Origin of the sequence: Kingella bonacorsii (assembly GCF_016623605.1) — a bacterium.
GTDB lineage: Bacteria > Pseudomonadota > Gammaproteobacteria > Burkholderiales > Neisseriaceae > Kingella_B > Kingella_B oralis.
Genome location: NZ_JAEHNZ010000001.1, coordinates 397,320 through 450,533, shown reverse-complemented (window position 1 = coordinate 450,533; position 53,214 = coordinate 397,320). Strand labels below are relative to the sequence as shown.

The 53,214-nt window shown below is 55.2% G+C and carries 64 protein-coding genes, 1 tRNA gene and 1 pseudogene (1 of these 66 cut by a window edge); 17 read left to right on the top strand and 49 right to left on the bottom strand.

What is annotated here, in order from left to right; all coding sequences use genetic code 11:
* The first annotated feature begins 106 nt into the window (after positions 1 to 106).
* From JDW22_RS02305 to JDW22_RS02290, 4 genes and pseudogenes are all read left to right on the top strand, one after another.
* On the top strand, positions 107 to 505 hold the full coding sequence (locus tag JDW22_RS02305) for a hypothetical protein (protein ID WP_200521532.1): 399 nt from the start codon (positions 107 to 109) through the stop codon (positions 503 to 505).
* 49 nt (positions 506 to 554) lie between these two features.
* Positions 555 to 1,409, top strand: a complete 855-nt coding sequence (ygfZ, locus tag JDW22_RS02300) for a CAF17-like 4Fe-4S cluster assembly/insertion protein YgfZ (RefSeq protein ID WP_200521531.1) — start codon at positions 555 to 557, stop codon at positions 1,407 to 1,409.
* 2 nt (positions 1,410 to 1,411) lie between these two features.
* A complete protein-coding gene (locus tag JDW22_RS02295; protein WP_200521530.1) occupies positions 1,412 to 1,894 on the top strand; it encodes a DUF4442 domain-containing protein in 483 nt (160 codons plus the stop codon).
* 64 nt (positions 1,895 to 1,958) lie between these two features.
* Positions 1,959 to 3,534: pseudogene (locus JDW22_RS02290) on the top strand (phosphoethanolamine transferase).
* Between the two features lie 226 nt (positions 3,535 to 3,760).
* Here the strand turns inward: JDW22_RS02290 and JDW22_RS02285 are convergent.
* Positions 3,761 to 5,386: a C69 family dipeptidase gene (locus JDW22_RS02285; protein WP_200521529.1), complete on the bottom strand. Its 1,626-nt coding sequence runs from the start codon at positions 5,384 to 5,386 to the stop codon at positions 3,761 to 3,763.
* A gap of 104 nt (positions 5,387 to 5,490) precedes the next feature.
* On the opposite strand from JDW22_RS02285, the gene JDW22_RS02280 reads away from it, so the two are divergent.
* On the top strand, positions 5,491 to 5,700 hold the full coding sequence (locus JDW22_RS02280; protein ID WP_040558183.1) for a hypothetical protein: 210 nt from the start codon (positions 5,491 to 5,493) through the stop codon (positions 5,698 to 5,700).
* Positions 5,701 to 5,766: 66 nt separating this feature from the next.
* On the opposite strand, the gene JDW22_RS02275 is transcribed toward JDW22_RS02280, so the two are convergent.
* The gene (locus tag JDW22_RS02275; RefSeq protein WP_200521528.1) at positions 5,767 to 5,928 is read right to left on the bottom strand and encodes a hypothetical protein; all 162 of its coding nucleotides are present in this window, start codon (positions 5,926 to 5,928) and stop codon (positions 5,767 to 5,769) included.
* An 11-nt stretch (positions 5,929 to 5,939) separates the two neighbouring features.
* Here JDW22_RS02275 and JDW22_RS02270 point away from each other — a divergent pair, with 11 nt between their 5' ends.
* Positions 5,940 to 7,289 carry a DEAD/DEAH box helicase gene (locus JDW22_RS02270; protein ID WP_200521527.1) on the top strand — a complete coding sequence of 450 codons (1,350 nt, stop codon included), beginning with the start codon at positions 5,940 to 5,942 and terminating at the stop codon, positions 7,287 to 7,289.
* A gap of 184 nt (positions 7,290 to 7,473) precedes the next feature.
* Here JDW22_RS02270 and JDW22_RS02265 read toward each other — a convergent pair whose 3' ends face one another.
* The 15 genes from JDW22_RS02265 to rluD all read right to left on the bottom strand — a co-directional run bounded on the left by JDW22_RS02265 (position 7,474) and on the right by rluD (position 16,315).
* The gene (locus tag JDW22_RS02265) at positions 7,474 to 7,641 is read right to left on the bottom strand and encodes a hypothetical protein (protein WP_200521526.1); all 168 of its coding nucleotides are present in this window, start codon (positions 7,639 to 7,641) and stop codon (positions 7,474 to 7,476) included.
* Positions 7,642 to 7,762: 121 nt separating this feature from the next.
* Positions 7,763 to 8,338 (bottom strand): class I SAM-dependent methyltransferase, encoded by a 576-nt coding sequence (locus tag JDW22_RS02260; protein ID WP_200521524.1) that lies wholly within the window; start codon positions 8,336 to 8,338, stop codon positions 7,763 to 7,765.
* 175 nt (positions 8,339 to 8,513) lie between these two features.
* Entirely contained in the window at positions 8,514 to 9,278 is a 765-nt protein-coding gene (locus JDW22_RS02255; protein WP_200521522.1) for a ParA family protein, read from the bottom strand.
* Entirely contained in the window at positions 9,275 to 9,916 is a 642-nt protein-coding gene (gene rsmG / locus JDW22_RS02250) for a 16S rRNA (guanine(527)-N(7))-methyltransferase RsmG (protein ID WP_200521520.1), read from the bottom strand. The genes JDW22_RS02255 and rsmG overlap by 4 nt, the downstream gene beginning before the upstream one ends.
* Before the next feature lie 272 nt (positions 9,917 to 10,188).
* On the bottom strand, positions 10,189 to 10,533 hold the full coding sequence (locus tag JDW22_RS02245) for a hypothetical protein (RefSeq protein WP_200521518.1): 345 nt from the start codon (positions 10,531 to 10,533) through the stop codon (positions 10,189 to 10,191).
* Positions 10,496 to 10,651 (bottom strand): hypothetical protein, encoded by a 156-nt coding sequence (locus JDW22_RS02240; RefSeq protein WP_200521516.1) that lies wholly within the window; start codon positions 10,649 to 10,651, stop codon positions 10,496 to 10,498. The genes JDW22_RS02245 and JDW22_RS02240 overlap by 38 nt, the downstream gene beginning before the upstream one ends.
* Positions 10,620 to 11,105 carry a dihydrofolate reductase gene (locus JDW22_RS02235; RefSeq protein ID WP_200521514.1) on the bottom strand — a complete coding sequence of 162 codons (486 nt, stop codon included), beginning with the start codon at positions 11,103 to 11,105 and terminating at the stop codon, positions 10,620 to 10,622. The genes JDW22_RS02240 and JDW22_RS02235 overlap by 32 nt, the downstream gene beginning before the upstream one ends.
* A gap of 108 nt (positions 11,106 to 11,213) precedes the next feature.
* Positions 11,214 to 11,286, bottom strand: a tRNA-Lys gene (locus JDW22_RS02230).
* A 56-nt stretch (positions 11,287 to 11,342) separates the two neighbouring features.
* A complete protein-coding gene (locus JDW22_RS02225) occupies positions 11,343 to 11,951 on the bottom strand; it encodes a hypothetical protein (protein WP_200521512.1) in 609 nt (202 codons plus the stop codon).
* Between the two features lie 48 nt (positions 11,952 to 11,999).
* Positions 12,000 to 12,623 carry a BON domain-containing protein gene (locus tag JDW22_RS02220; protein ID WP_200521510.1) on the bottom strand — a complete coding sequence of 208 codons (624 nt, stop codon included), beginning with the start codon at positions 12,621 to 12,623 and terminating at the stop codon, positions 12,000 to 12,002.
* 185 nt (positions 12,624 to 12,808) lie between these two features.
* Positions 12,809 to 13,405 carry a phosphoheptose isomerase gene (locus JDW22_RS02215; protein WP_200521508.1) on the bottom strand — a complete coding sequence of 199 codons (597 nt, stop codon included), beginning with the start codon at positions 13,403 to 13,405 and terminating at the stop codon, positions 12,809 to 12,811.
* Between the two features lie 17 nt (positions 13,406 to 13,422).
* Positions 13,423 to 13,767, bottom strand: a complete 345-nt coding sequence (locus JDW22_RS02210; protein ID WP_200521506.1) for a YraN family protein — start codon at positions 13,765 to 13,767, stop codon at positions 13,423 to 13,425.
* 13 nt (positions 13,768 to 13,780) lie between these two features.
* Complete coding sequence (gene tsaB, locus JDW22_RS02205; protein WP_200521504.1) at positions 13,781 to 14,449, bottom strand: tRNA (adenosine(37)-N6)-threonylcarbamoyltransferase complex dimerization subunit type 1 TsaB; 669 nt, start codon at positions 14,447 to 14,449, stop codon at positions 13,781 to 13,783.
* A gap of 439 nt (positions 14,450 to 14,888) precedes the next feature.
* Positions 14,889 to 15,152, bottom strand: coding sequence for a protease-associated domain-containing protein (locus JDW22_RS02200; RefSeq protein ID WP_200521497.1), 264 nt, complete (start codon positions 15,150 to 15,152; stop codon positions 14,889 to 14,891).
* Between the two features lie 47 nt (positions 15,153 to 15,199).
* Positions 15,200 to 16,315 carry a 23S rRNA pseudouridine(1911/1915/1917) synthase RluD gene (rluD, locus tag JDW22_RS02195; protein ID WP_200521495.1) on the bottom strand — a complete coding sequence of 372 codons (1,116 nt, stop codon included), beginning with the start codon at positions 16,313 to 16,315 and terminating at the stop codon, positions 15,200 to 15,202.
* Positions 16,316 to 16,522: 207 nt separating this feature from the next.
* On the opposite strand from rluD, the gene trpD reads away from it, so the two are divergent.
* Positions 16,523 to 17,551 (top strand): anthranilate phosphoribosyltransferase, encoded by a 1,029-nt coding sequence (gene trpD, locus JDW22_RS02190; protein WP_200521493.1) that lies wholly within the window; start codon positions 16,523 to 16,525, stop codon positions 17,549 to 17,551.
* 162 nt (positions 17,552 to 17,713) lie between these two features.
* Here trpD and JDW22_RS02185 read toward each other — a convergent pair whose 3' ends face one another.
* The 7 genes from JDW22_RS02185 to ttcA all read right to left on the bottom strand — a co-directional run bounded on the left by JDW22_RS02185 (position 17,714) and on the right by ttcA (position 23,308).
* Positions 17,714 to 18,133, bottom strand: coding sequence for a hypothetical protein (locus JDW22_RS02185; RefSeq protein ID WP_200521485.1), 420 nt, complete (start codon positions 18,131 to 18,133; stop codon positions 17,714 to 17,716).
* 56 nt (positions 18,134 to 18,189) lie between these two features.
* On the bottom strand, positions 18,190 to 18,750 hold the full coding sequence (locus tag JDW22_RS02180) for a YidB family protein (RefSeq protein ID WP_407929572.1): 561 nt from the start codon (positions 18,748 to 18,750) through the stop codon (positions 18,190 to 18,192).
* On the bottom strand, positions 18,719 to 19,285 hold the full coding sequence (locus tag JDW22_RS02175; protein ID WP_200521483.1) for a hypothetical protein: 567 nt from the start codon (positions 19,283 to 19,285) through the stop codon (positions 18,719 to 18,721). The genes JDW22_RS02180 and JDW22_RS02175 overlap by 32 nt, the downstream gene beginning before the upstream one ends.
* A 76-nt stretch (positions 19,286 to 19,361) precedes the next feature.
* Entirely contained in the window at positions 19,362 to 19,583 is a 222-nt protein-coding gene (locus JDW22_RS02170) for a hypothetical protein (RefSeq protein ID WP_040558185.1), read from the bottom strand.
* A gap of 209 nt (positions 19,584 to 19,792) precedes the next feature.
* Complete coding sequence (gene msrAB / locus JDW22_RS02165; protein WP_200521482.1) at positions 19,793 to 21,337, bottom strand: bifunctional peptide-methionine (S)-S-oxide reductase MsrA/peptide-methionine (R)-S-oxide reductase MsrB; 1,545 nt, start codon at positions 21,335 to 21,337, stop codon at positions 19,793 to 19,795.
* Positions 21,338 to 21,591: 254 nt separating this feature from the next.
* A complete protein-coding gene (locus tag JDW22_RS02160; RefSeq protein ID WP_200521476.1) occupies positions 21,592 to 22,182 on the bottom strand; it encodes an NAD(P)H-dependent oxidoreductase in 591 nt (196 codons plus the stop codon).
* A 172-nt stretch (positions 22,183 to 22,354) separates the two neighbouring features.
* Positions 22,355 to 23,308 carry a tRNA 2-thiocytidine(32) synthetase TtcA gene (gene ttcA / locus JDW22_RS02155; RefSeq protein WP_200521468.1) on the bottom strand — a complete coding sequence of 318 codons (954 nt, stop codon included), beginning with the start codon at positions 23,306 to 23,308 and terminating at the stop codon, positions 22,355 to 22,357.
* 151 nt (positions 23,309 to 23,459) lie between these two features.
* Here ttcA and rpe point away from each other — a divergent pair, with 151 nt between their 5' ends.
* Positions 23,460 to 24,134 carry a ribulose-phosphate 3-epimerase gene (gene rpe, locus JDW22_RS02150; protein WP_200521460.1) on the top strand — a complete coding sequence of 225 codons (675 nt, stop codon included), beginning with the start codon at positions 23,460 to 23,462 and terminating at the stop codon, positions 24,132 to 24,134.
* A 400-nt stretch (positions 24,135 to 24,534) separates the two neighbouring features.
* Here rpe and JDW22_RS02145 read toward each other — a convergent pair whose 3' ends face one another.
* From JDW22_RS02145 to JDW22_RS02105, 9 genes are all read right to left on the bottom strand, one after another.
* Positions 24,535 to 24,885: a phosphate transporter gene (locus JDW22_RS02145; RefSeq protein ID WP_200521458.1), complete on the bottom strand. Its 351-nt coding sequence runs from the start codon at positions 24,883 to 24,885 to the stop codon at positions 24,535 to 24,537.
* Between the two features lie 51 nt (positions 24,886 to 24,936).
* Positions 24,937 to 25,680, bottom strand: coding sequence for a 1-(5-phosphoribosyl)-5-[(5-phosphoribosylamino)methylideneamino]imidazole-4-carboxamide isomerase (gene hisA, locus JDW22_RS02140; protein WP_200521456.1), 744 nt, complete (start codon positions 25,678 to 25,680; stop codon positions 24,937 to 24,939).
* Between the two features lie 74 nt (positions 25,681 to 25,754).
* Positions 25,755 to 26,399, bottom strand: a complete 645-nt coding sequence (hisH, locus tag JDW22_RS02135; RefSeq protein WP_200521448.1) for an imidazole glycerol phosphate synthase subunit HisH — start codon at positions 26,397 to 26,399, stop codon at positions 25,755 to 25,757.
* Positions 26,400 to 26,447: 48 nt separating this feature from the next.
* Complete coding sequence (locus tag JDW22_RS02130; protein ID WP_200521446.1) at positions 26,448 to 28,109, bottom strand: AMP-binding protein; 1,662 nt, start codon at positions 28,107 to 28,109, stop codon at positions 26,448 to 26,450.
* A gap of 72 nt (positions 28,110 to 28,181) precedes the next feature.
* A complete protein-coding gene (mnmA, locus tag JDW22_RS02125; RefSeq protein ID WP_407929575.1) occupies positions 28,182 to 29,285 on the bottom strand; it encodes a tRNA 2-thiouridine(34) synthase MnmA in 1,104 nt (367 codons plus the stop codon).
* A gap of 173 nt (positions 29,286 to 29,458) precedes the next feature.
* Entirely contained in the window at positions 29,459 to 30,481 is a 1,023-nt protein-coding gene (lepB, locus tag JDW22_RS02120) for a signal peptidase I (RefSeq protein ID WP_200521444.1), read from the bottom strand.
* A gap of 107 nt (positions 30,482 to 30,588) precedes the next feature.
* Entirely contained in the window at positions 30,589 to 30,876 is a 288-nt protein-coding gene (locus JDW22_RS02115; protein ID WP_200521442.1) for a hypothetical protein, read from the bottom strand.
* A 60-nt stretch (positions 30,877 to 30,936) separates the two neighbouring features.
* Entirely contained in the window at positions 30,937 to 32,730 is a 1,794-nt protein-coding gene (gene lepA, locus JDW22_RS02110; protein ID WP_200521440.1) for a translation elongation factor 4, read from the bottom strand.
* Between the two features lie 185 nt (positions 32,731 to 32,915).
* On the bottom strand, positions 32,916 to 33,350 hold the full coding sequence (locus JDW22_RS02105; RefSeq protein ID WP_235964673.1) for a DUF805 domain-containing protein: 435 nt from the start codon (positions 33,348 to 33,350) through the stop codon (positions 32,916 to 32,918).
* Positions 33,351 to 33,557: 207 nt separating this feature from the next.
* On the opposite strand from JDW22_RS02105, the gene dusA reads away from it, so the two are divergent.
* Both dusA and JDW22_RS02095 read left to right on the top strand, forming a co-directional pair.
* Entirely contained in the window at positions 33,558 to 34,553 is a 996-nt protein-coding gene (gene dusA / locus JDW22_RS02100; protein WP_200521438.1) for a tRNA dihydrouridine(20/20a) synthase DusA, read from the top strand.
* A gap of 338 nt (positions 34,554 to 34,891) precedes the next feature.
* Positions 34,892 to 35,419, top strand: a complete 528-nt coding sequence (locus JDW22_RS02095; RefSeq protein ID WP_200521436.1) for a hypothetical protein — start codon at positions 34,892 to 34,894, stop codon at positions 35,417 to 35,419.
* Between the two features lie 28 nt (positions 35,420 to 35,447).
* Here JDW22_RS02095 and JDW22_RS02090 read toward each other — a convergent pair whose 3' ends face one another.
* Complete coding sequence (locus JDW22_RS02090; RefSeq protein WP_200521434.1) at positions 35,448 to 35,672, bottom strand: hypothetical protein; 225 nt, start codon at positions 35,670 to 35,672, stop codon at positions 35,448 to 35,450.
* On the opposite strand from JDW22_RS02090, the gene ptsN reads away from it, so the two are divergent.
* The 3 genes from ptsN to rapZ all read left to right on the top strand — a co-directional run bounded on the left by ptsN (position 35,671) and on the right by rapZ (position 38,117).
* Positions 35,671 to 36,117, top strand: coding sequence for a PTS IIA-like nitrogen regulatory protein PtsN (ptsN, locus tag JDW22_RS02085; protein WP_200521432.1), 447 nt, complete (start codon positions 35,671 to 35,673; stop codon positions 36,115 to 36,117). The genes JDW22_RS02090 and ptsN overlap by 2 nt on opposite strands.
* Before the next feature lie 211 nt (positions 36,118 to 36,328).
* On the top strand, positions 36,329 to 37,294 hold the full coding sequence (hprK, locus tag JDW22_RS02080; protein WP_200521946.1) for an HPr(Ser) kinase/phosphatase: 966 nt from the start codon (positions 36,329 to 36,331) through the stop codon (positions 37,292 to 37,294).
* On the top strand, positions 37,275 to 38,117 hold the full coding sequence (gene rapZ / locus JDW22_RS02075) for an RNase adapter RapZ (RefSeq protein WP_200521430.1): 843 nt from the start codon (positions 37,275 to 37,277) through the stop codon (positions 38,115 to 38,117). Before hprK ends, rapZ begins: the two co-directional genes overlap by 20 nt.
* Here the strand turns inward: rapZ and JDW22_RS02070 are convergent.
* Positions 38,114 to 38,260 carry a hypothetical protein gene (locus tag JDW22_RS02070; protein WP_200521428.1) on the bottom strand — a complete coding sequence of 49 codons (147 nt, stop codon included), beginning with the start codon at positions 38,258 to 38,260 and terminating at the stop codon, positions 38,114 to 38,116. The genes rapZ and JDW22_RS02070 overlap by 4 nt on opposite strands.
* Before the next feature lie 139 nt (positions 38,261 to 38,399).
* Between JDW22_RS02070 and JDW22_RS13505 the strand changes: the two genes are divergently transcribed.
* The 4 genes from JDW22_RS13505 to acpS all read left to right on the top strand — a co-directional run bounded on the left by JDW22_RS13505 (position 38,400) and on the right by acpS (position 40,931).
* Positions 38,400 to 38,537 carry a hypothetical protein gene (locus JDW22_RS13505; RefSeq protein ID WP_207748799.1) on the top strand — a complete coding sequence of 46 codons (138 nt, stop codon included), beginning with the start codon at positions 38,400 to 38,402 and terminating at the stop codon, positions 38,535 to 38,537.
* A 252-nt stretch (positions 38,538 to 38,789) separates the two neighbouring features.
* The gene (locus JDW22_RS02065) at positions 38,790 to 39,419 is read left to right on the top strand and encodes a phosphoribosylanthranilate isomerase (protein WP_200521427.1); all 630 of its coding nucleotides are present in this window, start codon (positions 38,790 to 38,792) and stop codon (positions 39,417 to 39,419) included.
* A gap of 388 nt (positions 39,420 to 39,807) precedes the next feature.
* A complete protein-coding gene (gene pdxJ, locus JDW22_RS02060; RefSeq protein WP_200521425.1) occupies positions 39,808 to 40,539 on the top strand; it encodes a pyridoxine 5'-phosphate synthase in 732 nt (243 codons plus the stop codon).
* Between the two features lie 11 nt (positions 40,540 to 40,550).
* Positions 40,551 to 40,931, top strand: coding sequence for a holo-ACP synthase (gene acpS, locus JDW22_RS02055; protein WP_003795433.1), 381 nt, complete (start codon positions 40,551 to 40,553; stop codon positions 40,929 to 40,931).
* Between the two features lie 249 nt (positions 40,932 to 41,180).
* Here the strand turns inward: acpS and secF are convergent, their stop codons facing one another.
* The 14 genes from secF to nrdB all read right to left on the bottom strand — a co-directional run.
* Positions 41,181 to 42,122 carry a protein translocase subunit SecF gene (gene secF / locus JDW22_RS02050; protein ID WP_003795435.1) on the bottom strand — a complete coding sequence of 314 codons (942 nt, stop codon included), beginning with the start codon at positions 42,120 to 42,122 and terminating at the stop codon, positions 41,181 to 41,183.
* Between the two features lies 1 nt (position 42,123).
* On the bottom strand, positions 42,124 to 43,968 hold the full coding sequence (gene secD, locus JDW22_RS02045; RefSeq protein WP_003795437.1) for a protein translocase subunit SecD: 1,845 nt from the start codon (positions 43,966 to 43,968) through the stop codon (positions 42,124 to 42,126).
* A 131-nt stretch (positions 43,969 to 44,099) separates the two neighbouring features.
* Complete coding sequence (gene yajC / locus JDW22_RS02040; protein ID WP_003795439.1) at positions 44,100 to 44,459, bottom strand: preprotein translocase subunit YajC; 360 nt, start codon at positions 44,457 to 44,459, stop codon at positions 44,100 to 44,102.
* A 146-nt stretch (positions 44,460 to 44,605) separates the two neighbouring features.
* Positions 44,606 to 45,157 carry an isochorismatase family protein gene (locus JDW22_RS02035; RefSeq protein WP_200521423.1) on the bottom strand — a complete coding sequence of 184 codons (552 nt, stop codon included), beginning with the start codon at positions 45,155 to 45,157 and terminating at the stop codon, positions 44,606 to 44,608.
* Positions 45,154 to 45,621, bottom strand: coding sequence for a hypothetical protein (locus JDW22_RS02030; protein WP_407929574.1), 468 nt, complete (start codon positions 45,619 to 45,621; stop codon positions 45,154 to 45,156). The genes JDW22_RS02035 and JDW22_RS02030 overlap by 4 nt, the downstream gene beginning before the upstream one ends.
* 114 nt (positions 45,622 to 45,735) lie before the next feature.
* Positions 45,736 to 47,031 (bottom strand): MFS transporter, encoded by a 1,296-nt coding sequence (locus JDW22_RS02025; RefSeq protein ID WP_200521421.1) that lies wholly within the window; start codon positions 47,029 to 47,031, stop codon positions 45,736 to 45,738.
* Positions 47,028 to 47,204 carry a cbb3-type cytochrome oxidase assembly protein CcoS gene (gene ccoS, locus JDW22_RS02020; RefSeq protein WP_200521419.1) on the bottom strand — a complete coding sequence of 59 codons (177 nt, stop codon included), beginning with the start codon at positions 47,202 to 47,204 and terminating at the stop codon, positions 47,028 to 47,030. Before ccoS ends, JDW22_RS02025 begins: the two co-directional genes overlap by 4 nt.
* A gap of 2 nt (positions 47,205 to 47,206) precedes the next feature.
* Positions 47,207 to 47,506 carry an HLGFF motif protein gene (locus JDW22_RS02015; protein ID WP_200521411.1) on the bottom strand — a complete coding sequence of 100 codons (300 nt, stop codon included), beginning with the start codon at positions 47,504 to 47,506 and terminating at the stop codon, positions 47,207 to 47,209.
* Between the two features lie 68 nt (positions 47,507 to 47,574).
* On the bottom strand, positions 47,575 to 47,736 hold the full coding sequence (locus JDW22_RS02010; protein WP_155803070.1) for a hypothetical protein: 162 nt from the start codon (positions 47,734 to 47,736) through the stop codon (positions 47,575 to 47,577).
* 50 nt (positions 47,737 to 47,786) lie between these two features.
* A complete protein-coding gene (locus JDW22_RS02005) occupies positions 47,787 to 48,491 on the bottom strand; it encodes a PqiC family protein (protein WP_407929571.1) in 705 nt (234 codons plus the stop codon).
* Entirely contained in the window at positions 48,430 to 50,403 is a 1,974-nt protein-coding gene (gene ftsH / locus JDW22_RS02000) for an ATP-dependent zinc metalloprotease FtsH (protein ID WP_235964820.1), read from the bottom strand. Before ftsH ends, JDW22_RS02005 begins: the two co-directional genes overlap by 62 nt.
* Positions 50,404 to 50,536: 133 nt before the next feature.
* Positions 50,537 to 51,157, bottom strand: a complete 621-nt coding sequence (rlmE, locus tag JDW22_RS01995; RefSeq protein WP_003795461.1) for a 23S rRNA (uridine(2552)-2'-O)-methyltransferase RlmE — start codon at positions 51,155 to 51,157, stop codon at positions 50,537 to 50,539.
* A gap of 75 nt (positions 51,158 to 51,232) precedes the next feature.
* On the bottom strand, positions 51,233 to 52,015 hold the full coding sequence (locus JDW22_RS01990) for a ferredoxin--NADP reductase (RefSeq protein ID WP_003795462.1): 783 nt from the start codon (positions 52,013 to 52,015) through the stop codon (positions 51,233 to 51,235).
* Positions 52,016 to 52,138: 123 nt separating this feature from the next.
* Positions 52,139 to 53,214 carry the 3' portion of a class Ia ribonucleoside-diphosphate reductase subunit beta gene (gene nrdB, locus JDW22_RS01985; RefSeq protein WP_200521943.1) on the bottom strand. Its footprint extends 58 nt past the window's final position, so 1,076 of the gene's 1,134 nt are visible here — the last part of the coding sequence; the start codon falls outside the window, past its right edge; it ends in the stop codon at positions 52,139 to 52,141.

Genomic DNA, 53,214 nt, shown 5'->3' with positions numbered 1-53,214 from the left:
TTTCAGGCTGCCTCAAACACCTGATGCAGCCTGAAAACGGTTAATCCCAAAACACAACCCCTTTTTCAGGCTGCCTAACTGCCTTTCAACTCCCTCAACCACCACCATGACCACCCTCCACACCCTAGCCCAACGCCACATCCCCCAAATCACTCACCTCCCCGACGACACCGAAGAAACCCTAGAAGCCGAATGCACCCTGTGGGCAGCCGACAGCACCCTGCTGATTGACAGCGACACTGCCCCCAGCATCGCCGCGCTAGAAGCCGTCTCCGCCCAACTCACATGGCTAGACCAACATCAAAGCGACATCCTGCAACTTATCGCCGCAAACAGCCGCCTAGCCGCCCCCAGCCAGCCCCAAATCGCCTACGCCGCCTTTTGGTTGGAAGACGGCACCAGCTTTTGCGACTTCGCCGTCTGCGCCGCCAACTGGGGCGAGCAGCTTGCCGAATGCGCCCTAGAAAACGGCGCATTAACATTCAGCCAAATCAGCACCCCATAATACCCAAAGGCAGCCTGAAACCCATTAACCACACACAAAGGAAACCATCATGCAAACAACCCAACTCCCCTTTTTCGCCGTTATCCGCGCCACAGGCAGCGATGCCGCCGATTTTCTGCACAACCAATTCTCCAACGACATCAAACACCTGCAAGCCAACCAAGCCTGCTACGCCACCTACAACACCCCCAAAGGGCGCGTGATTGCCAACCTGATTGCGCAAAACACAGGCAACGAAATTCTGCTCGCCCTTGCCGCCGATTTAGTCGAAGCCGTGGTCAAACGGCTAAAAATGTATGTGCTGCGCGCCAAAGTGCAATTTGAAATCCTGCCCGATTGGGGCGTTGCAGGCAGCCTGAAAGCCGATGCACAACCGCAGCACCCCAGCGAGCCGCAACTGGCGTTTGCCGTAAACGAACAAGGCGAAATCCAACTGCCACACACAGGCAGCCTGAAAATCGCCCCACGCGATGAACTGCCCGCCTACGATGCCGCCGCCGAAGCCGCGTGGCAGCAACACGAAATCCTAAGCGGCTACCCGTGGATTTGCGCCGCCACCAGCGAAACTTGTGTCGCCCAAATGCTCAACCAACACACCATCGGCGGCGTGCATTTCCGCAAAGGCTGCTACCCCGGGCAAGAAGTCATCGCCCGCGCCCAATATCGCGGGCAAGTCAAACGCGGGCTTGCCATCGCCACCAGCCCCGCCGCCCAAAGCGCAGGCGCAATGGTGCAAGACGAGGCAGGCGCAGAAGCAGGCATCGTCATCAACACATCAGGCAGCCTGAATTTGCTCGTTATCAAACACAGCGTAGCGCACAGCCCCCTGCGCGATGCCGCAGGCAACGCCTTTGCCGTGCAACATCTATTTTTCTCAACCAGCGACAACGAAAACAAGGAATAAACATGGCAGCCCTGCCCCGCAAACTCCCCAAATCCGCCGCCACCCTGCGCCGCCGCATGAACCTTTGGGCGCCGCTGCGCTATTCAGGCATCGTGGTTACGCATATTTCGCCCGATTTCACCCACCTGCGCGCCAAACTGCGCAACCTGCCCTACACCCGCAATATGAACGGCAGCCAATTTGGTGGCAGCCTGCTTTCCATCACCGACCCCATCTATTCCGTGATGCTGCTGGGCGCGCTGGGCGATAACTATTATGTGTGGGACAAATCCGCCGCCATCGATTTCATCAAACCAGGCTTCGGCGAAGTGTACCTAGACTGCAAACTCAACTACGACGACGTAGAACGCATCCGCGCCGCCACCGCAGGCGGCGACAAATACCTGCCCGAGTTCACCGTGCGCCTGTTTGACCAAAACGACGAAACCATCGCCCTCGCCACGCGCGTGATTTACATCCGCTTGAAAAAAGAACTTCGCCCCTAAGCGTTTTCAGGCTGCCTTTGGCGTATCAATAGCAGCCTGAAACCGACCCCTCCCGTTTTCCGTTATGAAAAAATCGCTATTTATCGTATTGGCATACAGCACGCTGCTCACATTGAGCGAGCTGGCTTACCGCATTGGTGTTCAACATTCCCCGGCTCAACGCAGGTCAAACTGCGGAAACATTCGCGCTGATTGCGGCTTTTGCCGCCGCGTATCTGTTTGCCCGATACCGTGCCAGCCGCGTTTTGATTTTCGCCTTTTTCGCGGCAAGCATGATAATCAACAATATCCACTACACGGTTTACCAAAGCTGGATAACGGGCATCAATTATTGGCTGATGTTCAAAGAAATCACCGAAGTGGGCACCGCGGGCGCGTCGATGCTTTCGCTGGTGTGGCTGCCCGTGCTGTGGGCGCTGGCGGAAAGCGCGCTGTTTTTCAGCTTGGGCAGATTCCGCCGCAAAACGCACCGCCTTGCCGATTTCGTTTTTTTCGCCGCCATGGCGCTGATTGCCGTGCGCTCGTTCAAAACCACCCAAGAGCACGGCATTTCCCCCAAGCCCACATACAGCCGCATTAAAGCCAATTATTTCAGCTTCGGCTATTTCGCCGGCAGAATCTTGCCCTACCAAATCTTCCATTTGAGCAAAGTGCCCGTTTACAGCCACCCCGCGCCCGCCAAAACCGCCAGCGCCGACAGCCCGCAAAACATCATCTTGGTTATGGGCGAAAGCGAAAGCGCGGCGCATCTTAAAATGTTTGGCTACGAGCGCGACACCTCGCCGTTTGTCGACAGCCTGAAAAACCAGCCCTCCGCCATCGTGTTGCCCGCCTATTCGGCAGGGATGATGACGGCGGTGTCGCTCCCCAGCTTTTTCAACGCCATCGCCCATGCCAACGGCTTTGAGCAAATCAGCAGCGGCAAAACCAATATGTTCCGTCTCGCCAAAGAGCAGGGCTATCAAACCTATTTTTACAGCGCGCAGGCGAGCAACGAAATGGCGATTTTCAACCTGATTGGGCAGCGCTGGATAGACCATCTGGTTCAGCCCACGCAAATGGGTTACAGCGGCAGCCAAAACATGCCCGACGACAAGCTCATCCCCCTGTTTGAGCAAATTGATTTAACGCAGGGCAAACACTTCATCGTGTTGCACCAGCGCGCTTCGCACATCCCTTATGGCGCGCTGCTCGCCCCGCAGGACAATGTGTTCGGCACGAATACGGCGGTGGACAAATACGACAACACCATCCGCAAAACCGACCAATTCATCCAATCCGTTTTAACGCGCTTGCAGCGGCAGCCTGAAAATAACTGGCTGTTTGCCTACACATCCGACCACGGGCAATATGTTCACCACGATGCCTACAACCAAGGCACCAACCATCCCGACAACTATACCGTTCCGCTGGTGTTGTACAGCCCGCACCCGCCCACGCAGCAGCTGACGCAACGCACGTTTGCGCCCTGCGCCACCGCGTATCACCAACAGCTTGCCACCCTGCTGGTTCACAGCATGGGCTACGATATGCCGGTTTCAGGCTGCACCGAAGGCTATGTAACCGGCAACCTGCTCACGGGCGATGTCGGCAGCCTGAAAATCGAGCGCGGCAAAGTGCAGTTTGTCGCGCCCAAATAAAGCGGTGCGAACGTTGCGGACAAGCTGCCGTCCTGTTTTCAGGCTGCCTAGGGCGTATCCCGTTCGGCAGCCTGAAAACCATAAAGCAGGCATTGGTGAACATAGTGGCAGCCTGAAAACGCAATGGATGCTCCATTAACTGTTTTCAGCAACCGTTTTCAGGCTGCCTATCACCAAAAAAGCCCGACCATTGCCGGTCGGGCTTTATTTATCTCCATCGCGCCGATTATTTGGCGGTAACGCCTTCCGATGCGTTTTCTGTTTTCACAGTGTCCGCTTTTTGCTTGTCAAACTTCTGTTGCAACACGGCAATGGAATCGTCTTTGCCGCCTTTGGCTTTAATCGTTTGCATCATTTGTTTTTCCACGGCTTTCATTTCTTGGAACAGTTTTTCCGAACGCGCAATCGCGTCGCGGGTTACTTCGCCGCTCAACGCTGCCGCTTGGGCATCGGTTTTGCCGCGGTATTTGGCATCGCGCGCGCGTTGCTCGGCTTCCTCGCGTTTTTCCAGCGCCATCCATTTTTGCTTGATGCTGCTGCCAAACAAGTTTTGGTTTTGCATCACCATTTGGTCAATATGCCATGCCACCCAGTAGAACGAATCGGGGTTGTAGGTGAAATCTTGCGGTTTAAACGATGGGTGCGTGTCGGTTACTGTGCCGTAGAACGGGATATACGGCGTGTTGCGCGATGGGGCGTTGCTCAACCACAAGATTGATGCCATAGACGCGGGCAAATCGGGCTTGATTTGGTAGATATGCGCGTCAATCACGTTTTCGTTGCCGGGGGCGAATTTATAGGTGTCGCCGTCATACGCCGCTTTCACTTCAGGGCGACCGTCTGCGCCGCGTTTGTCGTATTGGTCGTCTGGGATAAAGCCTTCTTTCAGCGTTTCAAAGCGGTTGCGCTGAATGGCGATGGCATCGGCAAGCGAGTATTTTTGGTTGGGATTGCTGGGGCTTTGCAGCAATTCAAAGTGGTGGTCAAAATAGCCAATTTTGGATTGCGGATCAAGCAGCTTCAAGCCAGCGTAAGCGCGGGAGCGGTTGCGCGCGGCGTAGTGGTCGAGGTTATACGAATTGGCAACGTGGAATTTGCCGTTTACTTCGCGGTAGTGGTTGGCTTTGCGGGCTACGTTTTCCAAATCTTTGGAGACGATGTAATTGCCTTTGCCCAGCTCATAGGGGTTGCCCATAAAGAAGGTGTTGGGGTAGATGGAATATTTGTCGTCGGGGTATTTGATGGCGGCGTATTGGTGCCCCGATAGGATTTCCATGTACCACAGCTCGTTTTTATCGGCGATAACGATAATATTGCCTTCGGCTGAGCCTTTTTCGTCCAACACTTTGGCAACCAATTCAATGCCTTCGCGGGCGGATTTCACGCGCGGCAGCACCAAATCCACCAGCGCGGCTTCCGCCAAGCCGTTTTTCACCAGCGGGTCGATTGCTAGGATTTTGTCGTGAGGCGTGGCGGAGGTGGTGGCGGTCATGGTTACGCCGTATTCGTTTTGCCCGTGCGCGCCATACACGCCCTCATCGGTGTCGCGGCTGGCGTCGGGCACGGAGGTGTATTTGAACTCGTGCGCCAGATGCGGGTAGGTGAAGCCTGTGGAGCGGTCTTTAAGCTCGCTGCCTGCGGGGTAGTCTTTGGCGGGGGTTACGATGTAGTTTTTATTGTGCGCCCCAGGTTGCGGCAGGAAGGGGTAGTCTTCGGTGCGCCCGTAAAGCACCGAACCATCGGTGGTCAATTTTTTGCCGATGATAAACGAAGAGCAGGCTTCGGCAGCAGGCGCGGCAAGCAGCGATAAAACCAAAGCGGATAAAACGGTTTTTTTGAATGCGGATTGCATGATTGAATCTCCTTGTGATAATTATTTGTTTGACGTGGAGATTTTGTTATAGACCTTTGTGTAAATAAATGCAAACAAAACGGGCGGTTTCTGCAAGGTTTTTGATGGAGCGCAAAAAGGCGGCGAGGCAGCCTGAAAACGGCAAACCCGCTCTGCGCCTGTCGGATAAGGGCGCAACCCGGCCGCAAAATGGGCAGCCGAAGATGCAAAGGCAGCCTGAAACGGCGGCCAAGCGTTTTCAGGCTGCCTTGACCGGGCGCATGAAACCCCCTACAATCCGCGCTCTTTTTGTGAAGCCATCGTCTTCAACTTAAATCTTCTTGTTATTCAGTTTAATGCCTGCGCGGCATTTTTATTTTGCAAGTTGTCGCCGATGAAACCTACCAGCGCACGCTGGCGACAACCTGCTGTTCATTCTTTTTGCCCTCTCCCGTTTTCAGGCTGCCTGAAAACACCGCAATCAAAATAATCCGCACCCCCGCTTCAAGGCTGCCTAAAAACCGCTTGTTGATTGGTTTTGGCAGAATGTTGTTGTTTTTCAACAGGAAAACCTATGACCATCAAATTCGCCGATTTAAACCTCGACAAAAATATTCTCTCTGCGCTCAAAAGCGCGGGCTACGAAGAACCCACGCCCATCCAAGCCCAATCCATCCCAGCCGCTTTGGCAAACCAAGACATCATGGCTTCGGCGCAAACAGGCTCGGGCAAAACCGCCGCTTTTTTGTTGCCCAGCTTGCAAAAAATCATCAAACGCAGCGAGCAACCGGGCAAAGGCCCGCGCGTGCTGGTGCTCACGCCCACGCGCGAGCTTGCCCAGCAGGTGGAAAAAAACGCCCAGCTTTACGCGCAAAACATGAAATGGGTGCGCACGGTAACGCTGGTGGGCGGTTCGTCTTTCGGACAGCAAATCAAAGCCTTGTCGCGCCCGATTGATATTGTGGTCGCCACCCCCGGCCGCCTGATGGACCACATGCGCAGCGGGCGCATCGATTTTGACCGCTTGGAAGTGCTGGTGCTGGACGAAGCCGACCGCATGCTGGACATGGGCTTTATCGACGACATTGAAACCATCGTTGCCGCCACGCCCGAATCGCGCCAAACGCTGCTGTTTTCTGCCACTTGGGACGGCGCGGTGGGCAAGCTGGCGCGCAAATTGACCAAAAACCCCGAAGTGATTGAAATTGAACGCGCCGAAGCGCAGGGCAAAATTGAAGAGCAGCTTTTGTATTGCGACGACCGAAACCACAAAAACCGCTTGCTGGACCACATTTTGCGCGATGCCAACATCGACCAATGCGTGATTTTCACCGCCACCAAAGCGATGACCGAAACGCTGGCAGACGAGCTATACGAAAAAGGTTTTGCCGCCAACTGCTTGCACGGCGATATGCCGCAAGGCTGGCGCAACCGCACGCTGATGGACGTGCGCAAGGGGCGCTGCAAAATCTTGGTGGCGACCGATGTCGCCGCGCGCGGTATTGATGTGCCCACGATTACGCACGTGATTAACTATGATTTGCCCAAGCAGGCGGAAGATTACGTTCACCGCATCGGGCGCACGGGGCGGGCAGGGCGCACGGGCATTGCGGTGAGCTTTGCCGATGCCAAAGAATATATGATGGTGCACAAAATTGAGCGTTACATTAACCGCAAGCTGCCTGAAATGGTGATTGAGGGCATGGAGCCTACGCGCAAACGCAATAAAAACGCCGAGCGCAAGCCCAAAGGCAAAGGCGGCTGGGGCGGCAAACGCGGCGAGGGCGAGCGTTGGGGCAGCCGCGATAAGAAACCGTTTGGCGAGAAGAAATTCGGCGGCAAGCGCGAAGGCGGGTTTAAGAAAGAGGGTTTTAAAAAGGATGGGTTTAAGGCGAAGCCCAAGGGCGGGAAGTTTCGTGATTGATTGATGGATAAGCAATAGGCAGCCTGAAAACGGGTTTTCTCGTTTTCAGGCTGCCTTTGTTATGCGAAATGTTGGCGAGCGGCTGATGTTTTATTTTCAGGCTGAGACCTTTGCAAAACCCCTGAGGCAGCCTGAAAAATAAGAAATGCCGTCATTCCCGCGTAGGCGGGAATCTTGCTTAATATTAAAAAACAATTGTAAAAACAAACTGTTGTTTCAGTTTAGCCAAGATTCCCGCCTGCGCGGGAATGACGGACGTTACTATTTCTTGTTTGATTTTAGGTTTTACAAATGTTTCAGGCTGCCTTCCATTTTCGGCTGAAACCTTTGTAAAACCAAGTAGGTCGGGCATTGATGCCCGACGTTTTTAGTTGTGGCGTATTGAGATAAATAGGTCAGTGTTTGTCGGGCATAAATGCCCGACCTACAAACTGCTTTCTATTTTCAGGCTGCCTTCGGTGGCGGGGGCGCGCTCACTTTCCCGCCGTCGCCAGTTTTTCAATCGCCAACACAATTGGCGGGCAGTTTTGCTGGTTGATGAATTCGTAGCGCAGGGCGCGGTATTGGGTTTGCGGCAGGGCTTGGGCGAACGATAGGATGGCGGCGGTTTCGGGTTTGCCTTGTTCGTGCCCGTGATACAGCACGGCAATCAGGATGCCGCGCGGTTGCAGCAGGGCAAGCGCGGCTTGGAGCGCGGCGATGCTGGTTTCGGCTTGGGTGGTGATGTTGTGGTCGCCGCGCGGCAGGTAGCCCATGTTGAAAATGGCGGCAGCGATGGGCTGCTTGACGTGCCGGGCGAGGTGTTGGTGTCCCGCGTGGATAAGCTGCACGCGCTCGATGAGCTGGTGCTGTTGCAGGCGGTCGGCGGTGGCGGCGAGGGCGCTGTCTTGAATGTCAAACGCGTAGACTTTGCCTGCGCTGCCTACGAGTTGGGCGAGCAGGAGGGTGTCGTGTCCGTTGCCTGCGGTGCCATCCAGCACGGTGTCGCCTGCGTGGATGTGTTGGCGCAGTAGGTCGTGGGCGAAGGGGATTTGGGCGGTGAGGGTCATTTTCAGACTGCCTTTCTGGGGTGGGGGAAGGGGTGGCGGCTTTACTTCAAATGATGTTCGCATCATGATTTTCAGGCTGCCTATTGTTGCTATTGGATAGGCAGCCTGAAAGTTTGCAAAGGCAAGATGGGGATGTGGGTTTCAGGCTGCCTTGGGCGGTGCAACGCGGAGGGGATTATTTTCGCGCCAACACTTCGTCGGCGAGTTCCAAATAAGCCAGCGTGCCTTTTGCCTTGGCATCGTAGGCAAGGGCGGGCAGGCCGTGACTGGGGGCTTCGGCAAGGCGCACATTGCGCGGGATGGTGGTGGCAAACAATTGCGCGCCGAAATGTTCTTGCAGCTGCGCGCTCACGTCTTGGGCAAGGCGGTTTTGGTTGTTGTAGAGCGTGCGCACGATGCCGAAGATGCCGAGTTTGGCGTTGATGGCGGTGCGGATTTTGCGCACGGTGGCAACCAAATCGCTGATGCCCTCGAGCGCGTAGTATTCGCACACCATCGGCACGAGCACGCCGTCGGCGGCGACCAGCCCGTTGAGTGTGAGCAGCGTGAGCGTGGGCGGGCAGTCAATCAGAATATAGTCGTAATCATCGGCAACGAGGGCGAGGGCGTTTTTCAGGCGCATTTCGCGGGCGATTTCCTGCACCAGCTCCACTTCTGCGCCCGCCAGCTCGCGGTTGGCGGCGAGCAAGTCGTAGCCGCCCGCTTGGCTGTGGATTTTGGCAGCCTGAATGTCGGCTTCGCCAAGGAGAACGTGGTACACGCCTGCTGCGATGGCGGTTTTGTCCACGCCGCTGCCGGTGGTGGCGTTGCCTTGCGGGTCTAGGTCTATCAGCAGCACGCGCTGTTTTTTGTGGGCAAGGCTGGCGGCGAGATTGACGGCGGTGGTGGTTTTGCCCACGCCGCCTTTTTGGTTGGCAATGGCGATGATGTTCGCGCTCATGGCTGGGTTCCTTGTGTGGGGCGCAGCAGGACGATGTGGCGCTCTGCGTTGAGTGTGGGAACGTGGATTTTGTCGGTTTGATAAGCGACCACGTTTTCAGGCAGCCTGAAAATCTCATCGGCGGGATACACGCCTTTCATCGCTGCCCAATGCCCGTTGTCGTTCAGCAGATGGCGCGTTAGGCGCACGAAATCCGCCAGCTCGGCAAAGGCGCGGCTGGTAACGATGTCCGCCCGCCGCTCGCCCAGCTCTTCCACGCGGCTGCTGCTCACGGCGACGTTTTCCAGCCCCAGCTCGATGGCGGCTTGGCGCAGAAACGTGGTTTTCTTGCTGTTGGCATCCACCATCGTTATCTGCAAATCGGGGCGGCAAATGGCGGCGGGAATCGCGGGCATGCCGCCGCCGCTGCCCACGTCAATCATGCTTTCCGCCTGCGCCAGATACGGCAGCAGCGTTAAGCTGTCCAGCAGATGATGGCTGACCATTTGCGCGGGGTCGCGCAAGGCAGTGAGGTTGTAGGTTTTGTTCCATTTTTGCAGCAGGGCAAGATAGGCAAGCAGCTTTTGCTGCTGCGCGGGGGAGATATTGAGCCGCATTTGGGCGATGCCGGCGGCGAGCGAATCGGAAAACGGGGTCATGGCGCGGAGAGAATCGGGAAATAATAGGCGCGGATTATAGCATTTTGCGGCGCGGTTTCAGGCTGCCTATGCGGGGCAGCCTGAAAAGCGGTCAGGCGTTGTTCCGCTCGGTTTATTTGTTTTCAGGCTGCCTCAATCAGGCTGCCTCAAACGGCGCAGATGGTTGAGGCAGCCTGAAAACGTTATTGCCCCGCGCAATGATGTTGCCGGTGCACGGCTTGCCAGCAAGCCGTAGGGGGCGCGGATTGGCGTTTCAGGCTATGCGCCCGCGTTCAAGCCGCCTGTTTCTCGCGCCACATCAAATAATCGCGCAAGGGCGGGGCAGGGGGGTTAATGCAATGCGGGCAAATGCCCACGTTGTCTTCATCGTCATCCACATCCGCCCAATGCCCGGAGTTGGGGTCAAAGCGGCTTTGTTGCAGCACGGCTTGGGCAAGGGCTTGCTCTTGGATGGGGTCAAATTCAAAGCGGTTGAGGATTTCGCCTAGCAGCTCGGCTTCGGCGGGGGAAAACGCCGCAGCGTGCTGTTCAATCATGCGGCGGTAATCGGGGTGGCGGATTTTGCTGAACATGGGATTCCTAAGTGTGGGGCAGCCTGAAAAACGGTTGCTTGGCATCGCCTGTTTTCATTTTGTTGCGGTTTTCGGTTTTCAGGCTGCCTTTGGGTGGGTGTGATGGTTTGGCGCGAGGGCTTGCGATTGCATTACGCCTGCCGTTGGTAATGCACCAAATCATACGCGACTCCCTTTGCCGAAACATGGGCTTCGCGTGAGATTTCGCGCCAGACGTTGCGGGCAAATTCGGGGAAATGCGTGTCGCCGGCGGGGTTGAGCGCGATTTCGGTTAAGCGCAAATCAGTGGCAAACGGCAGCGCAGCGGCATAAATCTGCGCCCCGCCAATCACCACGGCTTCGCGCTCGCCCGCGCAGGCTTGCAAGGCAGCCTGAAAATCGTGTGCCGCTTCCGCGCCTGCTGCCTGCCAAGGGTTTTGACGCGTAACCACGATGTTGCGGCGGTTGGGCAGGGGCTTGCGCGGCAGGCTGTCCCACGTTTTGCGCCCCATGATGATGGGTTTGCCTGTGGTGTAGCGTTTGAAAAAAGCGAAGTCTTCGGGGATGTGCCATGGGATTTGGTTGGCGTTGCCGATGACGCGGTTTTGTGCGAGGGCGGCGATAAGGGTGATTTGCATAGGCGTGTCGGGGGATGGGAATAAGAATAGGCGGCTGAAAACAATAGGCAGCCGAAAACGGATTGTCGGCAGTCAGTAAAAAAGCCAAGTTCCGAAAAACTTGGCTTATGGGTCGTGAGCGATTCGAACGCTCGACCAACGGATTAAAAGTCCGCTGCTCTACCGACTGAGCTAACGACCCGAAAAACGCGCATTATAGGGATGTTGCATGATTAGGTCAAGAAAAAATGTGTCTGTTCAGTCAAACAAGGCGTTGGTGGCATCGGAATTGTCGCGCTTGGCGGGTCGCGGCGCGGGGGCAAGAGGGCGTTCGCCTGTGGTGTCGATGTCGGCATTGCGTGGTTTTTTGGCAGGGCGGGGGGCTAGGTCGTTGGCAACGGGGCGGGTTTGCCGTTCTTCTTGGGCGATGAGGGGTGTGCCGTCGTCGCTGTTTTGCGGGATGAGTTCACGCTCGGCGTTTTTTGGGGTGAGTTTTTTCGGTTTTTTGGGGGCTTCGCCACGGGTGAGTGCTAAACCTGCTTCGGATGCGGCTTGGTTTTGCGCCTCAATTTGGTAGGCAACGGCGGAGGCGGCGCTTTTTTGTTGTGGGGTTAGACCATTTGCTTGGGCGGCGGGGGTGCTTGCGCCGCAGTCGCGCCCTGATTTGTTGGTGGGCGACCAGCATTCGATTTGGGCTTGGCTTTCTTGTTCGCGTTTGTAGTTGGCGGCGGTTTGCTCGGGGGTTTTGGTGAGGGTAACGTACAGCGTGCCGATAAGCCCGATGACAACAAATAAGCCGAGCACCAAGAGGGTGAGCATGATGTTGCCGAAGGTGATTTTTCCTTTGTTTTTGCGGTTTGTGAACATGGTGTTTCCGTGTTTTAGGCAGCCTGAAAAGCTGCCTTTGGGGGTTGATTATTGCGCGGGCGCGGGTTGCACGCTGGCGGGGGTGTAGGTTTCATAAAGTGTTACGACTTGTTGCACACCTGATACGCTGCTAACGGTGTTGCTAACAAGGGTTTGTTGCTCGGGGGTGAGCAAGCCGAATACATAGACGACGCTGTTGAAGGAGACGACTTTGACGTGCCCTGGATATACGCCTGCGGTGCTGAGTGTGAGTAGTTTGCTGCGGATTTTGGAGGTGAGCCATGTGTCGTAGTTGATGTTGGCGACGGTGCGGGGTTCGCTGGATACGTTGATGTAGTTGTAAACGTTTTGCACTTGGGGTTCGTTGCGGGCGGCTTGTTCGGCAAGCTGTTTGTCGATTTCGCTGGGGACTTGACCCAGCAGCAGCACTTTGCGGTTGTAGCTGATAACGGATAGGGTGGCGGTGCTGTTGGCGTTGTTTTGTTTGATAAGGGCGTAGGCGTTGGTGCGGATGTGCATTTCGGTGGTTTCGTCGTCAAATTGGGTGCCGATGGTGCGACGATTGGCGATGGAGTTGGCGCCTGCCGCCGCGCCGCCGATGATGGCTGTGGCGCAGCCGCTGAGTGTGCTGGCGATGAGACCGGCGATGATGAGCTGTTTGATTGGGGTCATGGGGTGTCTCCTGTGGTGGTGTGGATTTTGCCGGGGCTTTCGGTTTTCAGGCTGCCTTTGGCTTGCTTGAACGGGGTGGCGGGGGCGGATTATAGCGTAAATGGTTGATGCTGCGTAATGATGGGATGGCAGCCTGAAATGGGGGCGGAGGGGTTTTAGGCTGCCTTTGGGCATCGGGCGGGGTGTCAGGCGATGCCTTCGGTGAGCATGGTGTCGATGCAGTCGCACATGGCGTGGATAAGCAGGATGTGGACTTCTTGGATGCGGGCGGTGCGCGGGTAGGGGACGTTGAGCAATACGTCGCCCTCTTGCAGCATTTGGGCGATTTTGCCGCCGTCGCGTCCTGTCATAGCGATGACTTTCATGCCGTTTTGGTGGGCGGCTTGGATGGCTTCGATTACGTTGCCAGAATTGCCTGATGTGGAGATGCCCACGAGCACGTCGCCTGCGCGCCCGAGTGCGCGGACTTGTTTGCTGAATATGTGGTCAAAGCCGTAGTCGTTGCCGATGGCGGTGAGCGCGGAGGTGTCGGTGGTTAGGGCGATGGCGGCAAGTTCCATGCGTTCTTTTTCAAAACGCCCTGTCATTTCGGCGGCGAAGTGTTGGGCATCGGCTGCGGAACCGCCGTTGCCGCAGATTAGGAATTTGCCGTCGTTGGCAAGGGTGTTGAATAGCAGTTCGGCGGCTTGGGCGGTGGGCTGGGCAAGCACTTGGGCGGCTTGCTGCTTGGCTTGGATGCTTTCGGCGAAATGTTCGGCAACGCGCTGGGTTAAGGTGGTCATGATGGGTCTCCTGTGGTTTAAGCGGTGATGTTTTGTATCCATTGGGGCGGGAGATTGCCTTCTATGAGTAAGGCATCAATGCGGCAGGCGCCGTTGTGGGGATGTTGTTGCAAATAGAGCTCGGCGGTGGCTTGGAGTTTGCGCAGTTTGCTGGGGGTGATGCTGTATGCGGCGCCGCCGTAGCGGTTGTTTTTGCGGTATTTTACTTCAATAAAGAGCAGCAGGCAGCCTGAAAGCATGATGAGGTCTATTTCGCCGTGCTTGCAATGCCAGTTGCGGGCGATGAGTTGGCAGCCTTGTTGTTGCAGATAGGCGAGGGCTTGTTCTTCGGCGGCTTGTCCTTGGGGGTGATTGAGTTTCATGTTTTCAGGCTGCCTATTGCGGGCTTTGTTTGCGGGCGAGTTGCTCGGCGGCGGTAAGGGCGATTTTGTTGCGGACGTATAACAATTCGGCGTGTTCGGGCGCGGTGGCGGGATAGCGTTTGCTTTGGGCAAGGGCAAGATAGTCGGCGGCGGTGGGCATTTGGGGCGTGCCTGCAAAGGGGGGCTGGCTGGTGAGGGCGTAGGCGTTGCCGATGCCGATGACTGCGTCGGCGGGGATGTTTTCAGGCTGCCTTATGTCGGCGGGCTTGGCGACTTTGTAGCTGCTGAGGCGTTGGTGGGTTTGGGTGTTGAAAAAGGCGTAGAACACTTCGCCCATGCGGGCATCGGTGGCGGCGAGCACGCAGGGATGATTGGGGATTTGGTAGGCAACGGCGTCTTGGCAGGGGATGCCGATAAGTGGTGTGTTGTAGGGCGTGGCGATGCCTTGGGCGATGCCGATGCCGATGCGCAGTCCTGTGAACGCGCCTGCGCCTTGGGCGTAAACAATGGCGGATAGGTCGGCAGCCTGAATTTGGGCTTGGGCGAGCAGGGCTTGGATTTGGGGCAGGATGTGTTGGGATTGATGGTTGCCTGCTTCGGCGTGGTAGAGCTGGGTTTTGCCGTGGGCGTGCAGGGCAAGGGAGAGGTATTGAGTGCTGGTGTCTATGGCTAGGATGGGCATGGTAGTTTGGTTTGTGGTTTTGGGATGGGTTGAGGCAGCCTGAAATCTTTGCAAAGGCTTTGAGGCAGCCTTGCTCTTTTGTCCAAATCTTTGATTTGGGTATAAAAGGGTATACCGCAGCGTAATGCGCAAGGTTGAAAATTAAAATGGGGCGGATGATTTGTTGCTAAAGGTTGTATTCAACAGGGTTGCATGGGTTGGCAAGATGTCGGCGAACCGCTGATGCTCCATTGGTTGCGGGTTTGGCAAAGGTTTCGGTTTACATGGCGAAGTGGCGTTGTGAAGCGGAAAGGGTTGTGCCGAAGCGCACTTTGTTTTCAAGCTGCCTATGGGGTGGGTTGGCTGATAGAGGCAGCCTGAAATGCTGTTTGGGAGTTGGGGGTTGGCTGCGCGGTGTTGGATTGTGCTGTTTCAGGCTGCCTTATTGTAGGCGCGTCATTTAACCATCCAAACTTCTGCCAACCATAAAAAACACGCATCCATACCCTGCAAATATAAAAATCATATTCATCATATCGGCAATAAACGCTATTTTTGCATTTTTATCGCCTTTTTGGGTTAAGGCTTTGATTTCATCAAGCATTTCCACCATGGATATTTCCCCCCAGCCCATAAATTCTTTTTCTGACTTGGCAGCAAAATGCGCACAGACTTTTCTGCAAACCCAAGCCAAAATAAAGCACAAAAACAAAAGCGATGACATTTCAGTTCCTTTACAAGGGCAACACAACGCGGCTATTTTCAGGCCGCCTAATCCTTCACATAAACCACATCCACATCGTAATCATCTTCGTTCCAATCATCGTCGTCTTCACCGGCGAATTTCTCCGCCCATTCTTGCTCGTGGCTGAGCGCGGAATCCATGCCGCTTTCAAGGCGCAGCACGGAAAGCAAGTGATACATATCATCGGGCATCGGCGCTTCAAACGACAGCGTTTCGTTCGTTTTGGGGTGAACAAAGCTCAGGCGATAAGCGTGCAGGGCTTGGCGGGCAAGGGCTTTGACTTCGGCTTTCACTTCGGGCGAGCAAGGATGGCGCGGGTTGCCGTACACGGGGTCGCCCGCCAGCGGATGGCGCGCTTCGCGCATGTGTACGCGGATTTGGTGAGTACGCCCCGTTTCCAAGCTGCATTCAATATAACTATGCGCTTGGTAGCGCTCCAAAACTTTAACGTGGGTAATCGCTTCTTTGCCGCCAAATTTCACCACCGCCATTTTCAGGCGATTGTGCGGGTCGCGCCCGATTTGGGTTTCAATTTTGCCATCAAACGGTACAATGCCATCGGCGATGGCGCGGTAAATGCGCTTCACGCTGCGGCTTTGCAACTGCTGCACCAAATGGTTTTGCGCGGGCAGCGTTTTGGCAACCACCATCAAGCCGCTGGTGTCTTTATCCAAACGATGCACAATGCCTGCGCGTGGCACTTGCGATAATTCGGGCGCGTGGGCAAGCAAGCCGTTAAGCAGCGTGCCTGTCCAGTTGCCTGCGGCGGGATGCACCACCAGCCCTGCGGGTTTGTTGAGCACCAACACGCTGTCATCTTCGTACACAATGTCCAGCGGCATGGCTTCGGGCGTGTAGGCTTGCGTTTCTTGGCTGGGCTGAATATTCACCGCCAACTGCTCGCCGCCGATGAGCTTGGTTTTGGGCGAGGCGGGCTGCCCGTTGCACAGCACTTCGCCGTCTTTTATCCAACCGGCGATGCGGCTGCGCGAATAATCGGGCAGCATTTTGGCGAGCGCGGCATCAAGGCGCAGCCCCGCCAAATCGATGGGAACGCTTAGGCGCAGGGTTTCGGCGGGTTGGACGGCGGGGGAAAAGTCGTTGTCTTCGTCTAAATCGGTGTCTGGGATGGGATGGTTCATGGTGTTTTGCGGGCTTAAAAATGGCGCGCAGTATAGCACACGCAGGGTGGTTAAATTTTGTTAAAATCGCGTGGCTGTCGGCAGCCTGAAAAGGCGTGCGGCGCAAATCCGTGCGCGCTTCGCCGCCCCGCTTCGCTTTTCAGGCTGCCTTAATGCGCGGGCTTCGCTGCCTGCCGCGCCAATCTATCTGTTTACAAAGGAAAAAGCATGATTACTCCCCAGCAAGCCCTTGCCCGTTTGATTGACAACAACGAGCTGTTTTATGACGAGATGACCGATTTGATGCGCCAAATCATGCGCGGCGAAGTGTTGCCCGAGCAGATTGCAGGCATTTTGACGGGGCTGCGGATTAAGGTGGAAACCGTGTCCGAAATTGCCGCCGCCGCCAGCGTGATGCGCGAGTTTTCCAGCAAGGTTGCCACGCCGCACGCCGGCGAATTGGTGGACATTGTGGGCACAGGCGGCGATGGCGCGAAAACGTTTAACATTTCCACCACCGCCATGTTTGTGGCGGCGGCGGCGGGCGCGAAAGTGGCGAAACACGGCGGGCGTTCGGTGTCGTCGTCCAGCGGCGCGGCGGATGTGCTGGAAGCGATGGGCGCGAATTTGCAGCAATCGCCCGAGCAAGTGGCGCAATCCATCGCCCAATGCGGCATCGGTTTTATGTTTGCGCCCAACCACCATGCGGCGATGCGCTATGTTGCGCCCGTGCGCAAGGCGTTGGGCTTTCGCACCATTTTCAATATTCTTGGCCCGCTCACTAACCCCGCAGGCGCGGTCAATCAGCTGATTGGCGTGTTTCACATTGATTTATGCGGCATTTTATCGCGCGTGTTTCAACAGCTGGGCTCGCAGCACGCTTTGGTGGTGCATGGCAGCGATGGCTTGGATGAAATCACGGTTTCAGGCAGCACGCGCATTGCCGAGCTGAAAGACGGCGCAGTGCGCGAATACGACATCCACCCCGAAGAATTCGGCTTGCCTGTTTACCGCGATTTAGGCAGCCTGAAAGTGGAAAACGCGGCGGATTCGCTGGCGATGATGAACGCGGTGTTGCGCGGCGAAGCGCGGGGCGCGGCGCGGGATATTGTGTTGCTGAATGCGGCGGCGTGTTTGTATGTCGGCAATGTGGCGGGCAGTTTGGCAGAGGGCTTGGCGCGCGCGTGCGAGGCGTTGGACAGCGGCAAGGCGGCAGCGAAGCAGGCGGAATTTGTGGCGCAAAGCCAAGCGGGGTAGGCTGGCTTGATGTTGTTCAGATGATTTTCAGGCTGCCTATCGGTTGGGATAAGGCAGCCTGAAACTTTTGTAAGACTCAAAATAAAACCATAAATAAATAGTTAACTTGCCGTCATCGCCGCCTGCGCGGGAATGACGGTATTTTTTGGTTTTCAGGCTGCCTTACAGCAAATGCAGCACGCGCACGCTAAACGTGTCGCGCATGGTCAGGCTGTCTGTTGCCACTTCGTGAACCTGCACGCGGTCGTGGTCAAACAAGTAGGCATACATTTTTTTGCGGCGGCGGTCGTAGGCAAAGCCTTCGTATATCTCCTCGTCGTTTTGGTCTTCCACAAAATCGGTAATCAGTACATCACCGCTATCGGCGTTGAGGCTTTCGCAAAGGATTTTGAATGATTGGGGAAACCAAACGGGGAAAAGCTCGGTTAGTTGGGTGATGCCTTCTAGAAAAACTTCATCGGGAATATTGTCTAACGCAACGGGCTGCATGGCGGCTCCTGTGCGGGGATGGGGTTTGACAGTGGCAGCCTGAAAGCAAAGGTTTGGCTTTTCAGGCTGCCTTGGGTGTGTGATTGCGCCCATTGGTTTTCAGGCTGCCTATCTGTTGCGGATAAGGCAGCCTGAAATCTGTTGCGCGCTTATTTTAAAAAGTTTTGCATCACGATGCGGGCGATGTCGTCCAAGCCGAAGCCGTCGGCATCGGCGGCGTTGCCGTTGGGCGTGATGGCGTTGATGATGTTGGGCAGATATTGCGCCAGCAGATTGCTTGCGCTGCCGGTGTCCAAGCCCACTTTGGCGGCGGCGTTGGACAGGCTGCCGCCCAGCGCGTTTTGGATTTGCGCGGCATCCACGCTGGCGTTGCTGCCCGTGCCAATCCAGCTTTGCAGCGCGTCGCCCAAGCCGCCTTGCTGTAATTTGCCCAGCAAGTCGCCCACGTTGCCGCCGTTTTGCTGGATAAGCTGGCTGACCAGTTGCATGGCTTGGCTTTGCTCGCCGTTGCCGCTGATGGCGGAAGTGGCGGCGTTGATAACGTTATCTAGCAAACTCATGATTTTTCCTTTGATGGAGGTTGAACAAGAGGCGCGATTGTAGCGGGTTGGGGGATTTTGTCTAGGGGCATCGGCATCAATGGGCAGCCTGAAAAGCCCAATCTTGTTTTCAGGCTGCCTAAACAGAATTTGCCCATGCCAAAAATTCATTCGCCAAGCCTTTCGGATTGGCGTGTTTTGTCCAGCTGTTGGGCGCGGCGTAGTATTCCAGCTCGTGAATAATCGCGGGGATGTCGCGCCCAAACGCGCCCGCAATCGTGCCATCGGCAAACAGTTGCCGCATGGTGTTTATCACCGTTTCTATAAATTCCGCGCAAAAGGCGGCGCCCAACGCTGCTTCGTGGTCGGCATCGCTAAAATGATAGGGCGAGGCGGCGAACCATTGCGCCAGCGCGGCATCGTTTTCGCCGCCAAGGGTAACGCTGGCAGGGGCTTCGTCTTGCAGCCAAAAGGCGAAATTCCACCGCGCTTCGCTTGTGCCGGATGCGCGGGCGATTTGCCGGCGATAGTGCGTTTCGGTGTTGTAGCTGAACAGGATGCAAGGGTAGCGTTCGTCATCCTCCTCGCAGTAGAACCACAGCGACAGGGCGTAGATGTCGCCGCGTTGGGCGGCGGGAATGGCGGCGATGGCTTGGCGCAGTCGGGCTGCAAAATCGGCGGCGTAGCGGGTTTGCGGGTTGGGCATGGTTTTCTCTGCGGTTTGACAATGGAAAGGCAGCCTGAAAAGCGGAAATGGGCTTTTCAGGCTGCCTGTTTAGCGGTTACTCGGTGGCGTTTTCAATTTTCTCGCCCACATGGGAGATGCCGCGCCCGACTGCGTTGCCGCCTTTTTTCACGGCGGATTGCGTTTTGTCCCAGCCGTGTTCAATGCCGTTGCCGACTTTTTCTACGGTGTTGGCGGTGTCGCTTTTTACGCCGTGCCAAGTGCCGGAACAGGCTGCCAGCAGGGTGGCGGTGAGGGTGAGTGCGAATGCTTTTTTCATAGTAGTTCCTTTCATTGGGATGGTTAAAATGCACAGCGAACCATGCGGTGGGGATTATAGCGGGAAACGGGGTGTTTGCCGAATGGGGTGTTTTCGCTTTGTTTGCTTTTCAGGCTGCCTCAACGCGGGTGCAACTGTTGAGGCAGCCTGAAACCTTGCCCCGCGCTCCTACGGCTTGCTGGCAAGCCGTGCGCTGGCAGGGTAAACCGTTACTTCACTTTGTCCTTCCACGCGCCATAGCCTTGCGCGTCCATTTGCTCGTAGGGCACGAATTTCAGCGATGCGCCGTTGATGCAGTAGCGCAGGCCGCCTTTGTCTTTCGGGCCGTCGTTGAACACGTGTCCCAGATGGGAATCGGCGTGGCTGCTGCGCACTTCGGTGCGTATCATGTTGTAAGACGTGTCTTCGCGCTCGGTTACGGCTTCGCGGGCGATGGGGCGGGTGAAGCTGGGCCAGCCGCAGCCTGATTGGAATTTGTCGGTGGAGGCAAACAGCGGCGTGCCGTCCACGATGTCCACGTAGATGCCTTTGGCAAACAGGTTGTCGTATTCGTGGCTGAATGCGCGCTCGGTGCCGGCTTGTTGGGTAACGCGGTATTGCTCGGCGGTGAGTTTTTGGCGCAATTCGGTATCGCTGGGTTTTTTCAGGCTGCCTGAAACGGCTTCTTTGCCTTCCAGCGGTTTGTCTGCCAATGAAACGTCAATGTGGCAGTAGCCGTTGGGATTTTTGAGCAGATAATCCTGATGGTATTCTTCGGCGGGATAGAAGTTTTTGAGCGGCTGGTTTTCCACCACAACGGGCGCGGTGTATTTTTTCTGCTCGCGCGCGATGGCGGCGGCGGCGATTTTTTGCTCGGCGGGGTCGGTGGTGTAGATGCCTGTGCGGTATTGTTCGCCGCGGTCGTTGCCTTGTTTGTTCAGGCTGGTGGGGTCTATCACGCGGAAGTAATAGCGCAGGATGTCGTCTAAGCTGAGCTGGTCGGCATCGTAGCTCACTTTCACGGTTTCGGCGTGCCCGCTGTGGCGGTGGGATACGTCTTCATAGCTGGGGTTGGCGGTTTTGCCGTTGGCATAGCCCGACACGGCATCGGTTACGCCCGGGATGCGTTGGAAATAGGCTTCCAAGCCCCAGAAGCAGCCGCCTGCTAGGTAAACGGTTTTGATGTTCATGGGTTTTCCTTTTTGCGCGAAATCAGGTTTGTAGAATTTTTTGGTGTAGGCAGAGAGTTCGGCTTGCGGGTTGGACAGCAGGGCGAGGGCTTGGGCTTCGTTCAGGCTGCCTTTAACGATGCGTTGCACATCGCCGTTTTCGCTGAGCAACACCCAAGAGGGATACACGCGCACGCCCAGCTCTTGCGCGATGGTGCCGCCCGCATCGGTGCGCACGGGCAGTTTTTGGTATTCCAAGCCGCGATACCATTGGGCGAAATCGGCGGCAGGTTTTTCGTGCAGATAATTGGGCGAGGCGATGGCGACAAGGTTGGCGGCGGCAAAGCGTTTGTCTTGCGCCCATGCTTCGGTTTGCGCCAATTCGCTCAGGCACAGCGGACACCAGCTTGCCCAGAATTTAATCAGCGTGGGGCGGCGCGGCAGCGGCGGGGCGGCTTTGCCTTGGCTGTCGGGCAGTTTGCCGATGCGCTCGGTCAAACTTTCGGCGTGGGCGGCGGCGGAATGCGGCATCAACACGGCTTGCCCCGCCCAAAACACAGCGGCTGCGCTGGCGGGGAGCAGTAAAAATCGAGCGATGCGGTTCATGGCGATTTCTCCTGTGTAGTTGTTAGTAACGCGGGCAATCTTAACACAGGGAAAAGGGGGCGCGAGGCGTGATTAGCGCGGCTTATTTGCGGGATAGGCAAACGCGGCGGGCGATGGTTGAGGCAGCCTGAAAGGGCTATAATGCGCGGTTGATTGTGGTGGTGGGCAATGCGGGGTAGATGAATTGATGTGATAAGGCAGCCTGAAAATGGTTTTTCCCGTTTTCAGGCTGCCTTATTATGTTTATGGGGCGGTTATTCCAGCGTTACGCCGTCTTCCTGCATTTTCGCCAGCAGCGCGGCGAGTTTTTTCTGCGGGTCCAGCAGCGGGTCTAGAATATGCGCCACCATGTTGTCGGCAGACTGCCGGACGGCGGCTTCGCTTGCGCCCACCGCGCCGTGGAAAATAAACGGCGGCAAGAATTTGGTTTGGATAAGGTTGGCGGTTTGTTGCAGCGGTTTCAAAAATTCGCTCATGGAATAGCTGTTGTAGCCGCCCGCCTGATACGAATCCGCCGGCCCGCCCGTGGAAACGGACGACACCCATTCTTTGCCCGCCAACGCTTTGCCCTGCGGGCCGTATGCCCAGTTGTAGGTCAGCACGTCGTCAAACCATTGTTTCATCAGAGGCGGCACGGAATACCAGAAAAACGGATGCTGGAACACCAAGCGGTCGTGCGCCAACAGCGTGGCTTGCTCGGCGGCAACGTCAATTTTGCCATCTGGATACAGGCTGTACACACGGCGCACGGTTACATCGGGCAGCCCTTCCAGCCGCTCTGCCCACAGGCGGTTTACGGTGGATTGTTCCAATTTGGGGTGGAAAACATTGACCAGAGTTTTCATGGCAGAGTCCTTTCTAACGCGGTTGGGGAAGTTTTCATTATAGACCTAGCGCGGCATGGGGAAAACCGATGGCGCAACGGAAACACGTTTTCAGGCTGCCTACGGATGAACCGATAGGCAGCCTGAAATTCGGGTGCGGCTAAACAAGCAAGGGCGGACGGGGATAGGCGCGTTATTCCACCTGAATGCCGCATTCCATTTTCGGCTTGTTGCCCAAGATGTTAATCACCTTGCGCGCGGGTTTTTCAGGCTGCCCGTCGTCTTCGTCGCGCGGCGCGGTGAACGATACGGTTTCGCTGTCAAACGCCAAATCGCCGCCGTGTTTCAGCGCCTGCCCGCGCTGCAAGCCTGCAAAGTCAAACAATTCAGTATCCGCCAAATGCGATGGCACAACGTTTTGCAGCGCGGAAAACATGCTTTCAATGCGGCCGGGGAAGCGTTTGTCCCAGTCTTTCAACATATCACCAATCACTTGGCGTTGCAGATTGGGCTGCGAGCCGCACAGGTTGCAGGGGATGATGGGGAACTGTTTTAACTCGGCGTATTTAATCAAATCTTTCTCTTTTACATACGCCAGTGGGCGGATAACGATGTGTTCGCCGTTGTCGGAAACCAGCTTGGGCGGCATGGCTTTGAGCTTGCCGCCGTAAAACATGTTTAAAAACAAGGTGGCGATGATGTCGTCGCGGTGGTGGCCGAGCGCGATTTTGGTGCAGCCCAGCTCTTTGGCCGTGCGGTAAAGAATGCCGCGGCGCAGGCGGCTGCACAGCGAGCAGGTGGTTTTGCCTTCGTCGAGCACGCGCTTAACGGTGGAATAGGTGTCTTCTTCCACGATTTTGTAGGGCACGCCGATGCTGCTCAGGTATTCGGGCAAAACGTGTTCGGGAAAACCCGGTTGCTTTTGGTCTAGGTTTACAGCAACCAGCTCAAACTCAATTGGCGCGGATGCTTGCAGTTGGCGCAGGATGTCCAACAGCGCGTAGCTGTCTTTGCCGCCCGACAGGCACACCATAATCTTGTCGCCGTTTTCAATCATGTTGAAATCGTTAATCGCATCGCCAACGGCATGGCGCAGACGTTTTTGCAGTTTGTTGTTTTCTAATTCGTGTTTAGGTTTTTTAGACATGATTGCGTGTTCCGAAAATGAAAAGGCGCGATTATAGCGGGTTATAGTGTTTTCAGGCTGCCTCACCTATCTTTTCCAGCGCGTGAGGCAGCCTGAAAACCGCTTGCGGTGTTAAAATCGCCGCATCAATCTTGCCAACAAAGGACACGCCATGAAATACCGCATCGCCCCCAGCATTCTTTCCGCCGATTTTGCCCGCTTGGGCGAAGAAGTGCGCAACGTGGTCGCCGCCGGCGCAGACATGATTCATTTTGACGTGATGGACAACCACTATGTGCCCAACCTCACTTTCGGTCCGATGATTTGCGCCGCGTTGCGTCCGCACACGAGTGCGCCGATTGATGTGCACCTGATGATTGAGCCCGTGGACAACATGATTAGCGCGTTTATCAAAGCAGGCGCAGACATCATCACCTTCCACCCCGAAGCCAGCCGCCATGTGGACCGCAGCCTGTCGCTGATTAAAGACGCGGGCAAACAGGCGGGCTTGGTGTTAAACCCTGCCACGTCGATTGCAGTGTTGGAAAACGTGTTGGACAAGCTGGACATGGTGTTGTTGATGTCGGTGAACCCCGGTTTCGGCGGGCAAAAATTCATCCCGCACACGCTGGAAAAACTGCGCCAAACCCGCGCCCTACTGGATGCCTACGAGCAACGCAGCGGGCGACACATCCGCCTAGAAGTGGACGGCGGCATTAAAGTGGACAACATCGCCGCCGCCGCCGCCGCAGGCGCGGATACTTTTGTGGCAGGCTCGGCGATTTTTGATGCGGATGATTATGCGGGCGTGATTCAGGCGATGCAGGCGGAGTTGGCGAAGGGGTAGGGCAGTCGTTGCCGCGCCATGCGATAGAGGCAGCCTGAAAATAGATTTGCGCCTTGTGTTGATGCGGTGCAAGCGTTTTCAGGCTGCCTTTCTTGTTAAATAATTAGGCAGCCTGAAATCTTTGCAAAACCTAAAATCAAACAAGAAATAGTAACGTCCGTCATTCCCGCGCAGATGGGAATTTTGGTTAAACTTAAATAATAATTTGTTTTTACGATAATTTTTGAATATTAAGCAAGATTCCCGCCTGCGCGGGAATGACGGCATTTCTTATTTTTCAGGCTGCCTCTTTTATGTTTACAGTAAGCAGCCTGAAATCACCCAAAAAACAAAAAACAAAAAACACCGTTATCCCCATCAACAAAGGATAACGGTGTCTTTAATCATTTCAGGCTGCCGTTTAGCCTACCCAGCTTGCCACTTTGGCAATGCCCGCTTCGCTAAACAAATATTTCGCCAAGAAGAACCAGCCCGCCGAGCCCACCAGCGCGATGCCCATGTTCATCCCCATGCTTTCGGAAAAGCGGTCAATCGCTTCCAACACCACCACGGTAAACAAATACAAAATGCCCCAAGTGGTCAAAAGATGCGCGTCAAAATCGGGCATGCCGCTCCATTCCATCGTCGACTTGATGACAATCGCCAACACGGTGAAGCCCAACGCTTCACCCAATGAATTGACATCGCGGTTGGCAGACCAAATGCACCAAAAACCTAAAATAAACGCAATTAGCAAAAATGAACCGTACATAATTGTTTCCTTTTTTGTTGTTTGTTATGAAAAAACGTTTAATTTCAATTTTCAGGCTGCCGTTAAGAAATCGGCAAGCCGTTGCGCCTCGTTGAATTGAATGCTGCCTTCATAGATGGCGCGCCCCGTAATCACGCCGGCGATGCCTTCGTGTTGCACGGCGCAGAGCGCGCGCACGTCGTCCAGATTGGTTAGGCCGCCCGATGCGATGACGGGGATATTGACCGCGCGGGCAAGATGGACGGTGGCTTCAATGTTTACGCCGCTCATCATGCCGTCTCTGCCGATGTCGGTGTAGATAATGCTGTTTACGCCATCATGTTCAAATTGTTGGCTTAAATCGGCGACGCGGTGTTCGGTTACGGTTGCCCAGCCATCAATGGCAACCATGCCGTCTTTGGCATCCAGCCCCACGATAATATGCCCTGCAAATTCGCGGCAGGCTTCGCGCACAAATTGGGGGTTTTTAACGGCGGAGGTGCCGATGATGACATCGGTTAGCCCGAGATTGAGGTATTTTTCAATGGTGGCTAAATCGCGGATGCCGCCGCCCAGTTGCACGGGAATATGGGCGGATACGGCGGCGAGGATTTCGGCGATGGCGGGGAAATTTTTGGGCTCGCCCGCAAATGCGCCGTTTAAATCCACCAAATGCAAACGGCGCGCGCCTTGTTCCAGCCAGTGCTGCGCCATTTTGGCGGGGCTGTCTGAAAAGACGGTGGCTTGTTCCATTAAGCCTTGTTTGAGGCGGACACATTGCCCGTTTTTGAGGTCAATGGCGGGGATAAGTTGCATGATTTGAGTTAAGCTATGTAATTTATTTTGTATTTTAGCAAATTTACATAGTTAAGTGTTAAGTCTTTATGGGTTTAGGGTTGCCAGTGTAGGAAATTTTGCAACAGTTGCAGCCCTGCTTCGTGGCTTTTCTCGGTGTGGAACTGGGTGGCGAATACGTTGTCTTTGCCGATGATGCAGGCAAATTCTTGTGGGTATTGGCTGGTGGCAAGGGTGATTTCAGGCTGCGCGGGGGCGAAATAATAGCTGTGGACAAAATAAAAGCGTTCATCTTGCGGGATGTGGGCAAACAGGGGGTGGGCTTGGGTTTGGTGTACGTTATTCCAGCCCATGTGGGGGACTTTGAGGCGGTTGCCTTGGGCATCGGTTTGCTGGGCATCAAAGCGTTTGACGCAGCCTGAAAACCAGCCCAAGCCTTGGGTGTCGCCTTCTTCGCTGTGTTCAAACAAGAGCTGCGCGCCCACGCAGATGCCGAAAAAGGGTTTGTTTTTCAGCGCATCGCGGATGGCTTCGGCCAGCCCGCTTCGGTTGAGCGCTGCCATACAGTCGGGCATCGCGCCTTGGCCGGGGAAGATAACGCGGTCGGCGGCGTAGATGTCTTGGGCGCGGGAAGTGAGTTGGATTTGGGTGGCGATGCCTGCGCGCGTTGCGGCGGCGTGGACAGATTTTTGCACGGAGTGGAGGTTGCCCATGCCGTAGTCGATGATGACGGTTTTCATGCGGATGTTCTTTGAAAGGGGTTAGGCGTTTTCAGGCTGCCTTGGCGCTTAGCTGTCGCGCAGTTCGCGGCGCAAGATTTTGCCCACGTTGGATTTGGGCAGTTCGTCGCGGAACTCTATATCGCGCGGCACTTTGTAGCCTGTGAGCTGGGTGCGGCAGTAGGCGATGAGTTCGTCGGCGGTGAGGCTGGGGTCTTTTTTCACCACGAATAGTTTTAACGCCTCGCCTGTTTTGTCGCTTTTCACGCCGATGCAGGCGGCTTCCAGCACTTTGGGATGGGCGACTACGATGTCTTCAATCTCATTGGGGTAAACGTTAAAGCCTGAAACCACAATCAGGTCTTTTTTTCTGTCCACAATTTTCAGCCAACCCGCTTCGTTCATCACGGCGATGTCGCCCGTTTCCAGCCAGCCGTTTTGGTCGATGGCTTTGGCGGTTTCATCGGGGCGATTCCAGTAGCCGCGCATCACTTGCGGGCCACGTATCCAAAGCTCGCCTGCTTCGCCAATGGGCACTTCGCCGCCGTGTCCATCGCGCAGTTGCACCTCGGTGCTGGGCAGCGGCAAACCAATGCCGCCCGAGTATTCGGTGGCGTTGAGCGGGTTTACGCACACTCCGGGGCTGGCTTCGGTTAGACCGTAGGCATCCACAATGGGGATGTGCACCAGCTTAAACCATTGTTCGGCAACGGCTTGTTGGGTTGCCATGCCGCCGCCGAGGGCAAGTTTCCATGTGGAAAAATCCACGGTTTTAAATTCGGGGTTGTTCATCAAGCCGCGATACAGCGTATTTAAGCCGATGAACACGGTTACGGGGTGTTTTTTCAATTCTTTGATAAAGCCGTCTAAATCGCGCGGGTTGGCGATGAGAATGCTTTTTGCGCCCGCCTTGAAAAACAGCAGCAAGTTCACGGTGAGCGCGAAGATGTGGTAAAGGGGCAGGGCGGCGATGACCACTTCTTTGCCTTCCACCAGCTTGGCTTTTATCCATTCGCCGCCTTGCATCATGTTGGCGCAAATGTTGCCATGCGTGAGCATTGCGCCTTTGGCAACGCCTGTGGTGCCACCTGTGTATTGCAAAAAGGCGAGATCGTCGCGGGTAAGCGCAACGGGTTTAAAGGGCTGGGCTGCGCCTTGCTTTAAGGCAGCCTGAAACGAGGTTGTGCCTGCTAATTGATAGCTGGGCACGGCTTTTTTGACGTGGCGCAGCACAAAGTTCATCAACGTGCCTTTGATTGCGCCAAACATTTCGCCCACGCTGGTGATGATGATGTTTTTGATTTGCGTGCGCGGCAGTACCAATTCCAGCGTGTTGGCAAAGTTTTCCAGCACAACAATGGTGCTTGCGCCGCTGTCGTTAAGCTGGTGTTCTAGCTCGCGCGGAGTGTAAAGCGGGTTGGTGTTTACCACCACCAAGCCTGCTTTCAGGATGCCGAACACGGCGATGGGGTATTGCAGCAGGTTGGGCATCATCACGGCAACGCGCTCGCCGCGCGGCAGTTTGAGCACGTTTTGCAGATAGGAGGCGAAGTGGTCGGACAGCTCGCCGATTTGGCGGTAGCTGAGTTCTTTGCCCATGCTGTAAAAGGCGGTTTGGTCGCCGAACTTGGTAACGCTTTGCTGCACTACGTCTATCATCGAGGTGTAGTGCGCGGGGTCGATTTCGGCGTTTACGCCTGCTTCGTAGCTGTTGAGCCAGATTTTTTCCATGTTGGGTGTCCTTGGGTGGGATTGAAAGGGCTGGATGGGCAGCCTGAAAACGGCATACGGCTTTCAGGCTGCCTATGGCACGATAATCGGTTTATCGGTTTCGGTGATAATGCCGCCGCCAAGGCAGATGTCGCCATCGTATAACACGGCGGATTGCCCGGGGGTAACCGCCCATTGCGGCACGGCAAAAATCAGCTCGGCGGTGTCGTCATCCAAATAGCGCAGTTCGCACGGGGCATCTGCCATGCGGTAGCGGGTTTTGCAGGTGTAGCGCCCTGCGGCGGGTTTTTCGGGCAGCGTCCACGATAGCTGGTTCATTTTCAGGCTGCCTGAATAGAGCAGGGGGGCATCATGCCCTTGCACCACGATTAATTCGTTGCGGGCGAGGTTTTTGCCCGCCACAAACCACGGCTCGCCCGCGCCGCCGATGCCCAAGCCTTTGCGTTGCCCGATGGTGTAAAACGTGAGCCCGATGTGTTTGCCGACGATTTTGCCCTCGGGCGTTACCATGTTGCCGTTGTGGGTGGGCAGGTATTTTTGCAGAAATTCGCGGAACGGGCGCTCGCCGATAAAGCAAATGCCCGTGCTGTCTTTTTTGGCGGCGGTGGGCAGCCTGAAATCGCTGGCAAGGCGGCGCACTTCGGTTTTTTGCATACCGCCCAGCGGGAATAGGGCGCGTTCAAGCTGAAAGGGTTGCAAGCGGTAGAGGAAATAGCTTTGGTCTTTGCTGCCGTCCGCGCCTTTGAGCAGGTAATGCATGCCATCGCGCACTTCTTTGCGGGCGTAATGCCCCGTGGCGATGGCTTCTGCGCCTTGGGCGATGGCGTGGTCTAAAAAGCATTTGAATTTGATTTCGGCGTTGCACAATACATCGGGATTGGGCGTTCTGCCCGCTTCGTATTCTTGCAGAAAATAGGCGAATACTTTGTCTTTGTATTGCGCCGCGAAATTGACGATGTCTATGTCTATGCCGATGATGTCGGCGACCGCCATCGCGTCGAGCGAGTCTTCCTTGATGCTGCAATATTGGTCGTTGTTGTCGTCTTCCCAATTTTGCATAAAGATGCCGCGCACGTTGTGCCCTTGTTGGTGCAGCAGCGCGGCGGTTACGGAGCTGTCCACCCCGCCCGATAAGCCGACGATGATGTTTTGGGATTGCATGATGAGTGTCCTTATGAAGTGGGCTATTTTAGCATGATGGCGATATTTTCAGGCTGCCTACGCGGGGGCGGATAGGCAGCCTGAAAATGGGTTGGCGGGCAACAATATGCCGATGGTAAAGCCAAAGGCAGCCTGAAAACAGTTTTGCATTGCGCAAACTCGTCATCCCGTTTTCAGGCTGCCTCTGTTTATTTAATCATCGTGCCCACGCGGCTCATGTCGCCCGTGTTCAACCAAATCATAAACGCCTTGCCCACAATCAACTTATCGTCCACAAAACCCCAATAGCGGCTGTCTGCGCTGTTGTCGCGGTTGTCGCCCATGGCAAAATATTTGCCCGCGGGCACTTTGCATTTAAAGCCGCTGCCGTCTTCCGCGTATTCGCAATTTTGCTGCAAGCCGCTTTCAAAGCCCGTTTGCGCGAACATGGCTTGGTAATGATTCCATGTGGGCGCATCCACCGAAGGCGCGCCGTCCACTTTCAGCACATCAAACGTTTTGCCCTCAAAGGTGGACTGAAAACGCTCGGCTTGGCGCGGGATATTGCTGTTGCCATCATCGGGATAAGTGTAGCCGCCTTGTGGCACATCCACGCTGGCTTTGCCGTTTACCGTTAAAATTTTGTCTTTATATTCAACCGTATCGCCGCCCACCGCCACAATGCGCTTGATGTAATTATTTTGCGGCTCAACAGGATAGTTAAACACCACCACATCGCCGCGCTGGATGCTGCCTGTGGGAATCGCCACCGTGTTCAACACAGGCACGCGAATGCCGTAGCTAAACTTGTTCACCAAAATAAAATCGCCTTTCACCAGCCCCGAGCGCATGGAGCTGGACGGGATTTGAAACGGCTCAACGATAAACGTGCGCACCACAAACACCACGGCAATGATGGGGAAAAAGCCCGCCATGTAGTCGCGCAGATGGTTGCTGTCGGGCAGGGTTTCAGGCTGCCCTTTGCGGCTTAATTTTTGCCACAGCCAAACCGCCCCTGTGAACGCGGTAAACAGCAGCAGCACGGCGGTGAAACTCCACGCCAAGCCCGCGGAGAGCATGCCGAATACGCCTATCATCATCAGCAGATAGCCCCATTGCAGGGTGTTGCTCCAATCGCCTGTTGCCAAGCGGTTTTTGTTGCTGGTTGCCAGCATGATGATGCCGACGATAAAGAGCGCGATGGCGCCGTAGAGAATGAAGTTGGTGTTCACTTGGGGGGATTCCTTTGTTGCGGGTGGTTTAGATTGGGTGGTTTTAGGCAGCCTGAAAATGGGTTGGGCAGCTATTTTTGCTTTTCAGGCAGCCTGAAAACTGCGTTTTATATGTTTCCGTAAACAGCCATCCAAAGCCACAGTAAAACGGTGAGAAGCAGGATGGTTTTCCAAGAATGGTCGCGTTTGCCGATTAGGGTTTTGACAAAAAACACCAGTGAAAAAACAGCGGCAAGAATGGTCCAAAAAATAACGACCATGCCGACCATCTGCATGATTTGCGACATGGGCTTGGGCGTGCGTGCCAAAGTATTCAAGCCGAAAACGGCGAGCCATGTGCCGACTAGGATGCCGATATTTTGCGCTTTTTCTGTTGCGGTGAGCTTGTTGCTCATGGTGGGTTTCCTTGCGGTGTGGGTGGGTTGGCGAATGGTTTTTCAGGCAGCCTGAAAACCTTATTTATCCCCAATCTCCAAAATCGCTAAAAACGCGCTTTGCGGAATCTCCACATTCCCCACCTGTTTCATGCGTTTTTTACCGGCTTTTTGTTTTTCCAGCAGTTTTTTCTTGCGCGTAATGTCGCCGCCGTAGCATTTGGCGAGCACGTTTTTGCGCAGGGCTTTGACGTTTTCGCGGGCGATAATCTGCCCGCCGATGGCAGCCTGCACGGCAATGTCAAACATTTGGCGTGGGATGAGTTCGCGCATTTTCGCCGCCAGCTCTCGGCCGCGCTGCATGGCGGTTTGGCGGTGGACAATCAGGCTGAGCGCGTCCACTTTGTCGCCGTTTACCATAATGTCCAGCTTCACCAAATCGGCAGGCTGAAATTCTTTGAACTCGTAGTCCAGCGAGGCATAGCCGCGCGAGGTGGATTTGAGTTTGTCAAAAAAGTCCATAACGACTTCGTTCATCGGCAAATCGTAGGTGAGCATCACCTGCCGCCCGAGGTACTGCATATTGCGCTGCACGCCGCGTTTTTGGTTGCACAGGGTCATCACGTTGCCGACATAATCCTGCGGCACAAGGATGGTGGCGGTGATAATCGGCTCCATAATGGTTTCTATCGTGCCGATGTCGGGCAGTTTGGACGGGTTTTCCACGTCTATTTTTTCGCCGTTTTTCAGGATCACTTCATACACCACGGTGGGCGCGGTGGTAATCAGATCCATATCAAACTCGCGCTCCAAGCGCTCTTGCACGATTTCCAAATGCAGCAAGCCGAGAAAGCCGCAGCGGAAACCGAAGCCGAGTGCCTGCGACACTTCGGGCTCAAATTTTAACGACGCATCATTGAGTTGCAGCTTTTCCAGCGCGTCGCGCAGGGCTTCGTAGTCGTGGCTTTCCACGGGGTACAGCCCTGCGAACACTTGGCTTTGCACTTCTTTGAAGCCCGGCAGCGGCTCGGCGGCGGGATTGGTGGCAAGGGTAACGGTGTCGCCCACTTTCGCCTGCCCCAGCTCTTTCACGCCGGTAATCAGAAAGCCCACTTCGCCCGCTTTGAGCTCTTGTTTCTGCACCGATTTTGGCGTGAACACGCCGAGCTGCTCCACCTGCGATTCGGCTTTGGTGGACATAAAGCGCACTTTGTCTTTCAGTTTCAGGCTGCCGTTTTTCACGCGGATGAGCATCACCACGCCGACATAGTTGTCGAACCACGAATCGATAATCACGGCTTGCAGCGGCGCGTTTTCATCGCCTTCGGGGGCGGGGATTTTGGCCACGATTTCTTCCAGCACGTCTTCCACGCCCAAACCGGATTTGGCGGAGCAGGTGACCGCGCCCACCGCATCGATGCCGATGATATCTTCGATTTCCTGCGCCACGCGGTCGGGGTCGGCGGCGGGCAGGTCGATTTTGTTCAGCACGGGCACGACTTCCACGCCCAAATCAATCGCCGTGTAGCAGTTGGCCACGGTTTGCGCTTCCACGCCCTGCGACGCGTCCACCACCAAGAGCGCGCCTTCGCAAGCGGACAGACTGCGCGATACTTCATAGGAAAAATCGACGTGTCCCGGGGTGTCAATCAGGTTCAGCAGGTAGGTTTCGCCGTTTTTGGCTTTGTAGTTCAGCGCGGCGGTCTGCGCTTTGATGGTGATGCCGCGCTCTTTTTCGATGTCCATGCTGTCCAAAACCTGCGAACTCATTTCGCGGTTTTCCAAGCCGCCGCAGTGTTGGATGAAGCGGTCGGCGAGGGTGGATTTGCCGTGGTCGATGTGGGCGATGATGGAGAAATTGCGGATATTTTTCATACGGTTGTCGAAGTGTCGGGATAAAGGTTTCAGGCTGCCTGAAAAGCGGATGGTATTTTCAGGCAGCCTGAAAGGATAAAAGGAAATAAAATGCGGATTTTAACAGAATTTAAAGATAAGGCAGCCTGAAAATCCCCACGGTTTTCAGGCTGCCTCGGCTAATACGAATTTACGGATGCGGCGGTTTAGTCGCCATTGTTTTCATATTCAGATTCCAGCGGGTCTTCGCCGTAATCGTTGTCGCCTTCCGTCCCTTTCATGGCGCACAGAACCAAAACAATAATAAGGCCCACATAAGGAATAATTCCGATTAGACTGAACCAACCGCTCCGGTTTGTGTCGTGCAGACGGCGTATTTGAACTGCCAACCCAGGCAGAAAGGTTGCCAAAAGATACAGACCGCAAATGGGCCCCAAACCTGTTTTTGGGTTGATCATGCCCAACAATCCATCAATAAAACCAAACACAAATGCCGCAATGACATGGAACAGCATAAACATCCAAAATTCTTTGAGGCGGGCCCGCCCGCTGAATCCCACATAATTTTTCAAAACGGCAAAATACCAATTCATTGTTACATCCCTTTCAAAACGGTTAAAAAATGCAAAATGCGCGCGCATTATAGCTGTTCCTAGGGAGCTGTAAAGCAGAATTGCCTTTATTCTTAACGGGTTTGGCGGATGTGCAACAATCCGGTATACGCCAAATGGAAGGACGGTATATTTTCAGGCTGCATCAGGCAAAAAGATTTGTGGCAGAGTAGCCAACCCGCCCCGCCGAAAATGCTAAAATCCGCCACCTTTTGATTGTGAATAGGCAGCCTGAAAATGCAAACTCCCCGCCCCAAGCGCACGCTATCCATTGCGCCGATGCTAGACTGGACCGACCGCCATTTCCGCTATCTCGCCCGCCAAATCAGCCGCCACGCATGGCTCTACACCGAAATGATTAACGCAGGCGCGATTATCTACGGCGATCCTGCGCGGTTTCTGGAATACAACGAATGCGAACACCCCATCGCCTTGCAATTGGGCGGCAGCGACCCCGCGCAGTTGGCGCAAGCGGCGAAAAAAGTGGCGCAATATCAATACGATGAAATCAACCTAAACTGCGGCTGCCCCAGCCCACGCGTGCAAAAAGGCGCGTTTGGCGCGTGTTTGATGAACGAAGTGGCGCTGGTTACCGATTGTCTGAACGCCATGCAGCAAGCCGCGCCCGATTGCGATATTACGGTGAAACACCGCATCGGCGTGGACAAGCAAACCGAATACAGCAGCGTGCGCGATTTTGTGGGCACGCTGCGCGAAAAAACGCCCGTGCGCACTTATATCGTGCACGCCCGCAACGCATGGCTGGATGGCTTGTCGCCCAAAGAAAACCGCGACATCCCGCCGCTCAAATACGAGTATGTTTACCAATTAAAACAAGACTTTCCCGATTTGGAAATCATCATCAACGGCGGCATCAAAACCCACGCCGAAATCGCCGAACACCTGCGCCATGTGGACGGTGTGATGATTGGGCGCGAGGCGTACCACAACACCATGATGATGCGCGATTGGGATAGGCTGTTTTACGATAGCAGGCAGCCTGAAATCAGCTACCCCGAGCTGATACAACGGCTCTACGCCTACGCGCAAACGCAGCTGGCTGCGGGGCGCGGTACGATTTTGCGCCACATGGCGCGCCACTATCTCGGCTTGATGCACGGCCTGCACGGCGCGCGCGCATGGCGGCAGATGTTGTCCGATGCCGAATTGTTGAAAGCCAATCGCGCGGAGTTGATTTTGGAAGCGTGGGCGGAGGTGGAAAAGGGGTTGTGAAGGCGGATTGCGGGTTTGGGCTACGCCGAACTGCGTTTCAGGCTGCGCCTGCGTATGGGCGGATAATTCGTTGTTTGCAAACCAAATCATAAGGCAACCTGAAACCCAAAATGGAGCGGCGGCGGCTCACCGCCAAATGGCTGATTAAATAGAGTATGACTGGTTTACCAAGATGTCGGCGAGCCGCCAACGCTCCATCGGTTGTCGGTTTTGCAAAGGTTTCAGCCTGAAAACGCTCAATCGCAACCACCGTAGAATCATCCGTTGCTTACACCATCCAACCATCAAATAGCCCAAGCCGCCCGCCATCCATTAAGGCAGCCTGAAAACACAACAACATGAAAATCAACAAAAAATTCAACCAAATGAGTATAGCGGAATACCGCCATTACATCGCCCACCATCAAAAATACGCCGACTTCAACCCGCTCGGGCTATACCGCTCCATTTTGGAAAACCCCAAGCTGAACGAAGCCGCGCAACTGGAAGTGTTGGCACTCGCCAACCGGCATTTCCAACGCTTTTACGATTTTCTATTCGCCAAAAATCCATTCACATACAGTAGGCTCGCTATGCTGGGGCAAGGGTTAAGCGAAACAGCGTTAAGGCAACATTTGCGCGACACTTGGGACAGGCGTGAAAAATGGTGCGCCGAAAAAGACATACGCCTGCAACGCATCGGCATCGGCACCACCTCGCAATATTATTTTGCTGATGCCAACGAAGCCACAGGCTATCGCATTGAGCGGCACATGAACCGCCCGCTTAAACTGAGGCAGCCTGAAAACCGCCTTACCGGCAAACAGCAACGCAAGCGGGAAGCGCACATCCTACGCCAAGCATGGCAAGAGAGTGATGAAGAGTAGTTTTCAGGCTGCCTTTGGGCTTAGGCAATCAGGCAGCCTGAAAACTAAAAATGGAGCGGCGGCTCGCCGCCAAATGGCTGATTAAACAGAGTATGACTGGTTTCCAAGATGTCGGCGAGCCGCCGACGCGCCATCGGTTGTCGGTTTTGCAAACGGCAGAGGCAGCCTGAAACCGCCAACTGTAAAAACCATTGAAGCCAATGTAAGCAAGCGTTAAAATTCGCGCCCAATCACTCAAAGGCATACGCCTCATGACTTCTCTTGACGATATTCTTCCTGTTTCCCATATTATTTTAGACGCTGAAATCAGCAGCAAAAAACGCCTGTTTGAATGCGTGGCGCAGCTTTTTGCCGAGCAAAGCGGGCTGTCGCAAACCGAAGTGTTTGACTGCCTGATTGCGCGCGAACGCTTAGGCTCAACTGCGCTGGGGCAGGGCGTTGCCATGCCGCACGGACGGCACGCCGGCGTGCTCGCCGCCACAGGCGCGTTTGTGCGGCTGAAAGAGCCGATTGAATTTGACGCACCCGATAACAAACCCGTGTCGCTGGTGTTTGTGCTGCTGGTGCCCGAAGCGGCAACCGGCGAGCATTTGGCATTGCTGTCGCATTTGGCGAGGCTGTTCAACGAAAAAAGCGTGCGCGAAGCCTTGCGCTCCTGCCAAACGCCCGAGGAAGCGCGGGCGTTGTTGTTGGCATAAAGGCGGTTTTAGCTACGCTGAACTTCGTTTCAGGCTGCCTTATGGCGTAAACGTGTAAACAGGGTGTATGCGCAATACGCCCTTTTGTATTTGTATTTGAGGCAGCCTGAAAAGGCGATTGGCTCATATCCGATTAAACCATTCCAACGCTTTTCAGGCTGCCTTATGCCCCGCCCCCAAAGGCAGCCTGAAAACCCAAAAAGGAACTCCCATGCCCAGCATCTCCGTGCGCAAGCTCTATCAAGACAACCAACACAAACTGCAACTGGCGTGGGCGGCAGGCGCGGCAGGCGGCGATAACCGCATCGCTGTGGAAGCCGATCGCCCCGTGCTTGCGCTGGTGGGGCATCTGAATTTTATCCATCACAACCAAGTGCAAGTGCTGGGCGTTGCCGAAGTCGCCTATCTGCAAAAATTGGAACAGGCCGAGCACCACACGGGCTTGAACGAGCTGTTCAACTTTCCGATGACGCTGGTGATTGTCGCCAACGGCTTGCCCATCCCGCAAAGCCTGCGCGATTATTGCCACACGCACAACACGCCGCTGCTCACCTCCAAGCTAGAAAGCCCCTATCTGATGGACGTGCTGCGGATTTATTTGCAGCGCGTGCTTGCCGCCTCCACCATCAAACACGGCGTGTTTTTGGACGTGTTTGAAATCGGCGTGCTGCTCACCGGCAAATCGGGGCTGGGCAAAAGCGAACTCGCGCTGGAACTGATTTCGCGCGGGCACAGCCTGGTTGCCGACGATGCGATTGAGCTGTATCGCACCGCGCCCGAAAACCTGGAAGGCCGCTGCCCGCCCGTGTTGCGCGACTTTTTGGAAGTGCGCGGCTTGGGCGTGCTCAATATCCGCCATATGTTTGGCGAAACTGCCATCCGCCCCAAGAAAACCCTGCGCCTGATTATCAACCTTGTGTTGGCGGATGACGATTACATGAAAACGCTAGACCGCCTCAGCATCCGCACCGAAACCGAAACGATATTGAACGTCCCCGTCCGCTCGGTAACGCTGCCCGTTGCCGCAGGGCGCAACCTTGCCGTGCTGGTGGAAGCCGCCGTGCGCAACTACATCCTGCAACGCCACGGCAAAGACAGCACCAAAGAATTCCTGGAACGCCACCAAAGCATGATGAACAAACCCGAAGAGAACAGCCATGAAAATAATCTTGATTAGCGGCTTATCAGGCTCAGGCAAAACCATCGCCCTCAATCTGCTGGAAGACAACGGCTTCTTTTGCATAGACAATTTGCCGCTGGAACTCCTGCCTGAGCTGATTGCGCTGCACAGCCACCAACGCCCCGCCAACGACCAAATCGCCATCAGCATAGACATCCGCTCCAACCTCAACACCCACACCGCCCACGAAACCCTAATTGCCCTGCGCCGCGCGGGGCATCAAGTCAGCCTCCTATTTTTAGAAGCCAACGAAGCCGTGTTACTGCGCCGTTTCTCCGAAACCCGCCGCAGCCACCCGCTCGCCCGCAACCACATCACCCTGCCCGAAAGCCTGCACCGCGAGCGCGAATGGCTAGCCCCCCTGCGCGAACACGCCTACTGCATTGATACCAGCAGCCTTACCGCGCAACAACTGCGCCACCTTGTTGCCCAATGGATAGGCATAGACCACAACCGCCTGCTCGTTAGCATCATCTCGTTTGGCTTCAAACACAGCGCGCCGCCGCACGCCGATTTCGTGTTTGACGTGCGCAGCCTGCCCAATCCTTATTACGACCCCGCCCTGCGCCCCTACAACGGCAAAGAGCAGCCCATCCGAGACTACCTTGCCACCCAGCCGCTGGTGAACGAAATGATAGGCGACATTTTCCACTTCCTGCACCGCTGGCTGCCGCGCATCCGCCAAGAAAACCGCAGCTATGTAACCATCGCCATCGGCTGCACAGGCGGGCAGCACCGCTCGGTTTACATCGCCGAGCAGCTGGGCAGGCAACTGGCGGATGAATACCAAACGCTCGTGTTCCACCGCCAGTTGAGCTAATAGGCAGCCTGAAAAAGTGGGTTTTTGCTGTTTACGTTAAACCCAATTTCAGGCTGCCTTGTAGGGTGGGCAACTCGCTTGCCCACCAAGCCACAGCCCAATCTCATTTTCAGGCTGCCTATCCGATACCCAATCGCCAACATTAAGGCAGCCTGAAAACGCCCATTTAACTATTACGCCAAACCACATTTCAGGCTGCCTATGGAACGGCGACGGCTCGTCGCCAAATAACCATTAAAGCTAGGTTGCGCTCGCCATTAAAATATCGGCAAGCCTTGTAGGTTGGGCAACTCGCTTGCCCACCAAATCACAACCAATCCAACATTAAGGCAGCCTGAAAACGCCTGTTTGACCATTACGCCAAACCACATTTCAGGCTGCCTATGGAACGGCGACGGCTCGTCGCCAAATAACCATTAAAACTAGGTTGCGCTTGCCATTAAAATATCGTCGAGCCACCGATGCTCCAAGAGTTTCAAGCTGTTCATCCAATGCCGTAGGGTGGGCAACTCGCTTGCCCACCAAGCCACAGCCCAATCTCATTTTCAGGCTGCCTATCCGATACCCAATCGCCAACATTAAGGCAACCTGAAAACACCTGTTTGACTATTACGCCAAACCACGTTTTTCAGGCTGCCCATTAACCCCACCCCAACCCACCCTAAAAAAACCATGACCAAAATCCAAACCAAAATCTGCGGCATCACCCGCCCCCAAGATGCCCAACTCGCCGCGCAACTGGGCGCAGATGCCATCGGGCTGGTTTTTTTCGCCGGCAGCAAACGCTGCGTAACCATCGCCCAAGCGCAAGCCATCGTGCGCGTGCTGCCCCCGTTTGTCAGCGTGGTCGCCCTGTTTGTGAACGAAACCGCCGAGCGCATCCGCGAAATCCTCGCCCGCGTGCCGATTGACGTTTTGCAGTTCCACGGCGACGAAACACCCGCCTTCTGCCAACAATTCCGCCGCCCCTATCTCAAAGCCGTGCGCGTGCAAACCCCCGCCGACATCACCGCCGCCCTGCGCGATTTCGCCGATGCCCGCGCCGTGCTGTTTGATGCCTTTGTTCACGGCGCATACGGCGGCACAGGGCACACCTTCGATTGGACGATGCTGCCTAAAAAGCTAAACGGGCATTGGATTTTGTCGGGCGGATTAAACGCAGAGAATGTTGCCGATGCCTTGCGCGTTACGCACGCGCAGGCGGTGGATGTGTCCAGTGGGGTGGAAAGCGCGGCGGGCGTGAAATCGCCCGAGAAGATGGCGGCGTTTATGGCGGCGGTGCAGGCGTTTCAGGCTGCCTAAGCGGGGAAAAACGGCAGAGGCAGCCTGAAACCCTTGCGAAGCCTGCCGCCGATGGCGCATCAAAAGTTCGCCGAGATGGCTGACCCGTATTCAGGTTTCAGGCTGCCGCAAATCGCAGGCAAAAAAAACGGTGTGAACCAACAGCGTTCACACCGAAACACACACATCAAGAGGAAAACAATTTAGAAATATCTCAAAACAACAACTTGCGTCGTCTTTACGATGCAGCGCATTATGGGGGATAGCTCAAAGTTTCGTTTTGACATATGTCAAACAAGATTGGGGCAACGGTTAGAATTTGAGTAAATAAGCAAAATTTGCCTAAGCAACAGGCGGAAAGTGCTAAACTGCGCCCGTTTTTTTGTAAACAAATATTAAGGAAACAACCATGTTACTCGGCATCAATATTGACCACGTTGCCACGTTGCGCAACGCGCGCGGCGCATCTTACCCCAGCCCTCTGGAAGCGGCTTTGGTGGCGGAAACCAACGGCGCGGACGCGATTACCCTGCATCTGCGCGAAGACCGCCGCCACATCAAAGACGCGGATGTGTTCGCCATCAGGCAGGCGATTAAAACGCGGATGAATCTGGAAATGGCGATGACCGAAGAAATGCTGGCTAACGCGCTGCAAGTGATGCCCGAAGACGTGTGCATCGTGCCCGAAAAGCGCACCGAGGTAACCACCGAGGGCGGTTTGGATGTGGCGGGGCAGCCTGAAAAGGTGCGCGATTATGTGGCGCGCCTGCACGCGGCGGGCATTCGCGTGTCGCTGTTTATTGATGCCGAGCGGGCGCAGATTCAGGCTGCCTATGATTGCGGCGCGCGGGTGATTGAATTGCACACGGGCGCGTATGCCGATGCGCCCACGCCTGCGGCGCGCGCGGCGGAGTTGGCCAAAATCCGCGAGGCGGCGGCGTTTGCCGACGGCTTGGGGATAACGGTGAACGCGGGGCACGGTTTGACCGTGCAGAATGTGGGCGCGATTGCGCAGATTGAGCAGATTGTGGAGCTGAACATCGGGCATTCCATCATCGCCCAAGCGATATTTTTGGGCTTGCCCGATGCGATTCGGCAGATGAAGGAAGCCATGTTCCGCGCGCGCAGCGGCATCCGATAGGCAGCCTGAAAATGATTTACGGCATTGGCACGGATATTGTCGCCGTGCCACGCATTGCGGCGTTGCATCAACGCTATGGCGATGCGCTGGCACGGCGCATTTTAACGGCGCAAGAATGGGCAACCTACGCCGCGCACGCGCAGCCCGCGCGCTTTTTGGCGAAACGCTTTGCGGCAAAAGAGGCGTTTGCCAAGGCGGTGGGCACGGGCATCCGCGAGCCGGTGAGCCTGCGTTTTATCGGTGTGGCGCATGACGGGCTGGGCAAGCCGGTGTTTGCCTGCGCGCCCGAATTGGCGGCTTGGCTGGCGGCGCGCGGCATTGCGCGGGTGCATCTGAGCCTGAGCGACGAGCGGGAGCAGGTGGTGGCGTTTGCGCTGGCGGAAGCGGAGTAGGGCAGCCTGAAAACGCTTGATGTGCCTTAATATAGATTTCAGGCTGCCTATCGTTGCTGATAAGGCAGCCTGAAAACCGGGTAACACGGATTGGCGCAATCATGGAGCGGCGGCTCGTCGACATTGGGGCTTGCAATCCGCGCCGCTGATTCAATGCACCATTTGGCAACGAACCGTTGCCATTTCGTCCAATAATTTTCAGGCTGCCTATCGCATCCGATAAGGCAGCCTGAAAACCATCTGCGGCGGTTAAACCACCGCTTCTTCTTTTTGCACTTTCTGCTTCACAATATTGTGGCGGTCTAGCCCGAACATCAGCAGCAAGGGGCTGGCCACCAGCACGGAAGAGTAAATCCCGAACACAATGCCGATGGTCAGTGCCATGGCGAAGCCGTGCAACGCTGCGCCGCCAAATATCAGCATGGAAATCACCATCGCCTCGGTTGAGCCGTGGGTAATCACGGTGCGTCCCATGGTATGCGTAATCGCGTTGTCAATCACTTCGGGCACGCTGTGGTTGCGCATGGAGCCTTTGTAGAAATTCTCGCGGATTCGGTCAAACACTACCACCGATTCGTTCACCGAATAGCCCAACACCGCCAACACCCCAGCCAGCACGGTGAGCGAAAACTCCCATTGGAAAAAGGCAAAGCAGCCGAGAATAATCACAATATCGTGCATATTGGCGATGATGGCAGACACGGCAAACCGCCATTCAAAGCGCATTGCCAAATAGATGATGATGCCGAAAACCACCATGCCCAGCGCGGTCAAACCGTGGCTCACCAATTCGTCGCCCACCGCAGGTCCGATGAACTCCACTTGGCGCAGGCTCACATCGCTGCTGTCTTTTTTCAGTACGTCCATCACTTGGTTGGACAGCTGCGCGGAAGACAAATCTTCGCGGTTGGGCAGGCGAATCATAATGTGTTTGTTGGTGCCGAGTGCCTGCACTTGGATTTCGCCCATTTTCAGCGTGTCCAAGCTGTGGCGCACCTTGTTCAAATCCGCGCCTTGTGCCGAAGCGTATTCCACTTCCATCAGCGTGCCGCCCGTAAATTCCACCGACAGATTCAGCCCGCGCGTCAATAAAAAGATAACGGCGAGGATAAACGTTGCCAATGAAATGAAGGTGGTGAGCTTGCCATAGCTCATAAACGGAATGTCGCGTTTAAAATGAAAGAGTTCCATATCAAGCCTCCTCTTTTTTGTCTAACACGGCGGGATAGCGCACGCCGATGGAGAGATGTTGCAGCTTTTTGCGGTTGCCGTACCACAAATTCACCAAGGCGCGAGACACCACAACGGATGAATAAATGGAAGTCATAATGCCCAAGCAATGCACAATCGCAAAGCCGCGCACGGGGCCCGTGCCGAAAATCAGCAGGGCGATGCCCGCAATCAGCGAGGTTAAGTTGGAATCCAAAATGGTGTCCCAAGCGTGGTCATAGCCTTCTTTGATGGCGATTTGGGCTTTTTTGCCCTCGCGCAGTTCATCGCGGATGCGCTCGTTAATCAACACGTTAGAGTCAATCGCCATACCCAGCGTTAACGCCATGGCGGCGATGCCCGGCAGCGTGAGCGTGGCTTGCAGGGCGGATAAAATGGCAAACAGGAACAACAGGTTAGCCGACAGCGAAATGGCTGAAAAAATGCCGAACAGGCGGTAATACACAATCATGAACACGGTAACGACCACAAAGCCCCACACGGTGGAATGGATGCCTTTGCTGATGTTTTCCGCGCCCAAAGAGGGGCCGATGGTGCGCTCTTCAATAATTTTCATCGGCGCGGCCAGCGAGCCTGCGCGCAGCAGCAGGGCAACGTCGTTGGCTTCGGCAAGGCTTGCCATGCCTGTGATTTGCACGCGCCCACCGGTAATCGGTTCGTTGATGCGCGGCGCGGTTACCACTTCGGCTTTGCCTTGGTCAATCAGCACCATTGCCATGATTTTGCCTTTGTTGGCGGTGGTCAAATCGGCAAAGGTGGACGAGCCCGAGCTGTCCAGCGCAAGGCTCACAATCGGCAGCTTGGTTTGCTGGTCTTGGCTGCCCTGCGCTTGGTTGATGTTTTCGCCGGTCAGTTCCACCTGCTTGCTCACCAAGAACTGATGCCCTTCGTTGTCGCTGAGCAGTTCGTAGCCATCGGGGATGTTGCCGTTTTGCGCTTGCGCGTACAGCGCCATGTCGCTGCTCACCATGCGCACTTCCAGCGTGGCGGTGCGCCCGATGATGTCTTTGGCCTTGGCGGTGTCGGTCATGCCAGGCAGTTGCACCACGATGCGGTCGGTGCCCGCCTGTTGGATAACGGGCTCGGCGGTGCCCAGCTCGTTTACGCGGTTATGCAGCGTGGTGATATTTTGCTTCACAGCATCGCTGCGGATTTGCGCCAGCAGCGCGTCGGGCAGCGCCACGGTAATCTCGTTGCCGTTGCTGCTGATTTGCGCGCCTTCCAGCATTTTTTGCAATTCGGGCAGGGCCTTTTGCATGTCGGCCGCGTCTTGGAACGGCACCACAAGGCTGTTTTCCTGCTTGCGGATGCCGCCCACGCGGATGTCTTGCTGGCGCATGGTGCGGCGGATGTCGCCGGCATAGCGGTCAAGCGTTTTTTCCAGCGCGGCTTTCATGTCTACTTGCATGGTGAAATGCACGCCGCCGCGCAAGTCCAAGCCGAGGAACATGGGTTTGGCGCCGATTTTTTCCAGCCATTCGGGGCTGTTGGCGATTTGGTTTTGCGCGACGATGTAGCCCTCGCCCAGCGCGGCATCAATGGCATCGCGGGCGGAGATTTTGGTGGCGTCGGACACACGCACTTTCAGGCTGCCGCCTGCGATAAACATGCCGCCGTGCTGGATATTGGCTTTTTGCAGCGCATCGGCAACGGTTTTTTCGGTGTTGCTGTCAATGGTGATGGATTGTCGGTTGGTGGAAATTTGGATGGCTGGGGTTACGCCGTACAGATTGGGCAGCGTGTAGATGACGGCTAGCACAATCGTGAACGCAATCAGCAGGTATTTCCAAAGCGGATAACGATTCATGTTTTTTCCTTTGGTTTTCAGGCTGCCTGTGGCTTTTCCGTTTTCAGGCTGTCTTGAAAGGATAATCGGTAAAACGTGGAAAACAGCAACGGACGCGCCATTGCTGTTTTCGGGGGGCGGGCAGCCTGAAATCAGTTGGCTGCGGGCGGCTGGCTGTTTGCGGCTTCGGGCTCAACGGGGTTGGCGTTGGCATCCACTTTGGCGGCGATGGCGTTTCGGTCCACTTCGATGTTCACGCCTCGGGCAAGCTCGATGGTGAAGACGTGTTCGCCTGTTTTAATCACGCGCCCGTAAAAGCCTGCGGCGAGCAGCACGCGGTCGCCCTTTTTCAGCTCGCTAATCATGGTTTGGCGGGCTTTTTCGCGTTTTTGGTTGGGGCGAATCATCATAAAGTAAATAATGGCAAACAGCGGCAGCCACATCAAAATGGCTGACCATGGGCTTTGGCCGGCTGCTGCCGCGCCATCGGCGGCGTGTGCGAAATCGATCATTTGCGTTCCTTTGCGGATGAAGTAAAAAACGTGCGATTTTAGCAGAGTAATGGGCGGGGCGGGGGATGCGTTTAAACAATCAGGCAGCCTGAAACGGGAAATACGTTTTCAGGCTGCCTTTGGGGCGCGGATTGCCGCGTTTGAAATCACACAATCAATTTGGAAATGGCTTTGAACTGCGGATGCTGCGCGTCTTTGAGCAGCATAAACAACAGGCTTTCATTATTGCTCACCACGCCGCCTGCTGCTTGGATTTGTTGCAAGCCGTTGGCTTTGTTGGCGGCGATGCGCGATGTGGCGCATTCTTGCGGGATGAAAACGTTGTAGCCTTGTTGGCGCAAATCTAACACGGTTTGCAGCATGCAAATATGCGTTTCGCAGCCGATTAGAATGATGTTTTGAGCTTGCCCACTTTCAGGCTGCCTTTGTTGCAGCGCGGCGGCGACTTCGGGCGTGTAGGCAGAAAACTGGGTTTTGCTGAATTTGGGCGCATTGGGGGTGAGCAAGGCGATGTCGGGCACGGTGGCACCCAAGCCTTTGGGATATTGCTCGGTAATGATGCTGGGGATGCCCAGCAGGTTTGCGCCAGTAATGAATTGGCGGCAGGCGGCGAGAAATGCGCTGTTTTCGTGCAGGGCGGGCAACAGCCGCTCTTGGATGTCCACAACGAGTAAAACGGTGTTTTCGGTGTTAATCATTTTTTCGCTCCTAGATTAGCAATGCATTGCGCATCGCGGTTACTGAATGCTTCTGCGCCGCCTAGCAGCGCCAATTGCTGCTCGGGCGAGATTTTGGCAAACGATTGGATTTGCTGGGCGGAGAGTTTTTGCAACGGCTCATCCCACATGCAAAGGCAATATTGGGCAACGAGTGCGCCATCGTCGTCTTTCAGGCTGCGTTTGGCAAGATCTTGCTGCCATTTGGGCGCGTGTGGCACGTTTTGCACGCAGCTTTGCACGATGGCGGCTTTGGCTTTGGGCTTGCTCATGCCGCATTGGCTAAGCAGAAAAAAGCCTGCGAACAAGAGCGCAATCACGCGCAGCCAAATAACGATGGTTTTGCGTTTTTTTTGCGCGTGGGCGGTGGCGCTGTCTGGCGTTTTCAGGCTGCTGTTGGGGTGTTCGTTTGGTGTTTCAGGCTGCTGTGGGGGCGATGTAGTCATGGTGTTGATGGTAGGGAGAAGGTGGATGGGGTAGGGCAGCCTGAAATGAGTGAAGCACGTTTCGGCGTCATCAAAATGATTTCCCATTTTCAGGCTGCCTGTGGGTTGCAAACATTATCCGCGCTTGAATAGCTGCGGCGCGCGTTTGCCCAAGTAATACAAAAAGCCGATATTGCCCAAGGCAACGACTAAATAAAGCAGCAAAATGCTGTTGAACAAGGTGAGCAGCACGATGCTCATCAGCGCGGCGGCAACCATAAACACGGCATTAAGAATGTTGTTTACCGCGATGGCGTTGGCGCGAAATTCATCAGATGATGCGGTTTGCAGCCATGTGTACAGCGGCACCGAAAAAAATCCGCCAAAAAAGCCGATGCCAATCATCAGCAGGATAACGGGATACGCCATGCTTTGCGCCAGAAACGCGCTTGCGCCTTGCAAGTCGTTCAGACTGCCTGAAAACTGCACGCCGTATAACACAAACACCAACGCGCTGCCAAAAATAGCCAGCCCCGTTGCGCCCACTGTTACCAGCCAAAGTTTCAAATTGCCTTTGCTGAGCTTGGCGCAGGCGATAGAGCCTGTGGCGATGCCGATGGAAAACAGCGTGAGCATTAGATTGTAAACAGCGGTGTTGCCATGCAAATGGATGCGCACAAAGGTGGGCAGCTGGGTGGTGTACACCGCGCCGATAAACCAAAACCACGAAATGCCCATGATGGCGGTAAACAATTCAGGCTGCTTATAGGCTTGGGCAACCAGCGATTGCGTGCTGCGGGCGATGTTCCAATCCACTTTCAGCTCGGATTCTTTCGGCGCAACCGATGGCATGGCGGCGCTGGTTGCCAAGCCCAAAACGGCAATCAACACCACCCAGCCTGCGAGAATCAAAGGACTTTCGCCCGCCACCGCCGTGCCGATGATTTGACCGAGCAAAATGGCGATAAACGTGCCCGATTCAACCAAACCGTTGCCCATGATGAGTTCTTTTTCGGCAAGATATTCGGGCAAGATGGCGTATTTAACAGGACCAAACAGCGTGGATTGCGTGCCCATCACAAACAAACACAACAGCAGCAGGGGCGCGGATTGGATGTAAAAACCGAAGCCTGCCACCGCCATCACCGCCACTTCCAACACTTTGGTGGCTTGGGCGAGGCGGGCTTTGTTGTAGCGCGTGGCAAGCTGCCCCGAAAACGATGAAAACAGGAAATAAGGCAGGATAAACAGCAGCGCGCCCACGTTGAGCATTTGTTCGGACGGGATGGTGTCGTTTTTGCCCAAGCCGTAAAAGCTAATCAGCACGAACAGCGTGGTTTTGAACGAGTTGTCGTTTAACGCGCCTAAAAATTGCGTGCCAAATAGCGGGGCGAAACGGCGGCTGGTGGCGAAGGCGAAATCGTTTTTCATGGCGTGTCTTTCGGAGGGGTTTTGTTGTAGGTGTCGTCGTCATCCATCAAGATGCGGTGGGCGGGGCCTTCCAGGTCGTCAAACTGCCCGCTTTTGCCCGACCACCAAAAAAAGTAGCCAATCAAAAAGGCGAGCAGGATGCTGATGGGGATAAGGATATACAGGCTTTCCATGTTTACAGGCTGCCTTCTAAGTCGTTGAGTTGGTAGTGTTCGCCGCCGACGATGAGCCATTCTTGGCGGATGTTGGCGCGGTGGTCGCCGTCTTCGTCGCGGATGCGGACGTGGTCGCCGGCGGTTTGCCAATAGAGCGTTTGCGCTTGGGCAAGGCGGGCGAGCGCGGTGTTTTTCGCGGCGGGTTGGATTTGCAGGGCGAGCTGCCCGCTTTCGGGCTGGGGGCTGGTTTCATCGTCGGCAAGCATTACCAGAAAGCCGAGGTGTTCGCCGCTGCGGGTGTGGATGGAGAATTGGTGCATGGTGTGGGAGATAGGACGGAGTAAAGCGTTGGGGCAGCCTGAAAAGGGCAGGGCGGGGAAACAGCGTTTCAGGCTGCTTTTGGGTTTTCAGGCTGCCCGAGCGGGGCGGCAGCGCAATGCTGGTAAACCTGTTGCCAAGGGCAAACGCCAGAGGCAGCCTGAAATCTCACATGGAGCGGCGAGGGTTCGTCGCCAAATGGTTTATTTAATAGGGCTTTATGGGTTGGCAAGATGTCGGTGAGTCATCAGTTGCAGGTTTGGCAAAGGTTTCAGGCTGCCTTTATCGCGCAATTTGCTGGGCAACGCTTGCCAAGCCTTTATCCAAGCTGTTGAGCATGGCGGCGTAGCCATCGCCTTGCTGCGGCGTGGTAACGTGAAACGGGGTTTGCGTGCCGTTTTGCCAACGGGCATAGCCACTGATTTCGGTTTCGCCGCGATAGCTGCCTTGGAAGCGGTCTATGTAAACAGTAAGCTGCGCGCTACTGGCTTCGGCGGGCTGGTATTTCAGGCTGCCTGCTGCGTTGAGCTTGTTTGCCAAGGCGCGGGCAAGGGCTTGGTCCAGCGGCGATGCCCACAGGTTTTGCTGCGCGAGGGTGAGCGTGTGCTCATCGCTTTGGTAGAGCAGGCTGTCGCCATTGATCGGCGCTGCCAACACGATTTTCACGCCGATGTTGTGCGCGGGATTGCTTTGCGCAGGCAGCCTGAACGCGCTGTCGGGCAGTTGGTAATATTGGGCGGGCGGTGTGCTGCTGCACGCGGCAAGCAACAGCGCGGCGGCAATGAGGGATAATTTTTTCATGATGAATGCTTGGGGATGATGGTAACGCGGGCGGCTTTTCAGGCTGCCGAACAAACGCCGCATTATACTCAAAAAGGCAGCCTGAAACTTGCTTTGCTCGTTTTCAGGCTGCCTTTTATCGGCGTTAGGCTTGGTTTTTCGGCTCTTCGCCGTTGTCGGATAGCGCAGCGGCTTGCGCTTGTTCAACGGCTGGCGTGGCTTCGTCCGCCGCATTATCTGCCGTTTCAGGCTGCGGTTTTGCCAAGTTTGCCGCCTCGGCTGTCGCTTGCTCGGCTTCGTCCACTTCGGGCAGCGTTTCAAACTCCACGCCGTCAATCACCTCGCCGTTCCCGCGCACATTATGGCTGTAATCCTTGGGCGGGCTGGGCTGTTTGCCTGCCATAATTTCCAGCACTTGGTCGCGGTCGATGGTTTCCCATTCCACCAACGCTTTGCACATGGTTTCCATTTTGTCGCGGTTTTCGCTGAGGATTTTGTAGGCAACGGCATATTGCTCGTCCAAAATGCGGCGCACTTCGGTATCCACGTCTTGCTGCGTTTTCTCGGAAATATTTTGCGAACGGGTAACGCTGCGTCCCAAGAACACTTCGCCCTCGTTTTCTGCATACACCATCACGCCCATGCGCTCGCTCATGCCGTAGCGCGTAACCATATCGCGGGCGATTTGCGTGGCGCGCTCAAAATCGTTGGATGCGCCGGTGGAAATGCGTCCCACGAAAATATCCTCGGCAATGCGCCCACCAAACAAAATCGCAAGCTGGCTCAACATTTGGTCTTTGTACATAGAAATGCGATCGCGCTCGGGCAGCTGCCAAGTTAAGCCCAGCGCGCGCCCGCGCGGCATAATGGTTACTTTGTGCACAGGGTCGGTAAACGGCAGGCTTTCCGCCACAATCGCGTGCCCCGCTTCGTGGTAGGCGGTGGCGCGTTTTTCGTCTTCGTGCATCACCATGCTGCGGCGTTCGGGACCCATGTAGATTTTGTCTTTTGCGTCTTCAAAATCGCTTTGGTCCACTTTGATTTTGTTGCGGCGGCCTGCAAACAGCGCGGCTTCGTTCACCAAATTCGCCAAATCCGCGCCCGAGAACCCTGGCGTGCCACGCGCCAGCGAAGTCAAATCCACGCTCTTGTCCAAAGGCACTTTTTGCGCGTGCACTTTCAAAATCTGCTCGCGCCCGCGAATATCGGGCAGCGGCACCACCACTTGGCGGTCAAACCGCCCGGGGCGTTGCAGCGCGGGGTCTAACACATCGGGGCGGTTGGTCGCGGCGATAACAATCACGGTTTGATTGCTTTCAAAGCCGTCCATTTCCACCAGCAGTTGGTTCAGCGTTTGCTCGCGCTCATCGTTGCCGCCGCCCAAGCCTGCGCCGCGTTGGCGACCCACTGCGTCAATCTCGTCGATAAAGATGATGCACGGCGCGTTTTTCTTGGCTTGCTCAAACATATCGCGCACGCGGCTTGCGCCCACGCCCACGAACATTTCCACAAAATCCGAACCCGAAATGCTGAAAAACGGCACGCCCGCTTCGCCCGCAATCGCTTTGGCAAGCAAGGTTTTGCCCGTCCCAGGGCTGCCCGCCAGCAAAATGCCGCGCGGCACACGCCCGCCCAAACTTTGATAGCGGTCGGGCGCTTTCAGATAATCCACGATTTCCTGCACTTCTTCTTTGGCTTCATCGCAGCCGGCCACATCAGCAAATTTCACCGTGTTGGCATCTTTATCCAGCAGCTTGGCGCGGCTTTTGCCAAACGAAAACGCGCCGCCTTTGCCGCCGCCCGATTGCATCCGCATGAACCACATCCACGCGCCAATCAACAGTAGCACGGGCAGCAGGCTCATAAACATGCTGCTTAAAAAGCCTGGTTTTTCTTCGGGTGTAACTTTAAAGCGCACTTTGTTGTCCACCAGCAGCGTTACCAAGTTGTCGTCCATCGGCGCGTTGGTTTTGAACGTGGTTTTGTCTTTGCGCTCGCCTTTGATTTCGTAGCCGATAGGCGAGCCTTCAATATTCAGGCTGCTGATTTGCCCTGCTTTAACTTGTTGGATAAATTGAGAATATTCAATTTGCTGGTTATCCACTTTGGTTTCGCGCATATATTGCACGCCAAAGGCGATGCCCAAAAATAAAATCGCCCCTGCAACGAGGTTTTTTAAGTTGCTTCCCACAGAAACAAACTCCTATTGATGAGAAAAATGAAAGGGATTGTAAAGTATTTTTCAGGCAGCCTTAGTGTTTATTCTTGCCTAATAAATAAATCTCACTAGACCGATTGCGCGAGGCATCGGGTTTGCGCGTTTGCACCGTGCCGAACACTTCGCGCATGGCAGCCATGTATTCTTGATAGCCCGAACCTTGAAACACTTTCACCAAAAACGCGCCGCCTGTTTTCAAATGCCCGCGGGCGAAATCTAACGCCAGTTCGCACAAATAAAAGCTCCGCGCTTGGTCTATGGTGTCGTTGCCCGACATATTGGGTGCCATATCGCAAATTACAAGGTCTAGCGCGCGGTTATCCAGCAGGCGTTCAAACTCGGCCAACACGGCTTCTTCGCGGAAATCGCCTTGGATGAAATCCACGCCGTCGAGCGCGTCCATCGGCAGGATGTCCAGCGCGAACACTTTGCCTGTTTTGCCTACCAGTTTGGCGGCGATTTGCGACCAACTGCCGGGGGCGGAGCCTAAGTCGGCTAAAACCGTGCCTTGTTTGATGAGCTTGTCTTTTTCGTTGATTTCTAACAATTTATACGCGGCGCGGGCGCGGTAGCCGTCTTTTTGGGCGCGTTTGACATAGGGGTCGTTAACGTGTTCGTGCAGCCATGCGGGGGAGGATTTGGAGCGTTGTGCCATAGTTATAGTAATGAGGTGTGTTTTAGGCAGCCTGAAAACGGATTATGGTTTTCAGGCTGCCTAATGAGCAAAAAATTATTGTTCTACAAAGGCGCGTTCAATCAGATAATCGCCGCGCACGCCTGTTTTTGGGGAGGCGACCAAGCCGAAGCTGTCTAGTATGGCGGAAGTGTCGGCGTTCATCGGCATGCTGCCGCAGAGCATGGCGCGGTCGTCTTTGGGGTTGATGGGCGGCAAGCCGATGTCGTCAAACAGTTTGCCGCTTTTCATCAGGTCGGTTAAACGCCCGTGGTGTTCAAAGGGTTCGCGCGAGACGACGGGGTAGTAAATCAGTTTTTCGCGCACCATGTCGCCGAGAAATTCATGATTGGGCAAATCGCGTGTGAAGTGGTCGTAATAGGCTAAATCTTGTTTGTGGCGCACGCCGTGCACCAAAATCACTTTTTCAAATTGCTCGTAAATATCGGGGTCGCGCGTGATGCTTAAAAACGGGGCAAGCCCTGTGCCGGTGGAGAGTAGATAAAGGTGTTTGCCGCCTTCGTTGAGGTCGCTGGCGATGAGCGTGCCTGTGGGCTTTTTGCTGATGAAGATGTCGTCGCCCACTTTGATGTGTTGCAGGCGGCTGGTGAGCGGGCCGTCTTGCACTTTGATGCTGAAAAATTCTAAATGTTCTTCCCAGTTGGGGCTGGCGATGCTGTATGCGCGCATGATGGGTTTGCCGTTGTCGCCCATCACGCCAATCATCACGAATTGCCCGTTTTCAAAGCGCAGGCTTTCGTCGCGCGTGCAGGTGAAGCTGAAATAGGCATCGGTCCAATGGTGTACGGTGAGGACTTTTTGGGTGTTGTATGCTGCCATGGTGGGGCTTTCTGTTGATTTTGCAAAATGCGGGATTGTATGCAAAACGGGAGTGGCTATCAAGTGAATGCGCTAACAGAGGCAGCCTGAAAATGGGTTTCAGGCTGCCTATCGTCTGCTTGTTTACAGTTCAAAGTCTTCCAAATCTTCGGTTTTGACTTCGGCGTCAATTTGCCCGATGAGGTAAGACGAGATTTCCACTTCCTGCGGCGCAACTTGCACGTTGTCGGACGAGAGCCAGGTGTTAATCCACGGAATCGGGTTTTGCGTGGCTTTTTCAAACGCCGGCTGCAAGCCCACGGCAAGCATGCGGGCGTTGGTGATGTATTCAACGTATTGGCACAGGATGTCTTTGTTCAAGCCTATCATGCTGCCGTCTTTAAACAGATATTCTGCCCATTCTTTTTCTTGCTCGGCGGCTTTTTTGAAGAGTTCGAAGCATTCGTTTTGCAATTCGGCGGCAATTTCCGCCCATTCCGCGCCTTCCGCGCCGCCGCGCATCAAGTTGAGCATGTGTTGCGTGCTGGTGAGATGCAGTGCTTCGTCGCGGGCGATGAGCTTGATGATTTTGGCGTTGCCCTCCATCAGTTCGCGCTCGGCAAAGGCAAACGAGCAGGCGAAGGAAACGTAAAAGCGGATGGCTTCCAGCACGTTCACGCACATCAGGCAGAGGTAAAGTTTTTTCTTTAATTCGCGCTCGGACACGACGACGGTTTTGCCGTTCACTTGATGCGTGCCTACGCCCAACAGGTTGAAATATTGGGTGTATTCAATCAAATCGTCGTAGTAGCAGGCGATGTCTTCGGCGCGGGCGATGATGTATTCGTTTTGCACGATGTCGTCAAACACGACGGAGGGGTCGTTCACGATGTTGCGGATGATGTGGGTGTAGCTGCGGCTGTGGATGGTTTCAAAAAACGACCAGGTTTCAATCCATGTTTCCAGCTCGGGCAGGGAAACGAGCGGCAGCAGGCCAACATTGGGGCTGCGCCCTTGGATGCTGTCCAGCAGGGTTTGGTATTTCAAGTTGCTGATGAAGATGTGTTTTTCGTGTTCGGGCAGGTTGGCGTAGTCTATGCGGTCGCGCGATAAATCGACTTCTTCGGGTCGCCAGAAAAACGAGATTTGCTTTTCAATCAGTTTTTCAAAGGTTTCGTATTTTTGTTGGTCGTAGCGGGCAACGTTGACCGGCTGCCCGA

What these genes read in the sequence shown, in the direction of transcription:
- JDW22_RS02305 (WP_200521532.1), top strand. Translation starts at nt 107, where the DNA reads ATGACCACCCTCCACACCCTAGCCCAACGCCACATCCCCCAAATCACT.
- ygfZ (WP_200521531.1), top strand. Translation starts at nt 555, where the DNA reads ATGCAAACAACCCAACTCCCCTTTTTCGCCGTTATCCGCGCCACAGGC.
- JDW22_RS02295 (WP_200521530.1), top strand. Translation starts at nt 1,412, where the DNA reads ATGGCAGCCCTGCCCCGCAAACTCCCCAAATCCGCCGCCACCCTGCGC.
- JDW22_RS02285 (WP_200521529.1), bottom strand. Translation starts at nt 5,386, where the DNA reads ATGCAATCCGCATTCAAAAAAACCGTTTTATCCGCTTTGGTTTTATCG.
- JDW22_RS02280 (WP_040558183.1), top strand. Translation starts at nt 5,491, where the DNA reads ATGGAGCGCAAAAAGGCGGCGAGGCAGCCTGAAAACGGCAAACCCGCT.
- JDW22_RS02270 (WP_200521527.1), top strand. Translation starts at nt 5,940, where the DNA reads ATGACCATCAAATTCGCCGATTTAAACCTCGACAAAAATATTCTCTCT.
- JDW22_RS02265 (WP_200521526.1), bottom strand. Translation starts at nt 7,641, where the DNA reads ATGCCCGACCTACTTGGTTTTACAAAGGTTTCAGCCGAAAATGGAAGG.
- JDW22_RS02260 (WP_200521524.1), bottom strand. Translation starts at nt 8,338, where the DNA reads ATGACCCTCACCGCCCAAATCCCCTTCGCCCACGACCTACTGCGCCAA.
- JDW22_RS02255 (WP_200521522.1), bottom strand. Translation starts at nt 9,278, where the DNA reads ATGAGCGCGAACATCATCGCCATTGCCAACCAAAAAGGCGGCGTGGGC.
- rsmG (WP_200521520.1), bottom strand. Translation starts at nt 9,916, where the DNA reads ATGACCCCGTTTTCCGATTCGCTCGCCGCCGGCATCGCCCAAATGCGG.
- JDW22_RS02245 (WP_200521518.1), bottom strand. Translation starts at nt 10,533, where the DNA reads ATGCCAAGCAACCGTTTTTCAGGCTGCCCCACACTTAGGAATCCCATG.
- JDW22_RS02240 (WP_200521516.1), bottom strand. Translation starts at nt 10,651, where the DNA reads ATGATTTGGTGCATTACCAACGGCAGGCGTAATGCAATCGCAAGCCCT.
- JDW22_RS02235 (WP_200521514.1), bottom strand. Translation starts at nt 11,105, where the DNA reads ATGCAAATCACCCTTATCGCCGCCCTCGCACAAAACCGCGTCATCGGC.
- JDW22_RS02225 (WP_200521512.1), bottom strand. Translation starts at nt 11,951, where the DNA reads ATGTTCACAAACCGCAAAAACAAAGGAAAAATCACCTTCGGCAACATC.
- JDW22_RS02220 (WP_200521510.1), bottom strand. Translation starts at nt 12,623, where the DNA reads ATGACCCCAATCAAACAGCTCATCATCGCCGGTCTCATCGCCAGCACA.
- JDW22_RS02215 (WP_200521508.1), bottom strand. Translation starts at nt 13,405, where the DNA reads ATGACCACCTTAACCCAGCGCGTTGCCGAACATTTCGCCGAAAGCATC.
- JDW22_RS02210 (WP_200521506.1), bottom strand. Translation starts at nt 13,767, where the DNA reads ATGAAACTCAATCACCCCCAAGGACAAGCCGCCGAAGAACAAGCCCTC.
- tsaB (WP_200521504.1), bottom strand. Translation starts at nt 14,449, where the DNA reads ATGCCCATCCTAGCCATAGACACCAGCACTCAATACCTCTCCCTTGCC.
- JDW22_RS02200 (WP_200521497.1), bottom strand. Translation starts at nt 15,152, where the DNA reads ATGTCATCGCTTTTGTTTTTGTGCTTTATTTTGGCTTGGGTTTGCAGA.
- rluD (WP_200521495.1), bottom strand. Translation starts at nt 16,315, where the DNA reads ATGAACCATCCCATCCCAGACACCGATTTAGACGAAGACAACGACTTT.
- trpD (WP_200521493.1), top strand. Translation starts at nt 16,523, where the DNA reads ATGATTACTCCCCAGCAAGCCCTTGCCCGTTTGATTGACAACAACGAG.
- JDW22_RS02185 (WP_200521485.1), bottom strand. Translation starts at nt 18,133, where the DNA reads ATGGGCGCAATCACACACCCAAGGCAGCCTGAAAAGCCAAACCTTTGC.
- JDW22_RS02180 (WP_407929572.1), bottom strand. Translation starts at nt 18,750, where the DNA reads ATGAATTTTTGGCATGGGCAAATTCTGTTTAGGCAGCCTGAAAACAAG.
- JDW22_RS02175 (WP_200521483.1), bottom strand. Translation starts at nt 19,285, where the DNA reads ATGCCCAACCCGCAAACCCGCTACGCCGCCGATTTTGCAGCCCGACTG.
- JDW22_RS02170 (WP_040558185.1), bottom strand. Translation starts at nt 19,583, where the DNA reads ATGAAAAAAGCATTCGCACTCACCCTCACCGCCACCCTGCTGGCAGCC.
- msrAB (WP_200521482.1), bottom strand. Translation starts at nt 21,337, where the DNA reads ATGAACCGCATCGCTCGATTTTTACTGCTCCCCGCCAGCGCAGCCGCT.
- JDW22_RS02160 (WP_200521476.1), bottom strand. Translation starts at nt 22,182, where the DNA reads ATGAAAACTCTGGTCAATGTTTTCCACCCCAAATTGGAACAATCCACC.
- ttcA (WP_200521468.1), bottom strand. Translation starts at nt 23,308, where the DNA reads ATGTCTAAAAAACCTAAACACGAATTAGAAAACAACAAACTGCAAAAA.
- rpe (WP_200521460.1), top strand. Translation starts at nt 23,460, where the DNA reads ATGAAATACCGCATCGCCCCCAGCATTCTTTCCGCCGATTTTGCCCGC.
- JDW22_RS02145 (WP_200521458.1), bottom strand. Translation starts at nt 24,885, where the DNA reads ATGTACGGTTCATTTTTGCTAATTGCGTTTATTTTAGGTTTTTGGTGC.
- hisA (WP_200521456.1), bottom strand. Translation starts at nt 25,680, where the DNA reads ATGCAACTTATCCCCGCCATTGACCTCAAAAACGGGCAATGTGTCCGC.
- hisH (WP_200521448.1), bottom strand. Translation starts at nt 26,399, where the DNA reads ATGAAAACCGTCATCATCGACTACGGCATGGGCAACCTCCACTCCGTG.
- JDW22_RS02130 (WP_200521446.1), bottom strand. Translation starts at nt 28,109, where the DNA reads ATGGAAAAAATCTGGCTCAACAGCTACGAAGCAGGCGTAAACGCCGAA.
- JDW22_RS02115 (WP_200521442.1), bottom strand. Translation starts at nt 30,876, where the DNA reads ATGAGCAACAAGCTCACCGCAACAGAAAAAGCGCAAAATATCGGCATC.
- lepA (WP_200521440.1), bottom strand. Translation starts at nt 32,730, where the DNA reads ATGAAAAATATCCGCAATTTCTCCATCATCGCCCACATCGACCACGGC.
- JDW22_RS02105 (WP_235964673.1), bottom strand. Translation starts at nt 33,350, where the DNA reads ATGCGCGCGCATTTTGCATTTTTTAACCGTTTTGAAAGGGATGTAACA.
- dusA (WP_200521438.1), top strand. Translation starts at nt 33,558, where the DNA reads ATGCAAACTCCCCGCCCCAAGCGCACGCTATCCATTGCGCCGATGCTA.
- JDW22_RS02095 (WP_200521436.1), top strand. Translation starts at nt 34,892, where the DNA reads ATGAAAATCAACAAAAAATTCAACCAAATGAGTATAGCGGAATACCGC.
- ptsN (WP_200521432.1), top strand. Translation starts at nt 35,671, where the DNA reads ATGACTTCTCTTGACGATATTCTTCCTGTTTCCCATATTATTTTAGAC.
- JDW22_RS02090 (WP_200521434.1), bottom strand. Translation starts at nt 35,672, where the DNA reads ATGAGGCGTATGCCTTTGAGTGATTGGGCGCGAATTTTAACGCTTGCT.
- hprK (WP_200521946.1), top strand. Translation starts at nt 36,329, where the DNA reads ATGCCCAGCATCTCCGTGCGCAAGCTCTATCAAGACAACCAACACAAA.
- rapZ (WP_200521430.1), top strand. Translation starts at nt 37,275, where the DNA reads ATGAAAATAATCTTGATTAGCGGCTTATCAGGCTCAGGCAAAACCATC.
- JDW22_RS02070 (WP_200521428.1), bottom strand. Translation starts at nt 38,260, where the DNA reads ATGTTGGCGATTGGGTATCGGATAGGCAGCCTGAAAATGAGATTGGGC.
- JDW22_RS02065 (WP_200521427.1), top strand. Translation starts at nt 38,790, where the DNA reads ATGACCAAAATCCAAACCAAAATCTGCGGCATCACCCGCCCCCAAGAT.
- pdxJ (WP_200521425.1), top strand. Translation starts at nt 39,808, where the DNA reads ATGTTACTCGGCATCAATATTGACCACGTTGCCACGTTGCGCAACGCG.
- acpS (WP_003795433.1), top strand. Translation starts at nt 40,551, where the DNA reads ATGATTTACGGCATTGGCACGGATATTGTCGCCGTGCCACGCATTGCG.
- secF (WP_003795435.1), bottom strand. Translation starts at nt 42,122, where the DNA reads ATGGAACTCTTTCATTTTAAACGCGACATTCCGTTTATGAGCTATGGC.
- secD (WP_003795437.1), bottom strand. Translation starts at nt 43,968, where the DNA reads ATGAATCGTTATCCGCTTTGGAAATACCTGCTGATTGCGTTCACGATT.
- yajC (WP_003795439.1), bottom strand. Translation starts at nt 44,459, where the DNA reads ATGATCGATTTCGCACACGCCGCCGATGGCGCGGCAGCAGCCGGCCAA.
- JDW22_RS02035 (WP_200521423.1), bottom strand. Translation starts at nt 45,157, where the DNA reads ATGATTAACACCGAAAACACCGTTTTACTCGTTGTGGACATCCAAGAG.
- JDW22_RS02030 (WP_407929574.1), bottom strand. Translation starts at nt 45,621, where the DNA reads ATGACTACATCGCCCCCACAGCAGCCTGAAACACCAAACGAACACCCC.
- JDW22_RS02025 (WP_200521421.1), bottom strand. Translation starts at nt 47,031, where the DNA reads ATGAAAAACGATTTCGCCTTCGCCACCAGCCGCCGTTTCGCCCCGCTA.
- ccoS (WP_200521419.1), bottom strand. Translation starts at nt 47,204, where the DNA reads ATGGAAAGCCTGTATATCCTTATCCCCATCAGCATCCTGCTCGCCTTT.
- JDW22_RS02015 (WP_200521411.1), bottom strand. Translation starts at nt 47,506, where the DNA reads ATGCACCAATTCTCCATCCACACCCGCAGCGGCGAACACCTCGGCTTT.
- ftsH (WP_235964820.1), bottom strand. Translation starts at nt 50,403, where the DNA reads ATGCGCGAAACCAAAGTGGATAACCAGCAAATTGAATATTCTCAATTT.
- rlmE (WP_003795461.1), bottom strand. Translation starts at nt 51,157, where the DNA reads ATGGCACAACGCTCCAAATCCTCCCCCGCATGGCTGCACGAACACGTT.
- JDW22_RS01990 (WP_003795462.1), bottom strand. Translation starts at nt 52,015, where the DNA reads ATGGCAGCATACAACACCCAAAAAGTCCTCACCGTACACCATTGGACC.